The 57,671-nt window shown below is 69.3% G+C and carries 55 protein-coding genes and 1 pseudogene (2 of these 56 cut by a window edge); 29 read left to right on the top strand and 27 right to left on the bottom strand.

What is annotated here, in order from left to right; genetic code table 11:
* The 6 genes from A949_RS36410 to A949_RS0113170 all read right to left on the bottom strand — a co-directional run.
* Positions 1-118 (bottom strand): IS5 family transposase gene (locus tag A949_RS36410; protein WP_106428807.1); it reaches 763 nt to the left of the window's first position. Within the gene, positions 1-118 belong to an annotated coding region that runs on past the window's edge; the region does not span the whole gene.
* A 64-nt stretch (positions 119-182) separates the two neighbouring features.
* Positions 183-590 (bottom strand): NUDIX domain-containing protein, encoded by a 408-nt coding sequence (locus tag A949_RS33290; protein ID WP_019356484.1) that lies wholly within the window; start codon positions 588-590, stop codon positions 183-185.
* 59 nt (positions 591-649) lie between these two features.
* Entirely contained in the window at positions 650-2,512 is a 1,863-nt protein-coding gene (locus A949_RS0113185) for an ABC transporter ATP-binding protein (protein ID WP_019356483.1), read from the bottom strand.
* 509 nt (positions 2,513-3,021) lie between these two features.
* Positions 3,022-4,149 carry a hypothetical protein gene (locus A949_RS0113180; RefSeq protein ID WP_019356482.1) on the bottom strand — a complete coding sequence of 376 codons (1,128 nt, stop codon included), beginning with the start codon at positions 4,147-4,149 and terminating at the stop codon, positions 3,022-3,024.
* Positions 4,150-4,223: 74 nt separating this feature from the next.
* Complete coding sequence (locus A949_RS0113175) at positions 4,224-5,066, bottom strand: TauD/TfdA dioxygenase family protein (RefSeq protein ID WP_019356481.1); 843 nt, start codon at positions 5,064-5,066, stop codon at positions 4,224-4,226.
* A 39-nt stretch (positions 5,067-5,105) separates the two neighbouring features.
* On the bottom strand, positions 5,106-5,984 hold the full coding sequence (locus A949_RS0113170) for an amino acid--tRNA ligase-related protein (protein WP_019356480.1): 879 nt from the start codon (positions 5,982-5,984) through the stop codon (positions 5,106-5,108).
* Between the two features lie 496 nt (positions 5,985-6,480).
* On the opposite strand from A949_RS0113170, the gene A949_RS0113165 reads away from it, so the two are divergent.
* From A949_RS0113165 to A949_RS0113135, 7 genes are all read left to right on the top strand, one after another.
* Positions 6,481-6,681: a hypothetical protein gene (locus tag A949_RS0113165; protein ID WP_019356479.1), complete on the top strand. Its 201-nt coding sequence runs from the start codon at positions 6,481-6,483 to the stop codon at positions 6,679-6,681.
* A 114-nt stretch (positions 6,682-6,795) separates the two neighbouring features.
* Positions 6,796-7,863 (top strand): fatty acid desaturase, encoded by a 1,068-nt coding sequence (locus tag A949_RS0113160; RefSeq protein WP_019356478.1) that lies wholly within the window; start codon positions 6,796-6,798, stop codon positions 7,861-7,863.
* Between the two features lie 119 nt (positions 7,864-7,982).
* Positions 7,983-9,110: a hypothetical protein gene (locus tag A949_RS0113155; RefSeq protein WP_019356477.1), complete on the top strand. Its 1,128-nt coding sequence runs from the start codon at positions 7,983-7,985 to the stop codon at positions 9,108-9,110.
* A gap of 79 nt (positions 9,111-9,189) precedes the next feature.
* Positions 9,190-10,482, top strand: a complete 1,293-nt coding sequence (locus tag A949_RS0113150) for a cupin domain-containing protein (protein WP_020699828.1) — start codon at positions 9,190-9,192, stop codon at positions 10,480-10,482.
* Positions 10,479-11,312 (top strand): DUF3865 domain-containing protein, encoded by an 834-nt coding sequence (locus tag A949_RS0113145; protein WP_019356476.1) that lies wholly within the window; start codon positions 10,479-10,481, stop codon positions 11,310-11,312. Before A949_RS0113150 ends, A949_RS0113145 begins: the two co-directional genes overlap by 4 nt.
* A complete protein-coding gene (locus tag A949_RS0113140; protein ID WP_019356475.1) occupies positions 11,309-11,737 on the top strand; it encodes a GFA family protein in 429 nt (142 codons plus the stop codon). Before A949_RS0113145 ends, A949_RS0113140 begins: the two co-directional genes overlap by 4 nt.
* Before the next feature lie 144 nt (positions 11,738-11,881).
* Positions 11,882-12,748, top strand: coding sequence for a dimethylarginine dimethylaminohydrolase family protein (locus A949_RS0113135; protein WP_019356474.1), 867 nt, complete (start codon positions 11,882-11,884; stop codon positions 12,746-12,748).
* Positions 12,749-12,790: 42 nt separating this feature from the next.
* On the opposite strand, the gene A949_RS0113130 is transcribed toward A949_RS0113135, so the two are convergent.
* The 9 genes from A949_RS0113130 to A949_RS0113090 all read right to left on the bottom strand — a co-directional run bounded on the left by A949_RS0113130 (position 12,791) and on the right by A949_RS0113090 (position 21,272).
* On the bottom strand, positions 12,791-13,783 hold the full coding sequence (locus A949_RS0113130; protein WP_237735818.1) for a transcriptional regulator: 993 nt from the start codon (positions 13,781-13,783) through the stop codon (positions 12,791-12,793).
* Positions 13,784-14,281: 498 nt separating this feature from the next.
* The gene (locus A949_RS0113125) at positions 14,282-14,518 is read right to left on the bottom strand and encodes a GntR family transcriptional regulator (protein WP_019356472.1); all 237 of its coding nucleotides are present in this window, start codon (positions 14,516-14,518) and stop codon (positions 14,282-14,284) included.
* Positions 14,519-14,994: 476 nt separating this feature from the next.
* On the bottom strand, positions 14,995-16,218 hold the full coding sequence (locus A949_RS33285) for a cytochrome P450 (RefSeq protein WP_019356471.1): 1,224 nt from the start codon (positions 16,216-16,218) through the stop codon (positions 14,995-14,997).
* Positions 16,219-16,232: 14 nt separating this feature from the next.
* Complete coding sequence (locus A949_RS0113115) at positions 16,233-16,766, bottom strand: GTP-binding protein (protein ID WP_019356470.1); 534 nt, start codon at positions 16,764-16,766, stop codon at positions 16,233-16,235.
* Between the two features lie 10 nt (positions 16,767-16,776).
* On the bottom strand, positions 16,777-17,166 hold the full coding sequence (locus tag A949_RS0113110; RefSeq protein ID WP_019356469.1) for a DUF742 domain-containing protein: 390 nt from the start codon (positions 17,164-17,166) through the stop codon (positions 16,777-16,779).
* Entirely contained in the window at positions 17,163-17,606 is a 444-nt protein-coding gene (locus A949_RS0113105; RefSeq protein WP_019356468.1) for a roadblock/LC7 domain-containing protein, read from the bottom strand. The genes A949_RS0113110 and A949_RS0113105 overlap by 4 nt, the downstream gene beginning before the upstream one ends.
* A complete protein-coding gene (locus A949_RS0113100; RefSeq protein ID WP_158687578.1) occupies positions 17,603-19,870 on the bottom strand; it encodes a nitrate- and nitrite sensing domain-containing protein in 2,268 nt (755 codons plus the stop codon). Before A949_RS0113100 ends, A949_RS0113105 begins: the two co-directional genes overlap by 4 nt.
* A gap of 205 nt (positions 19,871-20,075) precedes the next feature.
* The gene (locus A949_RS0113095; protein WP_019356466.1) at positions 20,076-20,270 is read right to left on the bottom strand and encodes a hypothetical protein; all 195 of its coding nucleotides are present in this window, start codon (positions 20,268-20,270) and stop codon (positions 20,076-20,078) included.
* 498 nt (positions 20,271-20,768) lie between these two features.
* Entirely contained in the window at positions 20,769-21,272 is a 504-nt protein-coding gene (locus A949_RS0113090; protein ID WP_026004606.1) for an ATP-binding protein, read from the bottom strand.
* Positions 21,273-21,942: 670 nt separating this feature from the next.
* Between A949_RS0113090 and A949_RS0113085 the strand changes: the two genes are divergently transcribed.
* Together A949_RS0113085 and A949_RS0113080 are read left to right on the top strand one after the other, a co-directional pair.
* A complete protein-coding gene (locus tag A949_RS0113085) occupies positions 21,943-22,971 on the top strand; it encodes an XRE family transcriptional regulator (protein WP_237735817.1) in 1,029 nt (342 codons plus the stop codon).
* Positions 22,972-23,004: 33 nt separating this feature from the next.
* Complete coding sequence (locus tag A949_RS0113080) at positions 23,005-23,910, top strand: phosphotransferase family protein (protein WP_019356463.1); 906 nt, start codon at positions 23,005-23,007, stop codon at positions 23,908-23,910.
* A 292-nt stretch (positions 23,911-24,202) separates the two neighbouring features.
* On the opposite strand, the gene A949_RS0113075 is transcribed toward A949_RS0113080, so the two are convergent.
* Complete coding sequence (locus A949_RS0113075; RefSeq protein ID WP_237735816.1) at positions 24,203-24,655, bottom strand: nucleotidyltransferase domain-containing protein; 453 nt, start codon at positions 24,653-24,655, stop codon at positions 24,203-24,205.
* 471 nt (positions 24,656-25,126) lie between these two features.
* Here A949_RS0113075 and A949_RS36405 point away from each other — a divergent pair, with 471 nt between their 5' ends.
* From A949_RS36405 to A949_RS38075, 19 genes are all read left to right on the top strand, one after another.
* Positions 25,127-25,600 (top strand): ATP-binding protein, encoded by a 474-nt coding sequence (locus tag A949_RS36405; protein WP_086022654.1) that lies wholly within the window; start codon positions 25,127-25,129, stop codon positions 25,598-25,600.
* A gap of 990 nt (positions 25,601-26,590) precedes the next feature.
* A complete protein-coding gene (locus A949_RS36400; RefSeq protein WP_237735815.1) occupies positions 26,591-27,139 on the top strand; it encodes a hypothetical protein in 549 nt (182 codons plus the stop codon).
* 395 nt (positions 27,140-27,534) lie between these two features.
* Positions 27,535-28,011, top strand: coding sequence for a hypothetical protein (locus A949_RS0113070; protein ID WP_019356461.1), 477 nt, complete (start codon positions 27,535-27,537; stop codon positions 28,009-28,011).
* A gap of 201 nt (positions 28,012-28,212) precedes the next feature.
* The gene (locus A949_RS0113065; protein WP_019356460.1) at positions 28,213-28,803 is read left to right on the top strand and encodes an SAF domain-containing protein; all 591 of its coding nucleotides are present in this window, start codon (positions 28,213-28,215) and stop codon (positions 28,801-28,803) included.
* A gap of 188 nt (positions 28,804-28,991) precedes the next feature.
* Positions 28,992-29,597, top strand: coding sequence for a hypothetical protein (locus A949_RS0113060; protein ID WP_158687577.1), 606 nt, complete (start codon positions 28,992-28,994; stop codon positions 29,595-29,597).
* 221 nt (positions 29,598-29,818) lie between these two features.
* Positions 29,819-30,907 carry a CpaF family protein gene (locus A949_RS33280; protein ID WP_019356458.1) on the top strand — a complete coding sequence of 363 codons (1,089 nt, stop codon included), beginning with the start codon at positions 29,819-29,821 and terminating at the stop codon, positions 30,905-30,907.
* Positions 30,907-31,824, top strand: coding sequence for a type II secretion system F family protein (locus A949_RS0113050; protein ID WP_037706279.1), 918 nt, complete (start codon positions 30,907-30,909; stop codon positions 31,822-31,824). Before A949_RS33280 ends, A949_RS0113050 begins: the two co-directional genes overlap by 1 nt.
* Positions 31,825-31,916: 92 nt before the next feature.
* Positions 31,917-32,714 (top strand): type II secretion system F domain-containing protein, encoded by a 798-nt coding sequence (locus tag A949_RS0113045; protein WP_337463244.1) that lies wholly within the window; start codon positions 31,917-31,919, stop codon positions 32,712-32,714.
* A 56-nt stretch (positions 32,715-32,770) separates the two neighbouring features.
* Entirely contained in the window at positions 32,771-32,971 is a 201-nt protein-coding gene (locus tag A949_RS0113040; RefSeq protein ID WP_019356455.1) for a hypothetical protein, read from the top strand.
* A gap of 3 nt (positions 32,972-32,974) precedes the next feature.
* Entirely contained in the window at positions 32,975-33,382 is a 408-nt protein-coding gene (locus A949_RS0113035) for a TadE/TadG family type IV pilus assembly protein (RefSeq protein ID WP_019356454.1), read from the top strand.
* Positions 33,383-33,459: 77 nt separating this feature from the next.
* A complete protein-coding gene (locus A949_RS0113030) occupies positions 33,460-33,840 on the top strand; it encodes a TadE/TadG family type IV pilus assembly protein (RefSeq protein WP_019356453.1) in 381 nt (126 codons plus the stop codon).
* Positions 33,837-34,292, top strand: coding sequence for a pilus assembly protein TadG-related protein (locus A949_RS0113025; protein WP_019356452.1), 456 nt, complete (start codon positions 33,837-33,839; stop codon positions 34,290-34,292). Before A949_RS0113030 ends, A949_RS0113025 begins: the two co-directional genes overlap by 4 nt.
* Before the next feature lie 37 nt (positions 34,293-34,329).
* Complete coding sequence (locus tag A949_RS36395) at positions 34,330-37,287, top strand: BTAD domain-containing putative transcriptional regulator (RefSeq protein ID WP_078565417.1); 2,958 nt, start codon at positions 34,330-34,332, stop codon at positions 37,285-37,287.
* Positions 37,288-38,125: 838 nt separating this feature from the next.
* Entirely contained in the window at positions 38,126-39,259 is a 1,134-nt protein-coding gene (locus A949_RS36390) for an AAA family ATPase (protein WP_026004602.1), read from the top strand.
* An 81-nt stretch (positions 39,260-39,340) separates the two neighbouring features.
* A complete protein-coding gene (locus A949_RS0113000; RefSeq protein ID WP_019356447.1) occupies positions 39,341-41,218 on the top strand; it encodes a VWA domain-containing protein in 1,878 nt (625 codons plus the stop codon).
* A gap of 73 nt (positions 41,219-41,291) precedes the next feature.
* A complete protein-coding gene (locus A949_RS0112995; protein WP_019356446.1) occupies positions 41,292-41,654 on the top strand; it encodes a hypothetical protein in 363 nt (120 codons plus the stop codon).
* Between the two features lie 144 nt (positions 41,655-41,798).
* Entirely contained in the window at positions 41,799-42,512 is a 714-nt protein-coding gene (locus A949_RS36385; protein ID WP_078565415.1) for a DUF317 domain-containing protein, read from the top strand.
* A 228-nt stretch (positions 42,513-42,740) separates the two neighbouring features.
* A complete protein-coding gene (locus A949_RS0112990; RefSeq protein ID WP_019356445.1) occupies positions 42,741-42,980 on the top strand; it encodes a DUF4314 domain-containing protein in 240 nt (79 codons plus the stop codon).
* A gap of 30 nt (positions 42,981-43,010) precedes the next feature.
* The gene (locus tag A949_RS38075; RefSeq protein WP_019356444.1) at positions 43,011-43,247 is read left to right on the top strand and encodes a hypothetical protein; all 237 of its coding nucleotides are present in this window, start codon (positions 43,011-43,013) and stop codon (positions 43,245-43,247) included.
* Between the two features lie 252 nt (positions 43,248-43,499).
* On the opposite strand, the pseudogene A949_RS37205 reads toward A949_RS38075, so the two are convergent.
* From A949_RS37205 to A949_RS33270, 11 genes and pseudogenes are all read right to left on the bottom strand, one after another.
* A pseudogene (locus A949_RS37205) lies at positions 43,500-43,889 on the bottom strand (transposase); the annotation flags it as partial.
* Between the two features lie 115 nt (positions 43,890-44,004).
* Entirely contained in the window at positions 44,005-45,042 is a 1,038-nt protein-coding gene (locus A949_RS0112980; RefSeq protein WP_026004601.1) for a helix-turn-helix domain-containing protein, read from the bottom strand.
* A 166-nt stretch (positions 45,043-45,208) separates the two neighbouring features.
* Positions 45,209-45,988 (bottom strand): hypothetical protein, encoded by a 780-nt coding sequence (locus A949_RS0112975; RefSeq protein ID WP_019356443.1) that lies wholly within the window; start codon positions 45,986-45,988, stop codon positions 45,209-45,211.
* Positions 45,985-46,914, bottom strand: a complete 930-nt coding sequence (locus A949_RS0112970; RefSeq protein ID WP_019356442.1) for a C40 family peptidase — start codon at positions 46,912-46,914, stop codon at positions 45,985-45,987. The genes A949_RS0112975 and A949_RS0112970 overlap by 4 nt, the downstream gene beginning before the upstream one ends.
* Complete coding sequence (locus A949_RS0112965) at positions 46,911-47,909, bottom strand: replication-relaxation family protein (RefSeq protein ID WP_019356441.1); 999 nt, start codon at positions 47,907-47,909, stop codon at positions 46,911-46,913. The genes A949_RS0112970 and A949_RS0112965 overlap by 4 nt, the downstream gene beginning before the upstream one ends.
* Before the next feature lie 129 nt (positions 47,910-48,038).
* A complete protein-coding gene (locus A949_RS0112960; RefSeq protein ID WP_019356440.1) occupies positions 48,039-50,441 on the bottom strand; it encodes a type IV secretory system conjugative DNA transfer family protein in 2,403 nt (800 codons plus the stop codon).
* On the bottom strand, positions 50,438-52,255 hold the full coding sequence (locus A949_RS0112955; RefSeq protein WP_019356439.1) for a TraG/VirB4 family ATPase: 1,818 nt from the start codon (positions 52,253-52,255) through the stop codon (positions 50,438-50,440). Before A949_RS0112955 ends, A949_RS0112960 begins: the two co-directional genes overlap by 4 nt.
* On the bottom strand, positions 52,249-53,163 hold the full coding sequence (locus tag A949_RS0112950; protein WP_019356438.1) for a PrgI family protein: 915 nt from the start codon (positions 53,161-53,163) through the stop codon (positions 52,249-52,251). Before A949_RS0112950 ends, A949_RS0112955 begins: the two co-directional genes overlap by 7 nt.
* A 6-nt stretch (positions 53,164-53,169) precedes the next feature.
* Positions 53,170-54,759, bottom strand: a complete 1,590-nt coding sequence (locus A949_RS38070) for a hypothetical protein (protein WP_158687576.1) — start codon at positions 54,757-54,759, stop codon at positions 53,170-53,172.
* A gap of 350 nt (positions 54,760-55,109) precedes the next feature.
* Entirely contained in the window at positions 55,110-55,511 is a 402-nt protein-coding gene (locus A949_RS39045) for a hypothetical protein (protein WP_019356435.1), read from the bottom strand.
* Between the two features lie 336 nt (positions 55,512-55,847).
* Positions 55,848-56,531: a hypothetical protein gene (locus tag A949_RS33270; RefSeq protein ID WP_237735814.1), complete on the bottom strand. Its 684-nt coding sequence runs from the start codon at positions 56,529-56,531 to the stop codon at positions 55,848-55,850.
* Positions 56,532-57,158: 627 nt separating this feature from the next.
* Here A949_RS33270 and A949_RS36365 point away from each other — a divergent pair.
* Positions 57,159-57,671 carry the 5' portion of a hypothetical protein gene (locus A949_RS36365; protein ID WP_237735813.1) on the top strand. Its footprint extends 132 nt past the window's final position, so only the first 513 of its 645 coding nucleotides appear in the window; its start codon is at positions 57,159-57,161; its stop codon lies beyond the right edge, outside the window.

Below are 57,671 nucleotides of genomic sequence, written 5' to 3'. Positions count from 1 at the left end.
CCCGCCGAGGGGTCCGATCCGGCAGCAACGGCTCAATGCGTGCCCACTGGGCGTCAGTCAACGACACACCCAGACCAACGATCCGATGATCCGAAAGAAACGGCCTAGCTCCATGCATCGGCACCCCTTCCCGACGGCCTTCCTCACTTGCCTGCGGAAGCCGGACAGGACTAGAGAGTCGATCACGTCACCTCGCCCCTCGAATACTGCAGGGTTGGAACACCGACTCTTCCCCAGTCCGGCGCGCGGAGGAACTGCGGGGTCATGCATAGTTCCTCGGGCCGGACACCGGTCTCCTCCTGGACCTCTCGCAGGGCGACGGTCAAGAGGGTGCGGTCTCCGGCCTCGGTGTGGCCGCCCGGAGCCAGCAGTTTCCCGCCGCTGGTCCTGTGACGGACGTGCAGCACGCGCCGGTCGCGGTCGATGACGACGGCTCCACAGGTGATGTGGCCGGGTAGCGTGGAGCGGCTGGTGGGATCGGCGTCGTCGTCGAGGGCGGCAGTCAGTCCGGCAAGGGCCTCCTGCTCCTGCGGGTGCCGGGTCAGATACGCCTCGAGGGTCGCGCGGATGTGGGGTCGTGTGAGGGGCACGTCATCACCTGGGAGGTTATGGGGGTGGGGGCGCGGGTCGGTTTCGGAGCGAAGGTGGCTCATGGGTGCCATTCGGGCTCTTTGCCGTCGGGTTCTGAGGTGACTTGGTAGGAGAGCAGTTCCCGGAACAGGCCCTCCTGGTGGGCGAGCTCCCGGTAGGTGCCCTCCTGGATGATCCGGCCTTCGTCGAGCACCACAATGCGGTCGGCCACGGCGACGTTGGCGATGCGGTGGGTGACCAGCAGTACGGCCCGGTCCTTGGCGAGGTCCCGCAGCCGCTGAAAGATCTGGAATTCGGCGCGCGGGTCGAGGTTCGCGGTCGGCTCGTCGAGGACCAGCAGCCCGCCTGGGCGGAAGAACGCCCGTGCCAGCGCGATTCGTTGCCACTGGCCGCCGCTGAGTTCCTCTCCGTTGAGCCACTCGCGGGCGAGGAGGGTGTCCAGGCCGGCGCCGAGCTTGTCGACGACCTCGTCGGCGCCGGCGGCCTCGCACGCCTGGTTCACTGCCTCGTCGCCGCGCGGCGAGGGCTGGCCGAGGGTGATGTTCTCGCGCGCGGTGAGCGGCCACTGGGCGTAGTCCTGCGGCACCAGGGCGACCCGCTGCCACAGCGCCTGCGGGTCGGCTTCGCCGGTCGGGGTGCCGTCCCACAGCACCTCGCCGTCGGTGGGCAGATAGAGGCCGCAGGCCAGGTTCGAGAGCGTGGACTTGCCCGAGCCATTGAAGCCGACCAGCGCGGTGACTTCGCCCCGGCGAAGGGTGAGCGAGACATCGGACAGCGCGTCGCTGCCCTTGCCCGCGTAGCGGTGGGAGACCGACTTGATCTGGATTGTCTTCGGTGGCTCGGGCCGGTGCTCGCCCCGGCGCATGCGGAATCCGCCGGCCTTCGTCAGGAAGTTGCTCCAGTCGTCCATGTACAGCCCGGTGCGCACGGTGCGGGCCCCGACGCTCACCAGGCCGCGGACCGACTGCCCCACCGTCTGCAGGGCGAAGACGGCCGTTCCGGCGTGCCCGACGCTGATACGGCCGGTGGCCAGCAGCGCCACGACGGCCGCCCATACGAGGGCTGACCCGAGACCTCCGCACATGGCGCCGAGCACGGACATGCGGGCGCCTTTGTCGGCCGCGGCGCGGTCTTCGCGGTTGATGCGGGCGACGGTCTGCCGGTAGCGGCCGGTGAGGAAGCCGGCCATGGTGCCTGCGCGGATCTGGTCGGCGGCGTGCTTGGTGTAGATGTGCCAGCGCAGCACGCCCAGCATCCGGTAGTCCCCGTTGGAGCGGAGGTTGGCCAGATACCGCACCCGGGCGGCGCTGATCTGGGCAATGGCCTGCGGGAGGCTGGCCGCCGCCAGGAGCGGAAGCAGCACCCAGTGCACCCCGGCCAGCACCACGGCCCCGGCGACGAAGGACGCGGAGGAGGCGATCAGGTCCTGCCCCTCGTTGATCAGGTCCCCGGTGACCTGGGCGCCGCGGTCGGCTGCTTCGCGGTCGCGGTTGAAGTCGGGATCGTCGTAGGCCCGCAGCTCCGCCTCGGCGCAGCCGGTCAGCAGCATCTGCTCGGCCTCGCGGGTCATGAGCGGGCCGAGCCGGGAGGAGAGCCAGTTGACGGTGATCCCCAGCAGCGCGCGTACGCCGGCGGCACCGGCGAGCAGGGCCACCGAGGGCCACGCCTCCAGAATCCGCTGGTAGACGTCCCCACTGCGCAGCAACGCGGTGAGAGTCCCGCTGATCGCGACCAGCCCCAGGGCCTGCGTCACCCCGGAGGCTGTCTGGCACAGTAGGAGGCCGACGGTGGCGCGCCGGTCGACCCGCCAGGCCAGCGACAGCGAGCGGCGTACCAACTGCGGCAGGCGCCGGGCCATGTCGCGCATCCGGATCGAGCGGCCGGCCGCTTCGCGGCTGCCGGTGACGTCGACGAATCGCATCTGCGATTCGGCAGGGGGAGCGTCGGAACTGGGCGGGGCGGTGCGCGGGCCCGGGACGCTGTCGGCTGATGCATCGGTGGGCTCGCTCACGCCGCCCACCCCGTATCCGGACGTGCGGTGCTGATACCGCTGCCGTCAACGCTGTACACGGCCGAGGAGAGGTGTCGTTCGATTCCTGGGGGCTGATGCGCGGGAGTAGGAGCAGGATGCATGGCGTCCTCCATCTGGGCAGCGAAGTGGCACTGGTGCTCTAAAAACGCGTCGAATCCGGTCTCGTCACGGCCTATTCGCGGGCACTTTGTGAACGCGAGTTCTAATGCCGGGGGTCGGCCGTGCGGGCCGGGATCGGGCAGGGATCAAACTCGTTCGATCGGACGGGGGCGTTCGTTTGGGGGATTGCGTCCTGATGCCGGAGGTGGTTCGGGCATGGCTGCGCCGGGGCATGGCGGCCTCTGTCGCCACGCCCTGCGGTGGACCGGTTCAGTTCAGGGGAGCGGGCAGTTCGTTCGTCATGCCTCCAGGAGGCGGAAGTCCGCCGCCGGGAAGCGGCGCCCGTTGACCTGAAGGGCGATCGAGTGTGGGCCGGGGGTGAGCTTCGCCGTGGCGGTGGAGCGCATTGTGTGGCTCTTGGCCAGGCGGAGCCCCTGGCCCGGTTCGGCGCTGTCGCGCAGAAGGAAGAACGCCTTCTCCCGCGGCTTGCCGGTGGGCGTCGTCGAGGAGATCACGTACATCACGTGCACCGCAGCGGTCGCCGTGGTGGTCAGCTCGGCGGAGAAGCCGAGGGTGTCCCCGTCGTACAGCTCGGTGCGCTCCAACGTCAGCGGGGCCACTTCGATGGGGGCGTCGTGCTGGTATCCGAGGAAGGTGTAGGCGGGTGGCCAGCCCTTCTTCAGCCTGCTGCGCAGCGCGTCCCGGGCGAGGGTCGTGAAGTGCTTTTCGGTGGCACGGTCGGCGTCCCGCCAGCGCTGGAGGGTGGCCACGACCAGCTCGGGCTGGTCGAAGGCGATGTCGTGCAGGTGGTTGGCGACCGAGCGGCGCACGTACGCGCTGGAGTCGGCGTACAGCTCTTCCAGGACGGGCAGACCCGCGTCGGTCGACAGCGGGATGCGTGGGGCCCAGGGGAGGCGGGGGCGGGTGGCTTCGCTCGCGAGGCGGCGCACCCGGTGGTCGTCGTCGCGAGCCCAGGTGGTGAGGGCGCGCATCGTCTGGTCGGGGAAGTCGGCCAGGAAATGCCGCACCGGGAGCTCGGCGGAGAAGTACCCGGTCATGCGGGCCAGCGCGGTGAGCGCGTGGTCCAGGTGCTCGGCGGTGCGGCAGTAGCGGGCGACGTAGTCGGAGTGCGGGGAGTAGAGGTGCAGGCCGAAGTCGTTGGTCACGCCGGCGGCCTCGGGGGTCGGCGGGAGGGAGCGCAGCAGGATGTCGAGCGCGTCGGGGCCGGTGACCGGAAGGTGGGCGTGCAGGCCCTCGCTGGTGCGGGCGATCCGGGCGCTGAGTGCCAGCCGGGGAAGGTCGGCCATCACCGACTTCACGAAACTGTAGGCATCGAACTCGGGACAGGCCGTCTGGACTTCTCGGCCGATGCGGGCGATGCGCTCGGCGTGGAGAGCGGCTTCTTTCAGGGGAACCTTCACGGTCATGCGCAAACCCTAGTGACGGAGACAGACCGGGCCTCGCGATCGCGCCGCGAGTCATCCGGAGCGGCGGGACGAAGTCAGCGGACAGAGGCGCGGTACAGCAGGCGGTGATGGCGGGCGCTGTCGCAGGGGGAGGCGGTGTGGAGGGTGGCGAGGTTGTCCCACACCACGAGGTCGCCCTGGCACCACCGGTGGCTGTAGACGTACCGGGGGCTGGTCGTGTGCTCCGTCAGTTTCGATAGCAGGCTGCTGCTGTCCTCCGCGGTCATGCCGACGATTCCGCGGATGACCATGGGGCCGAGCAGGAGCGAGCGGGCGCCGGTGACGGGATGGGGCAGTACGAGCGGGTGCTGGGCTTCGGGCTGGCCGGCGAGGCTGCCGGCTGCGGCCGAGGAGGTGCCGCCGCTGGCCTGGGCCTGCAGGGTGCCGAGCTGCTGGATGGAGTGGCAGGCGCGCAGACCCTCGATCTGCTCCTTGAGCTCGGGCGGCAGTTCCGCGTAGGCGCGGGTGGCGTCGGCGAACCGGGTCTGCCCGCCGCGCTCGGGGGTGATGACCGAGTACAGCAGCGTCGCCCGGGTGAGCTCGGGCTTGAAGGAGTTGTCGGCGTGCCATTCCTCTTCGTCGTCGCCGTCGTAGATGCCGACGTGTGCCCCGTCCTCGACGATGTTGCTGACGCAGGTGATCCCGGGGAAGCCCTCGACGGCGTACCGGCGGTCGACGTCGGTGTCCACGGTGCCGAAGTGGGCGCTGACGGTGAGGAGGTCGGCGTGGTTGAGGTGCTGCTGGGGGAAGACGAGCAGCCGGTGGTGTGCCAGAGCGTTCGCCAGCTCGGGAACGAGTGGCTGCTCCCTGTGCTGGCTCAGGTCGCAGTCGACTTCGGCTCCGAGCCCGCCTGGAAGCGGGCGCAGGGTGAGGGGCATCGCGAATCCTCCTGGCGAGGCGTGGCGGCGGGGGGCTGCTCAGTACTGGGGGGATTGCAGGAAGCGGCGGATGTCCTTGATGCCGGAGGCGGCCATGCACAGCCGCTCGATGCCGACGCCCAGGCCGACGCTGGCGGCCGGCACCCGGCCGTCTTCGATCGCCTCCCACGCCAGGCGCTGTTCCTCGTCGTAGAGGTCCACCGCGCGGGCGCGCTCGGCGAACGCCTCGCCATCGGGCTCGTCTTCGTATCCGTGGACGACCTCAAGGCCGTCCACGATGAGCTCGAACCGGTTGATGGTGGCGGTGGCGCCGGGGGTGAGGCGGGCGCACGGCTCGTCCCCGCCGAGCGGGTAGTCAGTGAGGAACACCGCGGTGCCCGCGCTGCGCGGCTCCAGCTCGCGCTCCACGTACTGCCCGAGCACGTCCTTGAACGGCACCGAAGGGGGGAGGCGGAGGTGGGCGGCCATCTGTGCGGGGAGGTCGCCGAGTCCTTCGCGCCGCAGGTTGATGCCGAAGGTGTCCCGGATGTGCTCCGCCACGGAGATCCGCACGGGGGTGTGGGGGATGTGCGGGGCGACCAGCCGCTCGGCCAGGGAGAAGAGGAACGCGAAGTCCTCGCCCGCGGCGTACAGGTCGAGCATCGTGAACTCGCAGGCGTGGAGCTCGTCCGGCTTCTCCGGGCGGAAGCACGGCCCGATCTCGAAGATCCGCGGGTGGTGCTCCAGGTTCACCCGCAGCGCGGGCCCGATCATCGCGCGCAGGAACCGGCCGCCGTCCAGGTCGGCCGCGGCCCGGCGCCCCGGTCCGAGGTCAGCGCGCCGGGCAACGGGGGTGACGACCTCGACGAAGGAGCCCGCGCGCAAGGTGTCGCGCAGGGAGTAGAGCACGTCGGACTTCATGGTGATCGGGTCGAGCATGCAGCTCTCCTCAAGTCCAGGGCTTCGTGGGCCAGCCGATGTCGCCCTGGCCGCGTTCGCATTCCGGCTCATCGGCGGGCCACAAGCTAGCTGCGGTCGTGCGCGCGGCAGAACCCCGCCGTCGGACACTGACCCCCTCGCGGAAGCCAAGAGCGCTCACCACGAGTCCCCATGCAGCATGTTTGCGCAGGTCAAATGGGGTGTGCGTGCAACGCTCGCGCAACAGCCGGGCGCGCCCGGAGCAACGCCGCAGAGCGTTGCCGCGACCATCCGGGCGGCCATAGCGTGATTGCTCAGGCACCCGGCGCGACTGCGTCACGCCCTCACCTCTCGCAGGGAGGCATCCGCTCCCGGCGTGATGGGCGGCGTGCCGCCCGTATCCCCGGGCGCCTCGGGGCGACGGCACTCACAGCTCACCCTGCCGCGGCCCGGCAGCACACTCACCGCCCGATTACCACGGACTCGCGGAACTTCCGCGACGAAGGGAGAGCCCCCTATGACCACTGCGATCACCGGACTGCACTCCGGCAGCAGCCTGAAGCTCGGCACCACGGTCGTCACGACGCTCAAGGACGGCATGCGTCCCGACGCCGGGCTGCAGCTCGGCATGCGCCCCGACGCCGCCCTGAAGGACGGTATGCGTCCCGACGCCGCCGGGCTGCAGCTCGGCATGCGCCCGGACGCCGCGGCCGCCTGACCTGACGCGCCTCCCGCCCCGGGCGCGGTCCTGGACAGCCCGCGCCCGGGCACGGTGCGCAGCTCGCACCGTCGTGATGTACGCCCCCGAGATCCGCTACGCCTGGAGGAATTGATGGGCAGCCCCGCCGCGCGCCCGGTGCAGCACTCGGCGCCACGAGGCAGAACGCGCAACGGGACCGGCGCCTCGGGCCCCGTCCGCAGGGCTCTTGGCCCGCAGCTCATCGCCGACCTGGAGAAGCTGTGCGGCCGCCCCACGATCGGGCTGTTCGACGTGGCCAAGGACCTCGCGGCCGTTGCGCTGGCGGCTTGGGCCGGGCACCACGTCGGTCACGTCGTCGGTCCCCTGCTGGCCGTGGTCTACATCGGCGTGCGGCAGCGGCATCTGTCGAACCTGGCGCACGAGTGCGTGCACTCCAAGCTGATGGCCACGCGCGGACCCAACCGGCTCGTCGGGTACGCGCTGACCGCGCTCCTCGGCGAAGGGTTCCTGCCCTACCGCAGCACCCACGCCGTCCACCATGCCAAGCTCGGCTCCGACGACGATCCGATGTTCCAGTCCTACAAGGCCGGCAACATCTGGGCCGCTCGTACGGCGCGAGGCCGCCTCTCCTTCGTGCTGCGCTTCATCGTGCGCGCCGCCCTGTGGCGCCTGCCGACGACCGCGGCGCGCACTCTGGTCACCAAGGCACCGGAAGAGACGTGGCGGGCACTGGGTGCCCGGGCCGTGCTGTGGGCGGCCGCCGTCGCCGCGTGCTGGCCTTTCGAGGCCGTCGGCGCCTTCCTCTTCTACTGGCTGGTGCCGCTGGTCCTGGTGCGGCCCGTCGTCACCTGGATCACCGACCTGGGCAACCACGCGGGCCTCATCCTCAATGAGGACGTACTGCTGCAAACCCGCGGCTGGTCCTCCCACTGGCTCATCCGGCACCTGCTCGGCGGCCACCTCGACGACATGTACCACCCGGTGCACCACTGGTGCCCGCAGATTCCCTGGCGGCGCCTTCCCGAAGCCAGGGCTCTGGCCGCGCAGCAGTTGGAGCGCTGGGACGAAGTGCCTTGGTGCAGCGGCTACTTCGCCCGACGGCGCTCCACGCCCGAGACGCCGTGCGTGATCGAGGACATCATCGCCCGCCTGAGCGCCACCGCCGCACACCATCCGCCGCGCGCCCGCGACGCCGCCTGACCCACCTTCACCGCACCGTCCACCGAGCAGCCGACACCGCTGTGCCCAGCGCTCCGCCGCGCGAGCGGCGCGGCCGGTCTGCGCAGCGTCGGCACCGGCCGCCGAGGAGGCGGCACGCCATGACCGATCCCGCTCTCGCCGTAAGCAGCTTCGACGAATGGACCCAGCTCCGCGAGGTCGTTGTGGGCCGCGCTGAGCATTACACCGCGCACCACGTCGACGCCTCATGGCGCTTGTTCTTCTTCGACAACGTGGCCCCCGCCCTCACCGGCGGAGCCGCCGTGCAGGACCTTCTGCCGATCCCCGACCGGCTCGTCGACGAGCTGAACGAGGACATCGCCGGACTGGTCGACGCCCTGGCCGGCTGCGGGGTGCGCGTGCACCGGCCCGCGGCCCCGGGCAAGGACGTCGACATCAGCTCCCCGCACTGGGAGGCCCGGGCCACCCCGCCCCTCAACGTCCGGGACCAGACGATCGTCCTCGGGGACACCATCGTCGAGACCGCGCCCCACGTGCGCGCCCGCGTCTTCGAGAACGACCTGCTCAAGCCGATCTTCTACCGCTACTACGGCGCCGGGTCGAACTGGGTGAGCATGCCGCGGCCCGCGCTGGCCCGCGGTTCCCTGGACGACGCCTTCTTCCGCCGCCAGGGCATCGACGTCTCCCGCGCCACCGATTCCGAGACGGCCCTGGACATCGACGGGCTCGGCCTGGAGATGGTTTTCGACGGCGCGCAGTGCATGCGTCTGGGCCGGGACGTCCTGGTCAACGTCGCCAACGACAACCACGAGCTGGCGCTGCGCTGGCTGCGGGACAACCTCCCGCACCTGCGTTTCCACCGCCTCGATGGCATCGCCGACAACCACATTGACAGCGTCATCGTGCCGTTGCGTCCCGGGCTGATGCTGCTGCGCTCCCCGGAGTACCTGAAGTACCTGCCCCAGGCCCTGCACTCCTGGGAGGTGATCTACGCCCCTCAGACCGACGACCGGAACTTCCCGGACTACAGCGACCTCGGTTTCGTCATCCCCATCGGCAGCCGCTACATGGACATCAACGTCCTGTCGGTCGACGAAAACACCGTCATCGTCAACTCCCTGTATCCGGAGCTGATCACCGTTCTGGAACGCCGCGGCTTCACCGTCGTCCCCGTCCGGCACCGGCACCGGCGGCTCTTCGGCGGCGGCTTCCACTGCTTCACGTTGGACACCGTCCGCTCCGGCGGCTGCGAGGACTACCTGGACTGACCCGGCGCCGGGCACCGCCCGCGTCGGCTGCACCCCTGTCCCGGCCGCGCTCCGCGGCCCCTGTTCACCAGGAGATCGAGTGACCTACGCCTGGCCTCTGAGCCGAGAATTCTGGAACGACGAGTTCCCCGCCAAGACCGACGCGAGGACCGCGCCGCACCTGTTCAAGGGCCTTATCCCGTCGAGTGCGGCGAGCCCCAGCGATGTGCTGGGCGGCTTCACCGCGATCCGCCACGCCTACGCCGCCGACACCCAGACCAAGGCGAAGGCCCGCGTCTACGTCGGCGAGGAGCGGCGCGATGATCTCCTGCCCGAGGTCCTGACCGCATCCGCCTGGCCCGAGGGGGGCTTCGTCGAGTGGATGCAGTCCGTCGTGGACGCCGAACGCTTCAGCCTGGTGATCAACAACCTGGAGACCGTCAGCCCGCCGCTGGCCAAGGGCCTGGGCACCTTTCTCGCCTCCCTCTTCGACGGGTGGGGCGTCCCGCTCGGCGGCGCCGAGCAGGTCGCCTTCGCCGGCAACTATGCCGGGACCGCCTTCGGCGTCCACGAGGGCTACGAGGACGCGTTCCTCATCCACCTCGGCCCGGGCACGAAGAATTTCTATACCTGGCCCGGGGGCGAGTACGAGAAGCTCACCGGCGGCACGGGCCCGCTCTACGGCGACTACCGCTGGCTGCTGAAGCACGGCCGGCACTTCGTTCTGGAGCCGGGGGACGCCCTGTTCCTGCCGCGCCGGGTCTTCCACGTCGGCACGCAGAACGAGTTCTCCGTCTCGGTGGCCGTTCCGCTCTACACCTACCCGGACGCCGGGCTGATGCGTCAGGCGATCCTTCCCGAGCTGCTCGACTCCCTGCTGGCCGACCGCGGCCCCGACGACGAGCGCAGCCAGCCCTCGCCGATGGCCTCTCAGGCCGAGGGAGATGGCCCTGTCGCGCAGCGCCTGGCCGACCTCGCCCGTACGACGCTCACCACGGCTGCCGAGCAGGCCGAGGAGGCAGTTGAGCAGCATGTGCGGCAGCGGTGGGAGACGGTGCTCAGCAACGGCGGCTGGGAGCTGGCCGAGGACGACCTGTCCCGCTCGCTGGCCGCCGCGGCTTTCGACGCGCGGGATGTGAAGCCCGGCGCCACCGCCTCCCTCGTCCCGCCCTACCGGCTGGGCCTGGCCGGGGAGCACGTTTTCCTGCGTGGCTTCCAGGTCGCCATCGACGCCCACGTGCTGGAGGCGGACATGGTCTCGGCCCTCAACGCCGGCGCCAGCGTCCCCCTGCCCCACGACGAGAACGTCCTGGCCGCGGTCCGCGCCCTCGGCGCCACCGGCGGCCTGAAGGTCACCACCCGCTCCACCGCTTCGGAGGACCCCACCGCATGAACCCTGAAAACTCGCTGGTCCACGCCTACCTCGCGGCCTTCCCCGAGACTCGCAGCGCCGTCAACGGCACCCTGCTGGGCAACTTCACCTCGGGCAACGACCTCGTCGACAAGCACCTCGCCCCGATGATCGACTGGGTGTACGGGAGGATCGCCGACCGGGTCACCGCGAGCGAGCTCACCGAGCCCCAGGCGCGGATGTACATCGAGGAACTGTCCGTCTTCGCCCGCTACAACGCGCAGTTCCTCAAGCAAGCCGCCACGAGCGTGGAGGGCTTCTGCCCGGAGCTCGCCCACGAGCTGCGCCGCAACCATCTGGAGGAGGGCGGCGAGCGCGGCAAGGTCCCCGCGCACTACGTGCTGTACTCAGGCGCCCTACTCGCCGACCTCGGCCTCCTCGTCAACGGGCACGTCCCTGCTCCCGAGACGGCCCTGCTGGTCGACCTGCATCAGTGGATGGTCGGCTCGCACATGCCCAGCCTGATAGCCGGGGCGTACTACGCCACCGAGGCCGTGGCCATCGCCGAGACCGAGATCCTGCGCGACATTACCAACCGGTACGGCGAGCTGACCGTCGACGCCAGCGGCAGCGAGCTGAAGAACTTGGACTACTACTACCGACTCCACCTGGACGACGACCACCACGCCGCGCAGGTAAAGGGCATGAGCGTGGAGGCCGCGCACATCGAGGGCCTCGCGCAGTTCATCCGGAAGGCTGATCTCTTCCACATCGACCTGCCGCAGGCCCTGGATGGGTTCCTGCAGATCCTGGAGGCGATGACAGCATGGTGGACTCAACTCGACCACCGCGCACAGGAGATGAACCGATGAACGCCACCCCCGCCGAGACCGACGAGCGCACCGGCGGCTGCCTGTGCGGAAAGATCCGCTTCGTCGTGAAGGGCAAGGCCGACTACCCGCACACCTGTAGTTGCCCCCACTGTCAGCGGCTGGGCGGCGCTCCGGTGATGTGGTGGGCCGGCTTCGCCACGGACGGTCTGTCCTGGACCGGCGAGGGGGGCGAGCCGAAGTGGTTCGAGACGTTCCCGGGCCAGGCCAAGCGGGCCTTCTGCCCCGACTGCGGCAGCCGCATCGCGGCCCTCGACAGTGACATCCCGGACATCGGCATCAACGTCACGGCCCTGGACGACACCAGCGGTGCCGACCTCGTCCCCGTCAACCAAAGCTTCCGGGACAGCGCGGTGCACTGGCTGCCTTCGGTTCCCGACACCCAGCACAGCACCGTCGCGGGCTGAACCGAACCGGTCGCTCGGGTGGCGAGACGCCCTCACCACCCGAGCACGGCCGGGACGACAGCACTACCGCCGCCGTGCCGTGCCCTCTTCCCGCGACCGGACCCCGAGCCGGTCCTCCCGTCGGCACCACCACGGAGGCCGCCTGTGCTCGCCCCGCACGCCACCAGCGAATACGGCACCCTGCGGCGGGTCGCCATGCGCTACGCCGGCAACTTCACCCGCCCCCTGGAGGGGCCCGGGGTGCACCCAGTCCTTGCCCGGCAGCAGACCACCAGCACCTGGGCCCCGCACGACACGGCCCGCGTCCATACGCAGCAGAACGCCCTGATCACCCTCCTGCGCCGCCACGGCGCTGAGGTCGTCCTTCTCGATGCCGCCCCGGGCTGCTCAGCCCAGCATTACCCGCGCGATCTCGGCTTCGTCATCGATGACGTCCTCTTCCTCGCCCGGCTGAACTCCGCGCACCGGCTCCCGGAAGCCGCCGCGCTCACCCGGCTCGCCTCCGCGATGCCGAAGGTCGCACGCCTGCCGGAGGGGACCATCGAGGGTGGCGACGTCATGCTCCACGACGGCTCGGTCCTCGTCGGCCTGAGCGAGGAGACCTCGCCCGCCGGCGCCGACGCCCTGCAGTGGGCCTTGAGTCAGCTCTGCATCGACCGCGAGGTGATCCCTGTTCGCTTCGCGGTCGAGGGCATCGTCCACCTCGACGACCACTTCGCCATCGTCGCCCCGCACACCGCACTCATCCACCGTGCCGTCTTTCTTCCGGCGCAAGTTCGCTGGTTCGAGCAGCACTTCGAGCTGATCGACATCACCGATGACGAGGCCCTGGCCGTGCACGGCAATGTCCTGGCGATCGCGCCACGGGCGGTCGTCGTCGCCCGCGGCAGCGACCGCATCGCCCGGCAGCTGGCCGCACGGGACATCGAGGTCCTTGCCGTCGACTACTCCGAGGTGACCAAGCTCCCCGGAGCGCTGCGCTGCACCACCCTGCCTCTGTTGCGGAGCTGAACGCCGCTGCCGGGCCGCGCGAGGCATGCCACTGCGCGGACCCTAGAACTCGTGGAGCTGCTGGCCAGAGCTGAGCCGGTCGATGCGCGCCGTCAGCCTCTTGCTCATCAGGTGGCGTGAAGCATCCGCCGCGCGTGCTGTTAGCTCGCTGTGCTCCAGCAGGTCTCCGCGAAGGCGCGCCAGCTCTGCTGCGGTAATGAGCAGCTCGACGTGATCACGTGTGCGGGCGCTCGACATGCCTCCGGCCGTCTTCAGCGCCTGAGTCCCAGGGTCCGCCAGGCCGGCCACCGCCAGAGCCCACGCCGCCTGTGCCTCCAGCTCGTACTGGTCGAACCAGGTGAGCCAGAGTGGCTGCTGCGATCCGTGCCGGGCTCTGCTGAATGCTTCCCGGGCCTGAGCGACCGCTTTCGGCACTTGCTCGGGCCTGCCGTTGAAAGCCCAGGCTCTGGCCTCGGTGATTGCGGCGTACGCCTTCACGAGCGGCCGCGTGCCGTCAGAGGCGAGGACGGCGCTGCGGGCATGCGTGAGCACGTCCTTCCTGTCTCCTTGAGACGCGGCCAGCCGGGCCTGGTGGATGTGCACACGCGCGATGCGGCCGCGATCACCGATCGCCTGGGCCAACCTCATGGCCTGAAGATCGTACCGCTGTGCGAGCCCCGGAAGCTGGTCGTCGTAGGCCATGCTCGCCATCGCGAGGACCGCGTCTGCCACACCACCGTAGAGCCGCTTTCCTGTCCGCGCGGAGAATGCGCCGTTCAGCAGCTGAATGGCATGAGCGTTGAGGAAGGACGCGAAGACGCCGCGAAACTTGCCTCCGCCATGCTGCGCATCCAGCCTTCCGTAGAGAGCTGTGTGGTCCTCCAGCAGCTCCATGTCGGCGACTCTCACCTCATAGCTGCCCGGTCCTGCGATGTTCCTGTCAGGCGGCATGACGAGCGCTTCGCGTGAAGCAGAGCCGAAGACGCCGGGAATGAAGGCGCTCTTCACAGCGCTGCGGCGCCGCATGGCATCAAGCTCCCAGAGCTTGGACAGCATGCGCACGGCGTGGGGAAGGTCCCTGTACTCAAGGGACTCTGCGGCTACGTCCGCTGTGTCCGCCGGCCAGCCAAGACTCGCCGGAGACACGTGCCGGCGCAGCGCCGAGGACAGCACATGACAGGCGGCCGCCGCGAGCTCAGGACTGGGCACCGCCCCGCTGCACCATCGCGAAACCGTGCTGGGACAGACCGTGTAGGGCAGCCCTACCTCAGCACATCGTGCGCGAACCCGCCGGGCGAAGCCACGAATCGACCAACCCAGCAGCTCCAGGTGTCTGCATAAGAATTGGTTACGGACACCCTCACAGTTCTCTTCCGGGCCGGAGCGTGCCATCACACCATCCATCGTGCTGTCGGTCGCGGAGACCACTCCGCGGACGCTGACCCGATGGGGGCCGCATTCTGTTGGCAAGATCGAGTCATGGGTGCGGCTTCCTCGGCGACGTGCTCCGGGTAGCCGGGTGAGGGGGGAGTGTCGACAGGAAAGTGGCCCCCCTCAACCGGGGGCGGTTCTGTGGGGGCTGGTGATGGACCCGCTGGTCTGCTCCTTTTCCAGCAGTCCCGCTTCGATCAGGGGGCCGGTGATCTTTTGGACCACCGTCTGGGACACCCCCAAGTCCGCGGAGAGCTGGACCAGGCCCAGCCTCCTGCCCGGCGGATAGCAGCCGTGGGACAGGCAGGAGCGCAGCAGATTCTCAGCCTGCACGGTGAGCGTTTGTGCGCGCTTTTGCACGATGTGGTCCTTCTAGACGGCTGGCTGCGTGTGCTCAGCGGAATGGCGGGGCGGTTCAGGAGTCGCGATCACGCCTTTGGCGACAAGGGCTTCACCCTCCCTCCAGCTCAGCCGCGCTCCCGGTTGCCGAGCAGGTGGGTGAGGGGGCGATGGTCATGTTCGGCCAGCCTCGGGTCCAGGCGACGAGTCGCTTGGCCCGTAGATCGGCGAGGGCCCTGTCGACCACCTTGGTGGCGCAACGGGCGCGGGCACCCGGAGCCACCAGTTGCCCGCCCACTCGAGCGATCCCTGCTCGACCAGGAGCGTCACGGCATGTCGTACCAGGGGAAAGGGGCGTATCAGCCGCCTCCCACAGGCCGCTCCCACAGCGAATCGGATCGTTCCTCGGACGGCAAGCCAGGGGTCGAGCACCGGGCGGCAGGCACGCCGAGACCGGTGATCATGAGGAGACAGGTGATCACGAGACTGCCTCCCGTTCACGGGTGGTCCGCTTGGGCGCGCATGGCGGGCGTGGCGGAGGCGCGCTTCACAGCGAGGGGCATGCGCTCCCAGCCGCGCAGGAGGTTGTTCAGCACGCGGTCCGGCTCTCCGGCGGTGGTCAGGTTGGTGCATTGTGCGGCCAGCGCCCGCAGCACGGCGCGGGCTTGCAACTCGGCCAGGGGGATGCCCGCGCACAGGTGCGGTCCGCCGCCGAAGGCGAGGTGGCGGTCGGCACGACGGCGGCGGACGTTGAAGACGTCGGCGTCCGGTCCCCACGCGAGGCGGTCGCGACCTGCCGAGCCGTACAGCAGCCAGACCTGTTCGCCCGCCTCCAGCCGTGTGTCGTCGACATCGGCGGTCTCGGTCACCATCCGGCCGAAGCCTTGTATGGGAGCTTCTAGGCGCAGAGCCTCGTGGAAGGCGGGGGTCGCGCAGGTGGGATCCTGGCGAATCCATGCGAACTGCTGCGGATGGCGGGCGAGTTGTGCAATGGCTTCGGTGATGCCGAGGATGGTGGTGTCCATGCTCGCCGCTGTGTAGGCGGAGGCGAGAGGGATCGCGTCCTTCTCCTCGATCCTGCCGTCATCGACGGCCTGGAAGATCGCCCCCATCCACGATTCGGGTGCGACGGTGTCGCGGGTGACGGCTTCGTGGAGGAAGGCGACCATCCGGCTGGCGACGGGAAGTGCACGCTGGTAGCGCTCGTTGTCGGGGCCGAACACGTCGAACGTGGCGGCGGCGCCGGTCAGCAAGTACGCGCGGGTCTCCTCTGGGAGCCCCATCAGCTCCATCACGGTGTCGCACACCATGTGCCGGGCCAGCGCCGCGGCGTCGAAGCCGCCGTCTGCGACATGCTCCTCGACCAGCCTTTCGGCGCGCGCGGTAACGACAGCGACCAGGCGCCGCATGGTGCGCGGGGCAAGCTGCGCGGACAGCACACGGCGCAGCCGGATGTGCTGTTCGGCGTCGGAGGCGAGGACGGTGCCGGCGAGGATCCGGGTGTTGGCCGGTTCGGTCAGGGCGACGCCGCCCTCGGAGCCGTAGGTGTCCGGGGTGTGCAGGATGGCCTCCGCCTCGCGGTGGCGGGGGATCGCCCAGACCCCGTACCGCGTGAGGTAGACCGCGGGACCTGTCTCGCGGAGCTGTGCGTAGAGGGGGTAGGGGTCGGCCAGGGCGCGGTCGTCGAACAGCGGGACGTCGCTGCTGGGGGCGGCAGGCATGGCGGTCCTCCTGATCAGGCGGTGATGGGCTGGCGAAGGCGGTATTCGAGCAGCTCGATGAGGGCATGGGTGCTGGAGCCCGCTTCACGGGCGTCGAGCTGGAGTAAGGGGACGCCACGAGGCAGGCCGATCGCTTCGCGCAGGTCGCTGCCGCTGTAGGAGGGAGCGGCGTCGAAGGCGTTGACGGCGACGATGAACGGCACGTGGCGGCGTTCGAAGAAGTCGAGGCTGGCGAAGCAGTCGTCCAGGCGCCGGGTGTCGGTCAGGATGATGGCACCGAGCGCGCCTCGGGCCATGTCCTCCCACATGTACCAAAACCGGTCCTGGCCGGGGGTGCCGAACAGGTAGAGGGTGATGCCGTCCACGGTCCGGCGCCCGAAGTCGAAAGCGACGGTGGTTGTCGTCTTCATCGGCACGTCCGTCATGTCGTCGATGCCGCTGCTGGCCTCGGTGATGGTGGCTTCGGTGTTGAGCGGGTCGATCTCGCTGACCGAGCCGACGAATGTGGTCTTGCCGACCCCGAATCCCCCGGCGATGACCACCTTCATCGCGTCGGCCTCAGTTGGCACGCTGACTCCCCTCGATCTCGTTCTCGTAGTTGCGGCGCAGGCCGTGCAGTACGCGCTCCATCAGGGCGTGCGAGACGTTGTCGTTGCGTGACATGTCCAGCGGCTCCCGGGCTTCCACCAGCCCGTGGGCTTGCAGGTCGGCAATGAGCACGGTCGCGACACCGACGGGCAGTTCCATATGTCCGGCCAGTTCTGAGACGGCCCGGGGCGTGGGGCACAGGCGCAGGACCTGGTGGTGCTGCTCGCTCAGCGGCTCACGGCCCGCCTTGGCGCACACGGTGATCTGGGTGGCGATCCCAAGGGCGGCGTCGGGGGCGCGAGTCCGGCCGCCGGTCGCGGCGTAGGGCCGTGACCGGCGGCCGCCCGATGTCGCGGTCACCACGTGTTCCCCGGGGCGAAGACTGCGCGCCGCTCAACATCCAGCAGGGGGCCGAGCTGGTCAGCCAGCAGGGTCAGTTCGTACCCGAGCTGCCCCAGGGCGGCGTCCTTGCCCGCGTACAGGGCGATCACGCTGCATTTGCCGGAGCGGCTGGTCACACACCAGCCGCTCTTCATTTCCACGATGATGCGCTCAGCGTCGTCGTCCTCGGTCGCTGCGACGCGTTGTGCGAGGTTCTTTAGCCCGCTGGCCAAGGCGCCGCGACGTTCTCCGCGATCCCGGCGGGCCGTGGCGGGGTCCTTGTCGGGATCACCGGTGGGCTCGGGCCAGCCGCTCATGTACTGGAAGATGCCGTCGTCGGAGACGACGACCGCGCCTGTCACGTGGGCGATTTCCTGTACGCGCCGGTCGAGGATCGCCTGGATCTCGGGGTTCGTCACGGGGTGCCATCCTTCAGATCGGTCGACTGCTGAGTGAGGTACTGGGCGGCCTGATGCGTGGCGGCCTGGTAGCCGGACCACGCCTCCGCTACGTCACTCGCGTCCGCTGCGGACGGCGGCGGGGCGGCGGGAGCGGGAGCTGAATCGCGAAGAGCGGGGTGGACGTGCTCACCGGCCGCGCGGCGCGGTAGCGCAGGTGCGTCGGTGTCGGTATGCTCCGGCAGCCCGGCGGCGGGCTGCACCGGGGTCGGCCGTGGCGTCTCGGTGGACGCGCGGCGCGGCGAGACCCCTTGGCCGGCCGCGGCCGCCTGGGGGACGGACGCGGCGCGGCGAGGCAAGGGCACCTGTTGCCCCCCGACCGGCTCCGGCAAGGGAGTCGGCGGAGCCTCGGCAGGGAGCGGCTGTGCGGCGGGGGCCGGAGCGGATGCCTTATTGTCGATCATCACGACCGCTGTGACCCCGCCGTAGGCGGAGCGCCGCAGCTCCACGCTCAGGTGGTGGCGCATCGCGAGCCGGGCGACGACGAAGTGGCCCAGACGCCCGCGGCCGGCGGCCATGGCCTCGAAGGTGGCGTGCTCGGGCTGGGAGAGGGCCTTGTTCGCGGCGTCCAAGTCCGGTTGGCTCATGCCGCCGCCCGCGTCCTCGATATCCAAGGCAGCGCCGTTGACGACCGTGCGGCTGCGCACGGTGACGTGGTCGTTGGAGAAGCGGAGACCGTTGTCGAGCAGAGCGGCCACGACCTGCAGGACGCCGCCCACATGCTGGGGCGTGACGTGGAAGTGGAGGTCCACTTCGTTGCGGACCCGCTTGGGCTCGCCGGTCTCCACCGCGGCATCGTTGACCAGATCCAGCAGACCCTTGGGCTGGTTATAGAGGAACTGCTGTGTGCTGCTGGTCAGAGCGCTGAGGTTCTCCTGGTGGCGGCGGCTGGCGGCGATGGCGCCGTCGGTGGTGATCAGGTCATCGAGCAGCGGATCGGCATCAGGCCGGTTCATGACCTTCTGCATCAGATCGAGGGACCGGCCGATCTGCCCGAGGGTGCGGTCGGTGGTGGCCGCGACGAACCCGTCCAGCCCCTGGCGGTCAGCGGCCTGCTCGGCGGCCAGCCCCACGGTTCGGCGCTGGGCGTCGACCAGGGCCTTCTGCACGTGCCCGAACTCGTCCGCTTCGTCGGGGGAGGGGAATTCTGCCTCGGGGTTCACCTTTTCGCCTCGGCGCAGGCGGCCGACGACCGTCGGCAGGCGCTGCGACCCGTCTTCCGTCTGAGTGCGCAGCTGACGCAGCCGCGCGGAGATGGACCGGGTGAGCCAGATGATCAACCCGGCGATCGCGATGATCGCGGCGATGCTGGCGAAGACCTGGAGGAGGGCGCGGTTGCGGACCTCGTCGGCGCGCTGGAAACCGTGGGCGAGGAGCCCCTGGGTGCGTGCCAGGTTAAGCTTTGCGATCTGCCCGCTCACCTGTCCATGGGAGGAGTCCCAGCGGGCCAGAGCCGACCCGTCGCCGATTTGGGGGTTTCCGGCCTCATCAGTGGGCGGGGTGATCACCGAGCGCTGTGCGGCCTGCAGGGCCTTCCACTCGCGGCTGGTGGTGATCTGGTCGTAGAGCGCCCTCTCCTTGCGCGGTAGGTAGGGGGCGATCCACCGCTCGTACATGACCTTCCCGGTCCCGTACGCCTCGGCGAAGTCGGCGCGATGGGCGGGGGTCATGTGCCCGGCGGCGCGGGCCTGCGTGATCAGCATGTCCTGCTGGGACAAGGCGTCCGAGGCGTAGAAGAGCCCGACCAGCGGCCTGGTTTCCAAGGTGAGATCGGGATCGTCCATCGCGGAGAGGGCCTGGTAGAACCGGATCATCTTGATGATCAACTTCGTGTAGTAGTCCGTCGCCGCGTCCGCACTGCTGGTCCTCGCGTTCACCTTCTTGCGGACCGCAGGGAGCGTGTGGAGGTGGGAGTAGATCGCCTCGACGTACTCCCAGCGATGCCGCTGGTCGCTGTGCAGCTCGGTCCCCGACAGGCGACGGAACGACTTCAGCCCCGCGTCGGTCGCCACCCGCTGCTTCTCCAGTGCGGCCTTCGCCTTCGCTGTGGGACGGGCCAGGTAGGCGGCGGTCAGCTTCCGCTCCTTCTGCGCTCCGGTGAACAGCGGCAGGCTTGCCTCGCCGCCCAAGCGGCCGGTCGCCGAGTCGTTACGCAGGTTGGTCTGCTGCTCCCAGTCCGGCACCGCGTTGACGATGACCAGCCCCAGCAGGGCGGCGATCGCCACAGCTGCGACCAGCGTGAGGCGCGAGCGCACCGTGAGCCGTCGTCGCACGGTCCTCGGGGCGCGGTGGGAACGTCGGAATTTCGTCGTCATGGAGCCTCAGACAGTCGTCGGGTGGAGGTGGGCGAGCTGGAGGGCTGCCGAGGTGCGGCCTCCCGGCCGCAACATGCAGGGGGGAGCGGACCGGTGCTGCGCCTCAACGACTGGTCTAGAAGCGGATGTGGCCGAGACTGTCGAGGACAGCCGCCACCACGTGGCCGATCGTCGGCGCCAGCGAAGTGGAGGCCAGGTAGAAGCCCAGCAGTACGCACACCACGGCGTGTCCGGCATGCAGTGCGGAAGTGCGACACAGCACTACCGTGATGACCAGCAGTGCGAATGCGAAGGGGGTGTGAACGATCACGATGGGCGGCCATGTCGGTCACGCAGCTGATTGACGCAGCTGGGAGCGGCACTCGCTCAGGAGATCGTGCAGACGCCGCGGCTCCGTCACCACAGCCCCGGGCCCAGGCGCACGCCATTGAAGAACACAGCGTGGTGCGTAGGGGGCGCCGCTGCACTGCCACATGCCGCGGCGGCACGTGGAGTGGGCTGCCGTCCACCACACGGCGGTGCCAGTCGGCACCGGGATGAGCACCCGCGTGTGCGCAAGGCACTCCAAGACAGGCCCCACTGGCGACGGCTCCTCCAACAGCCGCTCCAGAGCCGTCATGCCCAAAGCAGTACTGGTCTCTACACTGTCGCGCTCTGGCACGAGCAGCGACACGTCGCCAGCACGAGCGGCTCCCCTCTGGACGTGCCATGGGTAACGACTCCACTGCACCTGCATCACGAGAGACTCCGAGGCGATGAGACATAGGTAGGAAAAACCTGAGGTATCGGTTCGACACCAGCGCCCTTGTCACGCCGACTGAGGCAGGGCGTGGGCCGTGGGGGACTGGAAGAAGGCCCAGATCCCCTTCCCCTGAGCTCCGTCCGGGAACGGTCGGGGTACCGCAGTCCAACCGTCCGCGAGCGCACTGACGAGGAGCAGACCGCGCCCGTGAGTGGCCTCTGCCGAGTCCTTGGCACTGCACAACGGCGCTCTGGGGGAGTTGTCGGCCACCAAAACTCCGACGATGTGATCCGGCATGAGAACCGTCGCGATGTCGATTGACTCGTTCTCACCCGGCGGCCTGGTCCTGGCGTGCTGTACTGCATTGGTCACCAGTTCGCTCATGACGAGAACGACCCGCTCGCTGAAATCGCTGCACTTGAGGAAGCCCCATGTCGCAAGCTGCCCTCGAGCGAAGTCTCGCGCCTTGCGGACAGCCTCCGCTTCGCACTCGACCGCAAGCTTGGCGTGTTCGGCTCCGACACCGTCGGTGGCCATCGCTAGGAGCTGCCGGTCCATCATGCTCGTCATCACGCCTGCCTCTCAGGTCTGACGGGTGCCGCCGGGCCTGGCCTGTTGACCAAGAGGACGGCGCCTGCAAGCTCGACGGACGGGGCGTCAGTTCTCCTGGCCGGCGAGTGCTGTGGGCTTCCGAGGGAGCAAGATTCGTTCTCATGCCCCGGACGGGCAACAGCCGCTGATCACGAATTCGTGACTCGCCTACCGCTACATTCACGAATTCGTGATTACGCATTGAGGTCGCGACGGTTCTGACGCAGAGTAGGTGAGCTGTCACTGGACTGGCAGCGAGGTGAGCCTGGTGAGGGGAGGGAAGATGGAGCGCCGCTCGCATCGCCCGTCATGCGCGCACCGGTTGCGAAGGGAAGCCGCTGGCCGAGGTCAGTCCGTCAGCGAGATCGCATTGGCGATCCATGACCACTGCCTTGTGTCTCTACTGCGTGCTCATCGTCTGGCTCGAGGTCTCACCCTCAAGCAGGCGGTTGACGGCCTGAACGAGCTGACGGAGGGGCCTCCTCGAGGGCCTGGAGTGGACACGGCCGCACTGGGGCACTGGGAGACGGACCGTCGGCCACACTGCAACACGATCCGATTGCTCTGCACCTTCTACGAGTGCGAGTCTCAGGATCTTGGGTTCGACCTCGCGGTGAATACTGTTGTCCCGCTCCCGTCTCATGATCCGGTGCCGGCTGAGCCTGCACTGTCTTCCTCGCGAACCCTCTCAGAGACCGGTGCGGGCGAGACACTCGAGCAGCGTGTCGACGCTGCTCGACGGTCGATCGACCGCACCCTTGCTGCCGGAACTGTCAGCACGCCCCAGCTGGACCTTCTGGATGAACAGGTGCTTTGGGCGCGGAAGGAGTACGTTTCCATGCCACCCGCGCCGATGCTGAAGATCCTTCTCGACCAGTTGGCAGAGGTGGGACGGCTGGCCGCGGAACGGCAGCCGGCCTCGATGCAGGCGCGGTTGTCCGAACTCACGGCCATGCTGGCGACGCTGATCGCCGACGCGCTGATGAAGCTCGGTGAGCTGACCAGGTCGCAGACCTGGTTCGCGACAGCTCGCAATGCCGCGGACGACAGTGGCAACGCGGAGCTCCGGGCGCGGGTGAGAGCACAGGCCGCGATGCTTCCCTTTTACTACGGTCCCGTGGAGTCGGCTGTCTCACTCGCCAGGGAGGCTCGGATTCTCAGCAGGAGCCGTCCCAGCGCGACCGCCGCTTTCGCGGCAGCGGCGGAGGCGCGAGCCCTCGCGCAACTGGGCGACTCAGAGAATGCGGAGTCGGCGCTCCGGCATGCACTACTCGTGTTCGAGAAGAGTTGCGCTGGCGTCGACACCGACAACGATGCCTTCGCGTTCCCGGAACGGCGACTTCTGCTCTACAAGAGTGGGACACTGACGGCTCTCGGTCGAACCAGCCAGACACGACGTGTGCAGGAAGAAGCCCTGCGTCTATATCCCAGGCGGACCGGCATCGATCCGACCCTCCTTCGCCTTGAGGCAGCTCTATGCCTTGCACTGGACCGCAGCCCGACAGAAGCCTGCCAACTGGCCGGAGCGACGTTCCTGGAGGTCGATCCGGCTCACCGTACGCCGATCGTGGAAGAGCGCGCCCGCAACGTCATTGATGCTATTCCGCCCGCTATACGGGGGCGTCGGGCAGCACGTGAGCTGCGGGAAATCCTTGCCCTGCCTCCAGGACAGATGTGACAGCAAGGTGGGTGGTCGGCGAGCCTGGAGCACATGACAGAACCTGCGCCGACCCCCGGCGGGTACGACGAGTCCGAGCTGTATCAGGTCCTGGAGCAAGGGTGCGCGGTTGCTGGGCTTGATAGCCGCGACGCACGCCTTTTGCGTGGACACACAAACGCGGTCGTCCTACTCGAGAAGGAGCAGGTAGTTGTCAAGATCGCTCGTCGGGGATCCTGCCTCGACGACGTCGCACGCACTGTAGCCTTCGCCCGTTGGCTCATGGATGTCGGCTTCCCTGGCGTCCCTTTGCACCACGTGGCCCAGCCTGTTGTCGTCGATGGGCACGGCATCACCTTCTGGACGTATCTACCCCAGCCCGAGCAGCCTGTGGAAGCGCAACAGCTGGCCAGGCCCCTCCACACACTGCACTCCCTGCCCTCGCCCGAGCTCTCCCTCCCTCAGCACGACAACATCAGGGCGATCCGACGCTCACTGTCCGCCATCACGTGTCTGCCGCCCGACTCCGTCCAGTTCCTCTCGGAGGAGGCTGATCGCCTAGAGAAGGACCTCAGCCAGGTGGAATTCGCCATGATCAGGGGGCTGATCCAGGGCGACCCGCAGCACCGGAACGCGTTGCACACAGGCGATGGCGGCGCTGTCCTGTGCGACTGGGACACGGTGGCGTACGGTCAGCCCGAGTGGGATCTGGTGACAGTTGAAGTCCACTGCCGACGGTTCGGCTACGGCCCAGGCCACTACCAGGCTTTCGCCGACACCTACGGTTGGGACGTTACGCGCTGGCCGGGCTACCCGACCTTGGCCGCCATCCGTGAGCTACGCATGATCACGACAAATGCCCGCAAGGTACGCCACGCGCCTGCGAGCCTGGCAGAAGTACGGAGACGGGTGGAAGGACTTCGTCGCAGGGACAGCGGCATGCAGTGGAGCATCCTGTGACGTAGGCGCGATGCCTACTGGCGCCGCAGCGAGTCAGGCTGTGGCGCCAGATGGTCATCAACTGCTGATATTCGCAGCACAGCTGCTCATGCCCCGTTTCCGTAGGGGATCTGCCTCCTGACCAGGTCGTTCGGACTTCGACAAACCCGAGCTGGACAGGAGGCCCTGCCTTCATGCACGCAGAAGCCGAAGATCACGCGACCGAGTCACCGCACTCGAACTGGCACCCAACAAGATCGGTACGACTACCGCTTCTCAGCCCCGGGGAAGCGCGAGCCCCACCGCTGATCGGCTAGCAGGCACCGAGAAGGTCGGCACAGACGCCTGCTGGGTCATACAGCACGCGGACACCGTCGGTGATGACGCGATGCGTCCCGGGGTCGACGGGATCCGTCTTTGCCCAGTTCGGAGAGCCAATGTTCATCTCGACTTTCAGTCCGGAGGCCGTGGAGTAACGTCGTTCGGTGATCGGCCCCCATGACCTGGTCCGGATCAGCTCGCCCCGCCCAAGCTCAGCAGGCCAGCCATCGTTCAGGAGGTATCGGGATTCGTCCGTGGTGAGCAGGACGAAGTCGATGTCGGAGTCGGGTTCCGCGGCACCGCGAGCGCATGATCCGACCAGCAACAACCCGACGACGTCTTCGCGTTCGCTCGCCCAACGTGTGGTCCGGTCGATGACCTCGCCGATCTCCGCGGCCCGCTCCGGCGGCAGCACGCCTGGAACGCTGACTGGCTGATCGCGCACCTCGATGTCCCCTGACGAATCGCCGACGCTGCCTTCAGGCAGCCTCTCAGGCCCTTTCCGTAATTGCTACCGACCATGCCGGGAGACGCGAAGGCTCACAGCCGTGGCATGCAGCGCTCCAGCCCATGCGCTCGTTCCATCACCTGGGGAATTACGTGAACTCACCCCCGGCGAATTACGCGATCGTCCACACCCGAAGCTAACTGGAGGACTTCGGGAGAGGCGTGTCACCCGTTCGGTGGGCTGAAATTCCGCTCTTGTACCGCTCGGCGGTGTCGTCGTCGTGACCCAATGGGCGATTCGCCGGGAGGTACCGATGCCGTCCCTCACCCCCACTGTCTGTCTACTGATCTTCTCCGTCTTCTTTGGAGGTGCATCGCTCGCGTATGAACCGGTACGGACCTGCTTGGACCCCGGTCCCGGGCGGCACCGGCGCGGCGGCGGTCGTCACGCTGCCCGAAGGAGCGCACGGTGAGCGCCCCGCCCCGGGCGGGAAGCGGCATCGTGGTCTACCGCTGGAATGACAGCACGCCGCTACCGACCGCAGAAGCCCGTCTAGCGCTGGGCGAAGCACTGGCCCGTTTCGGGGTTGAAGCAGAGGCGCGGGAGGATTCCCAGCTTGTGCTGTCGGAGCTGGTGGCCAACGCGGCCGAGCACGCCTGTGGACCGTACGAGGTCCGATTGCAGCGCATATTGTCGGGGTGGGTGTGTGAAGTGCAGGATGGTGATCCCCGACTGCCCGAACTTCCTCAGCTCCCGCCCGATCCCCTCTTTCTTCCTGAGGAGCAGAGCCGCGGCGTTGGGCTGGAGTCGCTACTGAGCTTGTTGGGAGAACGGGGGCGAGGGTTGCACGTGATTCATCAACTGGCCGGCGGCAGATGGGGCTTTTGCCGCACGGGTGCGACGAAGGTGGCGTGGTTCGTGGTTGGCGCTGCCGCCATTTGAACCACCTGGCGGCGGGTGGCGTCGGTACCCAGCTGGCCTATCCATAACCGCACGTCGTGCGGGCCCGGATCAGCCTCGGCGATCCTTCGAGCTCTGAAGAGGGGCCACGCATCGTTTCGGAACCGACCGTGGCCCCAACTATAGGGGCGTTCGGCATGTACAGAAGTTGAAGAGCTGGGAGTACCACCGGGAGGCGGGACGAGTCCGGTGTGGATTCTCTCGATGGCGTGAAGTGGAGACCCGACGGTCTCAGCGTCGGGTCCACCCCACATCCCGGGCGGGTTCATACGCACATCCTCGTCCGGGGTGGATAGGAGCTGCGTGGCTACCCAGTTGAGCTTGTCTCCGCGCATGCGGACCTTGGTCCACCTCGTCTCGCCCGAAGTTGCTCCACGATCGCTCCCGTAAGCCACGCCTACGGCTCGATCGCGACGACGGCCGGCGGATCGGATCACCGCGCTCGTCGTTGTCACGTAGCAGCCCTTCTTGGCCGTCACGGTGCCCGTGGCGGTGAAAGGTTCCCCGGCCCTCGCAAGGGGCGTCATGCTTGTCCGCGCCAGCAGCGCTACGGCGTTGGCTCCCCTCACACCCGCCTGCGCAACACCTCCCGATACGTGGGCGTTACGGCGGATGTTCCAGTGAACACCCTGAGGAGATAGAGATGTTCGGGAAGCGAGCCCCGGGCTGGCTATTCCTCCTCCGGCTGTGACGGGGGTCTGCGCTGCGTGCGGTTGCCTGCCTCAGCCCTCCGTCGACTCGCCGTGAGCGCGTTGCCCCAGTAGTCCGACGGGCGAAGGAGCCTGATCCGTCGCCTTCCGGGAAGGTTCGGCGCGTTAACGGTGACAAGGCTTGCCGGGTGTCTCGTCACGAGCGCAGGGCAGGCCGGAGGTTCCCAGCCGGTAATTGTCGTATCACTGTGAGTGGTTAGAATCGGCTGGCTACCGCTACAGTTCGTGCTCCACCGAACTCACGAGGTCATGAGGAGTGTGCGTGGTTCTGACGCGTTCCCCGCGGCGCTGGATGGCGCTTGTCGCGGCGCTGGGCGCGACGACGCTTGTGACGGCTGGTTGTTCGGGCGGTCCATCGGAGCCCAAACCGTTGCCCGAACAGTCCGTACGGGAGACCGTGAATCCCGGCACCCATTCGTCGGTGCGTCGGGAAGCGCTGTCTGCCTACCGGGCGATGTGGGGTGATCTCGCTCAGGCGTCGAAGACGTCGGATCCTTCCTCAAAGCGCCTTGATGACCACGCTGAGGGCGGCGCTCTTCAGCTGATGAAGTATGGCCTTCGGAGTTCCCAAAAGGACAAGCTTGTTGGTAAGGGAACGCCCCGTCCGCATCCCGAGGTGATCTCTGCGAAGAGTGGAAAGGTTGTCATTCGAGACTGCGTCGACGGCACCGATTGGCTGCTGTACAAACGCAATGGCGAGCCGGAAGACAACAACCCGGGAAGTCATTTCAAGGCGGATGCCACGGTCAAGCGCAGCAAGGGGACTTGGAAGGTATCGGACCTGTACATGCACGAGGCCGGGTCGTGCTAGCCGGATCGTCGCGGACCCGCGCGTGGCAGGGCGCAGGGGCCACTCTCGCCGGAATCATGTTTGTGTCACTTCTTGGGCAGCCCGCGATGGCGGAGGAGATTCGAGAACGGTTCGGTGGCGTTACCTGCACACCAGAAGGTTGCACGGTCCGTGCGGGGAAGGCGGCCTCTTCAGCCACAGGCGCCCGGAGCAAGTCATCTGGACCTTCCCCGAAGGCCCCTCCCGCTCGCTCTGGTGGGCGTCGCGCCGTTGGTAGCGCGAAGTGGGAGTTGCCCGACCTGAAGTCCAGTCACGGCTTTGGAGGGATTCGCGGCGGGATGGCGCCTTTCCTGGTGCCTCCAGGCGCTCAGGGGCGTTCGAAGGGACAACCTGGCAAGGCGAAGCGGAAGGTGTCGGTGGCTGAGGTGGCGCAGGCGGCGGTGGAGCAGCTGCGATTGCCGAGGCCGGTGATTCGTACGAGTCCGGCTGCTGATTTCACGCAGGTGGTGCATGTGCCGACGTGGATGTGGGTGCAGTCATCGTCCTGGGGGCCGGTGTCGGAGTCGGCGTCTGTCGATGGGGTGACGGTGACGGCGACGGCGAGGCCGCGGAAGGCGGTGTGGTCGATGGGTGATGGTGCGTCGGTGGTGTGCCATGGGCCGGGTACGCCGTATTCGGCTCGGTTCGGGGCGCATTCGTCGTCGCCGGACTGTGGCCATACCTACCGGCGTGCATCGTTCTCGGAGCCGGGCGGGAAGTACCGGGTCAGGGTTCGGGTGGTCTGGGATGTTACCTGGCGCGGGGCTGGGGATTCCGGGGTGGTTCCCGGCATAGCGATGACTGCGGAGCAGTCGCTGTCGGTGGACGAGGTCCAGGCGGTCGTCACTGCCTGACCTGTGACCTGTTGAAGCAGCCCCTCCGGAATGCCGGGCGGCGTTGTAATCGTCTTTTCTTTGTGCGAGGTGTTTGTGGGTACCCCCTTGTCTTCTTCCCCGCCGAAGCACGCGGGCACGGGTGTTCCCGGAGCGCGTTCAGGCGGGTCTGGGCAGCACCCTGCTCCGGTAGCTGGGGCGCGGCGTCGGCGTAGGGGCTGGATGTGGGGCGGGGCCAGTGCGGTGCTGGTCTCGGCGGTGGGGTTCACCTGGATCGTGTCGGCGGTCGGCGAGCGCGCGGATGTGCTGGTGCTGGCGAAGGATGTTCCGGCGGGCAAGGTGCTGACCGCGAAGGACCTGCGGACCGTGCAGGTAGCGGCCGATTCGGGGGTGATTCCGGTCGAGCGTCGCAGTCAGGCGCTGGGGAAGCAGGCCCGGGTCCCGCTGGTGGCGGGCTCGCTGCTCGCCCCGGGCATGGTCGGTCACTCTGCCGCCTTCCCGCCGAAGGGGAGCTCCCAGGTCACGCTCGGGCTCGAAGCCGCCGCCGCTCCCTCGAACCTGGCGCGCGGCGACCGGGTGGCCATCCTGCCCGGCCCGGACGACGGAACACCGGCCGGCCACAAGGACGAGGAGGCCACCGAGGAGCTGCCAAGCGCGGTGGTGGGCACCGTGGCAGGAGCGAGAGCTGCGAAGTCTGCCGGGGGAGTGCGTGAGGTGCGGGTGCTGGTCGCCACGGCGGCGGCTCGCCGCGCCACGCAGATCGCGCACCCGCGTCTGGTGGTCCTCCCGGCGAGCAGCAGGGAGGCGCCCTGATGCGCCGGTTGATCGCCCTCGGGTCGATCGCGGGTGCCCCCGGTGTGACTACTTCGGCGCTGGCGCTGGCTGCCGCATGGCCCCAGGGGGCAGATGGCGGGGTGCGGCCGGTGGTGGTGGAGGCCGGTGTGTGGGGTGGCGATTTGGCGGCGCGGTTTTCGCTGCCGCACAGCCCAGGGTTGCTGGATGTGGCGGCTGTTGTGGGGCAGCCGCAGCCCGGGTCGCTGCTGGGGGCCGCCAGGGAGCTACCGGTCGGGGTGCGTGCGGTGCTGGCTCCCAGCGGCAGGGGACCGTGCACGGAGGCTGTGCGGCTCCTCGGTGGTGACGGAGGGACAAGGGTGCTGCGGGGAGAGGAGAAGGACTACGGCAGCATCCTGCTCGACCTGGGGCGCCTCACCATCGAGACGCAGAAGTTGGCCCGCGCGGCCGACGAGGTACTGCTCGTTGCCCGAGGGGGCGCCGAAGCCCTGGCACATGTCTATGCCCAGGCGTCGGACCTGGCGCAGGGCGCGGGCCGGCTGACGCTGTGTGTGCTGGGGCAGTGCCCCTACGCGCCGAGCGAGGTCAGTGCGGCGTTGGAGATCGAGAACGTGGCGCTACTGCCCTGGGATGCAAAGAGCGCTGATGTGCTGGGTGGCACACGACACGGACGACTCCAGCCCGAGGGCCTTCGCACCTCGTCCCTGCTCAGAGCAGCGCGCCAGCTGGCTGGGCGACTGATCGAGTCCGGGCAGGGCGGCCCCTCCCGCGCCGGCTTCCTGGCGGACGTGCTGAGCGAGAGGAGTATCCGGTGACCGTCACCGCAGGGAATGCCGCTGACCCAGCCGGCGTGACGGGGCTGGCCGCTGCGGTGCAGCAGCGCGTTACTGTCCGTCTGGCCGAGTACGCGCATGAACGCGAAGCAGCCGCTCTGCCGCCCGAGAACGAGCAACAGCGTCGGCACACCATCAGCCAGCTCCTGGCCGAAGAACTCGGGCAGCAGCGCAGGGAGGCACTAGCGCGAGGAGGCCGGGCCATGGGCCCGGAAGCCGAGCGGGAGATCACGCAGCGGGTCACCGATGCGCTGGTGGGCGCCGGAGCGTTGGAGCGCTTGCTGGCCGACGAGAACGTGGAGAACATCTGCGTCAACGGCTCCGACAACGTCTGGGTCCGTGACGGCCGCGGCGACTGGTACCGCTCGGCCCCGGTGGCGTCCTCGGACGCGGAGCTGATCGAACGGCTGCGGACACTGGCTGCCCGGACCGAGGGGGAGGAGCGGCGCTTCGACCGCGGCGTGCCGCGGCTGAACCTTCAGCTGGCCGACGGCTCCCGGCTGTTCGCCGTCATGGCAGTCACCGACCGGGTGGCACTCTCCATCCGCCGGCATCGCCTCAAGCACGCCACCATGACCGACCTCGTTCGGCTGGGTGTGTGCGACGACGGCATGGCGGGGTTTCTGGCGGCGCTGGTGCGGGCGCGGAAGAACATCATCGTCGGCGGGGGCACCAACGTCGGCAAGACCACCGTTTTGCGGGCGCTCGCCTCGGAGATTCCGCCGCATGAGCGGCTGGTGACCATCGAGGACACCTTCGAACTCGGCCTGGACGCCCATACCGCAGCCCATCCGAATGTGGTCGCCATACAGGCCCGTGAACCGAACATCGAAGGCGCCGGCGCCGTCGACCAGGCGGAGCTGGTTCGCTGGGGGCTGCGCATGACGCCCGACCGGGTGATCGTCGGCGAGATCCGCGGCAGCGAAGTCATCCCCATGTGCAATGCGATGTCGCAGGGCAACGACGGCTCGCTCTCCACCATCCACGCCTCCACCTCGCGTGGAGTGTTCACGAAGCTGGCGGCCTACGCGGCTCAGTCGCCGGAGCGTCTGTCGCTGGAGGCGACGAACCTGATGGTGGCCTCGGCTGTGCACTTCGTCGTCCATCTGGGCTGGGATACCGGCGGACGGCGCTGTGTGGATTCCGTGCGGGAGGTCGTGGACGCGGACGGCGCGCAGATCGTCTCCAACGAGGTCTACCAGCCCGGCCCCGACCGGCGCGGTGTGCCTGCGGCGCCGCTGCGTGCGGAGACCGCCACCGAGCTGGCCGCTGCCGGATGGGAGGCGCGGTGATGAGTGTGCTGCCGATGGACGCCACGATGGGTGTGCTCACCGCCGGGCTCGGTGCGACGTTCGGCGCGGGAGCTGTCGCCATGGCACGCGGTGTGAAGCCCCGGCCAGAAGCGGAGGACGACACCGCCGGGAAGGCCGGGGGATGGCGGTGGGCGGCGCGGCAGATCCCGCCTGGTTGGCGCAGCCGACGCCGCATGGCCCTGGCCGTATTCGGGGGAGCGGTGACCGGCGCCTTGACGGGGTGGCCGGTTGCCGGCGTGCTCACGGTCATCGGAGCGATCACCTTGCCCGGTCTGCTCGGCCCCGATGTCCAGGCGCGGGGGCGTACGGAGCGGCTTGAGGCGTTGGCGACGTGGACGGAGATGCTGCGCGACACCCTCTCGGCCGCGGCCGGGATGGAGCAGACCATCCTCGCCACCTGCGACATCCCGCCGGCCGCGTTGGAGAAGGAACTGCACGCGCTCGCGGCAGCCGTCCGTGAAGGACGACCGCTGCCCGAGGCGCTCGAAGGCTTCGCCCACCAAGTCGACGACCCGGTCGCCGACGTCGTGGTGACTTCCCTGGTGATGGCCGCCCGTAAGCAGGCAAGCCAGCTCGCCGCCCTGTTGGGGGAGCTGGCCGACTCGGTACGCGAGCAGGTCGCCATGCGCCAGCGGGTTGAGGCCGGACGGGCCAGCATCCGCACCGGAGTGCGGGTGACCGTCACCGTCACCGTCGGCATGGCCGTGGGGCTCACGGTCTTCAACCGCCCCTACCTCGACCCCTTCAACACACTCTCCGGGCAGGTGGTGCTGGCCACGGTGGGCGCCCTGTTCGCCCTGTCCTTCACCTGGATGAGCGTGATCAGCCGCATCGAAGAGCCCGTCCGTCTCCTCACCCCCTCGCACGCGGGCGCGACCACGGGGGGTGCCCAGTGATCGTCCCGATTCTCGGAGCGCTGTTCGGCGCAGGAGTCGCAGCCCTCGCTTTCGGCCTTCGCCCGCCCCGCGTCGCCCTGACGCAGGTTCTGGTGACCATCGAGACCCCCGCACCGGCCGAGAGCGCACCACCCGCTGCTGAGGGGGAGTGGGCTACCCGGCTGGGCAAGCGGGCCGTACCCGTGGTGCGCGTGCTGGGATGCCCGACCGGTGCGTTGCGATCCGACCTCGCGGTCTGCGGGACAGACATCGAGGCGCACCTGGCAGGAAAGGCAACGTGCGCCATGGCCGGTCTTCTCATGCCGTGGGCGGCTGCTGCCCTGTTCACTCTCGCCGGTGTGCAGGCCGGCGGCTGGTGGATGCCGCTGTCGGGGTCCCTCGTCCTCGCGGCGGCATTGTTCTTCGCCCCTGACCTGGCGGTGCGTAAGCAGGCGGAGGAGCGACGACGCGAGATGCGGCACGTCCTCGCCGTCATCCTCGACCTGACCGTAATCGGCCTGGCCGGTGGTGCAGGAGTCCAGCAAGCCCTCGCACAGGCCGTCGCCGCACCGCAGGGCTGGGCCGCGGGCAAGGTGCGGCACGCCTTGCACGTCGCGGAGCTGACCCGCACCAACCCCTGGCCGCACCTGGCCGGCCTAGGCCGCACCCTCGCCGTGTCCGACCTCGTCGAACTCGCCTCCACACTGGAGTTGGCCGGCAGCGAGGGCGCCAAGGTCCGAGCCTCGCTGACGGCGAAGGCCCGCGCGATGCGCAGGCGCCGCCTGAGCGAAGCCGACGGCGCAGCGCAGGCGGCCACCGAGCAGATGTCCCTCCCCCTGGTCGGACTCTTCGCCGCCTTCCTGCTGCTCATCGGCTACCCGGCACTTGCCCACGTCCTCGCCGTCGCCTGACCCGCCCGGCTCCGTCTCTCCCCACCTGTACGTACTGCACGACGAAAGAGCAGCACATGCGCCACCTCACCCGCTTCTTCCACCGCCTCGCCTCTGCGGAGCACCGGGCGACACTGCGCCAGAAAATCCGCCGGGACGATGGCTACACCACCGAGACCATCGTCGTCACAGCACTCCTGGCGCTTCTCGCCATCGGCGCGCTCAGCGTGATCACCGCCAAGGTCCTGGGCCGGGCCAACGGCATCGACCTGGGCTGAAGCATGCACTCCCAAGCCTGTGCCCTGCGCGAGGACCGAGGTGCGGCCACCACACAGCTGGTCATCCTCTTCCCGCTGTTGATCCTGACCTCCCTGGTGGCGGTGCAGCTCGCACTGGCCTGGCACGCCCAGCACATCGCGCAATTCATCGCCCAGGACGCCCTGGCAGCCGCCCGGCCCCAGCACGCCAGCGCCGCCGACGGCCGGGCGCAGGCCCGGCACCGCATGGGCACCCTGGCCGGACGGATCCTCACCAGCCCGCACGTGGACGTGACCCGCTCACCCACCCGCGTGAGCGCTCACGTGACCGGCGGTGTCCTGCAGGCCGTACCCCTGCTGGAGCTGCGCGCCTCCGGCGCCGCCGCAGGGGCCACCGAACGCCTCACCACACCCGAGGACGGCCAACAGTGAACCCCGCAACCCGTAGCCGCCAGACCGCGTGGCCCCGCCTTCTCCCAACGCCGGAGCGCGACCGAGGTTCGAGCACGGTGGAGCTGGTCTTGCTCGTTCCGCTGATCGTCCTGCTCGGGCTGGTCACCGTCGCGCTCGGACGACTCGCCGACGCGCGCCTGGTCGTGGGCGATGCGGCGCACCAAGCCGCCCGCGCTGCCTCCATCGCCCGCACCGAGACAGCCGCCCGCACCGCAGCGCAACACGCCGCAAAAACCGCTCTGGGGAACGCGCGGTCCTCCTGCACACACCCGCAGGTATCCCTCACCACGGCGGGACTGAAGCCCGGAGGGGCAGTCACCGCGAAGGTGACGTGCACCGCGGACCTGGCGGACCTCTCGAAGACCCGCATGCCGGGCACCGTGCAGCTCCAAGGGAACGCGATCTCCCCGGTCGACACCTACAGGAGCACGACATGACCCCGCTGGCTCGCCGCTTCCCTCCCGGGCTCTATGACCTCCGGGAAGGCGGGCGGGAGGACCGGGGACAGGTCGTCGTCGCCGTGGCCGGTGGCGTGGTGGTGCTGTGGCTGTTCGCGGGCATCGTGATCGACGGCGGCCTGGCCCTGGCCGCCGCCGCACGCGCCCAGGACATCGCACAAGAAGCCGCCCGAACCGGAGCACAACAGGTCGACGTGGACCAGCTGCGCCACGGCACGGTCCGGCTGCGCACCGCCCAGGCCGAAGCCAACGCCCGACGCTACGTCGCCTCCAGCGGCGACAGCGCCACCGTGAGCACACGGCAGGACAAAGTCACCGTCCGCGTCACCCACCGCCAGCCCACCCAGATCCTCAAGCTCATCGGCAAACACACCTTGACCGCACGAGCGGGCGCGACGGCACACGCCCAACGTGTCACCTCTGCGCACTAGCCAGCCCGATGCAACGGCGAGAAGGGCGAACCAGGCCATGAAACCGACCGCTCCCCAGCGAAGGGGCTCCGCCGCCGTCACCGCCCTGGCGACAGGCGCCGTCACCGCAGCCCTGCTGGCCGGAGCGCCCTACGTGCTCTGGCAGGCAGGCGGTACCCCTTGGCCCTCCAGCGTCACCTCCCTGGGCGACCTGGCCGCCAGGCTGGACCAGCCGCTCACCGACCCCCTCGCACTCGACCTGTTGTCACTGGCCGGATGGGCCTGCTGGGCCGCCTTCACGGCCAGCCTCCTGCGCGAATCATGGTGGTACACCACCCACCTGCCCCACCTGCTCCGGGACCGGACAGCCCACCACGAACACCTGGCCACAGCATCGATCAAGGGCTCACTCGCCGCGTTGTGCGTCGGCACCCTCGTCGTGGCGCTGCTGACCGTCTGGCGGCCCCAGACAGCCGCAGCCCGGCCCCACACCATCCCCCAGCACACAGGCACCCAAGCCACCCTCAGCGCCCCGCACCGCCCAGGGACGACAGCACAGACAGGACCGACCGACGATCCCACCGCGGGCGGCGGGCAGAAACAAGCACGAACCGACCAGGCATACATCGAGTACACCGTCGCCGAGGGCGACTGCTTGTGGGACATCGCCCACACGCACCTGGGAAACTCGGTGAAATGGCCGCGCATCTTCGCCGCCAACCGCGACCGCCTCCAACCAGACGGCCGTCGCCTGACCGACCCCAATCAGCTTCAGCCCGGCTGGCTCCTGCGCCTCCCCATGCCGGCAGCCGACTCCCCGCCATCCAGTAGAGCTTCGCCACCGCCGCCTGCAGCACCGCCGGCAACCTCGACACCGGCACCTGATCAGGCCGACCCTGATGAGGCGCGCGCGTCAACGCCGGGCGAGGACCACCGCCGGCACGAGGCAGAAGACAAGCGCGAACAAGTCGATGCACTACCGGCCTCTCACGGATCCGCGGCGATCAGCGTGGGTGAAGCAGGCGTCATCGGCATCACCACGGCAGCCGGGCTCCTCGCCGCGCTACGCCTCTACCGCTTCCATCAGCGCCGCCGCGCCCTCAACGATCCCGAAAGCAGCCAAGGGAGCCCGGCCAGCGAGCCGGAAGACCTCGCAACCGTGGTGCAGCAGGCAACCCGCGCCGCCCAAGAGGCGGACCTACCCCGCGCCGCACCCGATACAGGCGACCTGCTCACACGCCGTACCCCGCCCCCACCACCGCAGCCCGAAGGCGTCGTTCCTCTCGGCACCCGGGACGAGGTAGAAGTATCGCTGGAGGAACTCGCCAAGACCCGCTCGTGCACCTGGACCGGGCCAGGCGCCGAGGCCGCCCTCAGAGCCCTGCTGATCAGCATCCTCACAGCGGCTGAACGCCGGCGCCCGCAGCCACCCCGTGTCACCGCGGCTCTGCCCAGACAGCTCGCCGTCCGGCTCCTGCCCACCCTCCCACCCCACGTTCGCGGCCTGATGCAGGGAGCCGACCTCGACGACGCGATCCAGGCAGGCCAGGAACACCTCCTCGCCCACGCACGCCACCACGACATCCTGGAGACGCAGGAGAAACACGAAGGGTCCCGCGCAGCCGACGGTGCGCCGACCGGAGACCCTCATCAGCCCGACACACTGGTGCTCATCGCCGACCAGGTATCCGGCCACGGCGCCGAGCTGACAGCCCTGGCCGAACAGGCCCCCTCCGGCACTCTGACCGTCCTCACCCTGGACGCTGTGCTTCCACAAGCTGCTCGCTGGCACATCGGCCACGACGGCACGACAACAACAAAGGGCCGTGCGGCACCAACATCCAACAGCGGCACCGGAGAGGCCCCTCTGCGCGTCTTCCACGTCACCGAAGACGCCAGCCGAGAGATCTCCAGCCTGCTTCTCGGAGCCCACGGACAACCACCTCGCCAGCACAGTGAAGCCGCCCCGAGCCGGGCAACTCCCGCAGACCCCACCGAGCGCAAGACCGAGGAGACGGCTGAGGACGACGACAGCGACGGCGAACCCCCGGCCGACCCCTTGCACACAGCGGACAGCCAAGCAGCCGACGAGCAAGCCGAGCCCGTCCGCTCATCGCCCAGCACGACCGCTGAAACCCCCGAGGAAACAGCACCCGTCCGGCTGCAACTCCTCGGCCCCATCACCCTCTACGCACGCGGCAGCGACGAGCCCATCGGCAACCACCTACGAGCCGAAGCCCGCGAGTTCCTCGCCCTGCTGGCCTCCCACCCAACCGGACTTCTCGCCAGGGACATCGCCGACAACCTGCGCCTGGCCGGCGGAGCCGAACAGCACGCAAAAGAACTGAAGAACCTCCGCCGCTCCATCCGCCGCATTCTCCGCGCCGCCACCGGACTCCAGCACGCCGAATTCATCCACCTCAGAGGAGAATTCCACAAACTCGCACCCGGACTCATCGATACCGATCTCTCCACTTTCCGGCAGAAAATCAATGAACTGTCGACCGCTGCCGGAAGCGGCTGTATTATGGCTGCACGGGATATTCTGGATGATTACCGCGGCCCCTTCTGTCAGGGAGTCGACCTGCTGTGGGCCGACGGAATCCGGGAGAATCTCGCACGGCAGGCAGCGGACGTCGCGATCCGTGCGGCACGCCAAGCCGAGGCAAGCGACATCCAGCAGGACAGGCACAACGCACTCGACCTTCTGGACCGCCTGATCAGCCTCCACCCCGACACCGAAGCGCTGTACCAGCACTCGATCCGTCTCAACCAGAACGCAGGACGTCCAGAGGCCGCCCAGCACACCTACCAGAAGCTGACACGCCAGCTGGCCGAGCTGGGACTGGAACCGGACGCAGCCACCCGTGCCCTGCTCGCAGCCCGCACCACAGCCACGCTGCCACGTTCCCGGCCCAGCGCAGCCGGCGCGCACTCCCGTCCTCGCAGCAGCGCGCGCACCGCAGGCCGAGGCGAGGAGAAACCTCCCCAGGCGCCACGACTGTCGCGACGGTGAACACACCGGGCGTCGAGCCGGATGTCGTCCTTGGAAACGACACCCCTCCACGCCGTGCCTGTGCAGGTCAACAGGCAACGAGCCACCCCTGAGCGAGCCCGACCGTATATCGGTGCAGACAACATCCCGATCTTCAGGAAACGGCGCGCGGCCCAGCCGCCTTCCCTGTCATCCCAGCTCGAATCGCCCCGGCGCCGGCATGCGTCCCTATCGCCTGCCTGCCCTTCCGTCCCCACCCTCTCCTCCCTTGCTCCTCCAACAAGGCCAGCAGCGGCGGCACCTCGGCGAAGCCGGGTGCCGTCGTCGCCGTGCCGTCGTCGCCGTGCCGTCGTCGCCGTGCCGTCGTCGCCGTGCCGTCGTCGCCGTGCCGCCGTCGCCTCGACCGGTCGTGTGACTCCCCAACAGCCGTGGTGCCTTGGAAGCTGTCGCGCCGGACCCACGGGACGACACTTCGAGTCGTGGACCCGTGAATTCCCCTAACAAGGCACCGTGAATTCGCGGAAATTGCAGCGATTCGCAGTCAGGGTATTGCTTGAGCGTGCGCCGGGGGCGAGTTACGGTCGTCGTGTTCCTGAAAAACAGGAAACGGAAATCCCCCGTTAATTGACCGCGCGAAAAGCGGCTGCCGGAGAAGTGCATCGGTTGAGGCGCTTCGATGAACATGAAGTCTCGCGCAGTCCCGCCGTGCCGCGCTGATCACCGCTAGTTCGAGGACCTGTTGCACCGTACGGGAGGTACCCCCATGCCAAAAACCGCTGCCCCTGCTTCCGCCGTTCCCGCCCCCCACACGGCCTCTGCTCCCGCCGGGAAGACGCGGCCCGGGGAACTGCGGGCCCGAGTGGCACGGCTGCTCGCCGACAATTCCAACCGGAACTTCACCGTGGGGGAGGTGGTGCGGGCGTTGGGCAACTCCGGCGGAGCCATCGGAAACGCGCTCGAGAAGCTGGTGTCCCGAGGCGAGGCCGTCCGGGTTGTCACCAACCCGCGCACCTACCGGGCTAACGGCGCAACGGTCGCCGCCGCACAGGCAGCGAGCGTCACTCTTCCCACCCGGCGCCAGTCCGGCCCCTCCTCCGGTACGGGCCCCCGGCCCGCCACGCCTCCGGCGGCCGATGCGACGCAGCCCTCGCCCCCTGCTTCCGAGCCCGCCCCGACGACCGGCGCGAAGAGCGGCAGGCCCCTACCGATCACGCGGCCTAACGGGATGACCTACCATCCGCGCGAACTGGCGCAGATGCCGGACGTGGAAGCGCTCCGCAACCTGCGGAACGCAGGGGTGCCGGTGCTGTTGTACGGGCCGCCGGGTACCGGCAAGACCTCGGTGATCGAGGCGGCCTTCCCCGACCTGATCACACTGGCCGGGGACGGTGATACCGAGGTCGCCGACCTGATCGGCGAATACACCCAGTGCGAGGGCGGCGGATACGAGTTCGTCTACGGCCCGTTGGTCACAGCCATGCAGGAGGGTCGCCCGCTGCTGGTTGACGACGCGACCCTGATCTCGCCGAAGGTGTTGGCGGCGCTGTACCCCGCCATGGACGGGCGGCGGCAGATCCAGGTCAAGGCGCACAAGGGCGAGAAGATCACCGCCGCCGAGGGGTTCTACGTGATCGCCGGACACAACCCCGGGGTCCACGGCGCCGTGCTGACCGAGGCACTGGCCTCGCGCTTCTCCGTACAGATTCAGGTGGGCTCCGACTACGACCTCGCCGAAGCCCTCAAGATCCGCCCGAAGGCGGTGACGATCGCCCGGAACCTGGCCCGGCTCCAGGACAAGGGCGAGGTCGGGTGGGCGCCTCAGCTACGTGAACTGCTGGCCTTTCAGAAGGTCGAGGCCGTGCTGGGCACCGAGGCAGCGTTCGCCAACCTGATCGGCATCGCCCCTCTGGAAGACCGGGACGTGGTTGCCGAACTCGTCCGCAAAGTCACCGGACACCGCGCGCGACCACTGTCCCTGGGCCACCAGCTCTGACCACCTCCGACTGCCCGGCGGTGCCTGCCCTTGCGCACCGCCGGGCCCACCCCAACACCTGATGGAAGGGATCTCTGAGGCATGCCTGCACACGCTCACGTTCAGCACGGACCGCCCCCGCCCGCCGAGGAGGAGCTCGGGCTGGCCCGATGGGAGGACGATGGCGCCCCACTGCCCACCCCGCCCCTGTCAGCGGCCCTCCGGGAGGGTGAATGGCTGCGGATCGGTGCCGAACTCACCGCCCGCATTCCCGAACTGGCAGGCCGCCGCGACGTAGTGGTCAGCTGCCTGCCACGCACACGCGCGGGCGCCAAGGCATTGTTCATCCCGGACCTCGCTGCGATGGAAGTCGACACCTCCGTCTTCGCCCCGCTCCGTCCGGCCGAGATCAGTCCGGCCCGTGCGGGAGACGAGGAGAAGTACCCGGCGGCGTGGGGCGCCGTAGTGCACGAGGCAGCTCATGCCGCGCACTCGTGCTGGGCGCCGCCTTCCTCACTGCGAGGCACCGCTGTAGACGCGGCGGCAGCTTTGCTGGAGGAGTCCCGCGCCGAAGCCGCACACCTGGCCCGCCGCCCGCACGACCGCCGCTGGCTGCGCGCGTGCGTGGCCCGGCTCGTCATGCCCGACTTCCCCACCTACACCCCGCCCACACCATGGGCCGCCGCCTACGCAGCAGGGCTCATCCTCGCCCGCCGGGATGCCGGAATCCTCGATGAAGCCGAGACCCACGCCCTTCACAAGGCCGTGGCCGCCATCCTCGGCAGCGACCTCCTCGCCACACTGGCCCACATCTGGCAGACCGCCCACCAAACCACCGACACCGATGGCGGCGCCATGCTCGACCACGCGCGCGCCTGGTGCAAAGCCCTCGGACAGAACCCGAGTCAGCCCGCACCGAAACTCGGCACAGACCCCGGGACAGAACGGGAAGACAAGGCGACCGGTCCCGAAACCTCCAGCGCAGAAGGGCTGGAGAAGGCCGTCAGCCGAGTCGTGCGGCGGGTTGCCGCCCGCGAAGCCGAGGCCGCCTCCGCAGCGGTAGCGGCGGAGGCGGCGCGGGAGGCACGGGCCCATGCGAAGAAGGAACAGGCCGCCCGAGCACGGCAAGCCGCCAGCATGGCCAAGCAGGTCTTCGCCCCCGGCCGGAACACTCCCTACATTCCCCAGCCCGACCCCTTGCGCACGCCACCGACGAGCCCGACGGCCGGATCCCGGGCGCCGCACCCCAAGGAGAAGGCAGCGGCGGGACAGTTGGCCCGCGCCCTGCGCAACGCCGCCCACCGGGAACGCGTGACGATTCAGATGACCTCGGCCGCGCCCCCCGGACGGCTGAACATGCGCGGGGCGCTGGCCCGGGATGCTCAGGCGGCAGCAGGAGCCACACCCACCGCGCGCCCATGGCGCCGCACCCAACACCGCAATACGCCGACCCCACCGCTGCGCGTGGGGATCGCTGTCGATGTCTCCGCCTCGATGCGGGAGGCCGAGGACCCTATCGCCTCAGCCGCATGGATCCTTGCCAAGGCCACCTCCATGACGGACCCCGATTCCCGATCAGCCACAGTCGCCTTCAACCTCGGCGTGACCGCCATCACCGCGCCAGGCCGCACCCCCGCCCAGGTCCCCCGATTCCACGCCAGAGGCGGCGGACACAGCCTGGCCGAGACCCTCGACGTGTTGGACAGCGGGCTCGACCTCACCCGCCCCGGCGCCGCCCGCCTGGCCGTCATCGCCTCCGACGGCCGCTACGGACACCACACCAGGAGCCAGGCAACCGAACGCATCACCGCCTTGAAGAAGTCCGGATGCGCGGTGCTGTGGCTGACCTTCGCACCGCCCACCTCCGACCCCCTCGAAGGCCCGCTGCCCGGCGCCATCCACGTGGAACTGACCAACCCGGCTGACGCAGTAGCCGCGATCAGCAAAGCCGCAACGGCCGCCCTCACCACCGCCTCATGACTCACACGACGGGGTGGGGCGGCGGCCCGGCCGCCCCACCCCGTCGGGCCCACCACAGGAAGGACGAAGCACCATGTCTGAACCCCAGCCGCTGACCGGAACCCGCGCTGTTCGGGATGCCCTCGGGCCCGGCGCCGGGAAAGTTCTGGCCACCCATCGCGCCAGTGGCGGCGCCGTCGGCGCCCTGGCGGCAGCCGTGGAGGACGCTGCGGGCGAAGCCGACCGTCTCCACGCCGACCTCTGCGACCAGGTGGACGACCTACTGCACGAGCCGCCCGAACTGGCCGAAGCGGACTCCAGCACCCTCCACCTGCTCCAGCACGCCGGGACACACCTGGCAGTACTCGCTGCCCGGTGCGATCAACAGTGGGCCGACCTCGACACCCTCCTCAGCTACCTGCGTCACGCAACGTCCCAGCCGAACGACCCGCGCTGACGAAGGCCCGGCCTCCGGAGCCTTCGGCCCCGTGAATTGCCGGGGCGCGGCGCCTACCGCACCCCGGCGGCCACCGGGCGGCCTGCTGCCACGGGTGAGCCCAGCTCCACGAAACACCCCCAACCGCTACGAAGGAGTTGCCACATGGACCCGCAGAATCCCACACGCGCAGCCTGCAACGGGCCCGCGCCGTACATGATCAAGCCCCGCTATCTGGCCGGTCCCTGCGACAAGGTGCCCGTGATGGGAGACGCCTGGCAGCGGCAACCCGTACCCGGGCTCGGCACCGCCTACCTGCGCTGCAACGAAGCCACAGGCAGCCACTACCTGGCACTGCACACCCCCGGGACCGAAAAACACCCTGCTCGTCGCGCCTTTGACGGCACGCCGACCGGCTGGGAGTTCCTCTCCTACCCAGCCACCGGACACCTGCCCTCCTGGCAAGTGATCTTCTCGCCGGACACGCCCCCTGAGCTGCCCGCAGCCCTCGCCGGCCTCCTCTCCGCGGGCGAGGAGCCAGCACCGCACGAGGTCACCGAAGTAGACGAGGCGACCGCACCGCTGGAGAGGGCCAGATGGAGCCGAGACCTGGGACACGAGTGCACCTGGTTCTCCCCCGGTGACCAGCAGGCCGCCGTCGTCACACCCACCAGCCCCGCAAACCCCACCCGCGGGCCACAAAGCTGGCTGCTCGCAGCGCGAAGCCGCGACGGCGACCAGGTCCTCTGGCTCGCGCAGGCCACCCCCGAAACCCCTACAGCCCTCATTCGCACCCTGTGCGTACAACTGGCCGACCCCGCCCCCGTCCCACGCCATCAAAAACCCACAACAGGCCCAGTCACGGTCACCTACCCCTGAACCTCCTCCGCCCACCGGTGCCGGGCCCCGTGAAGGGCCCGGCACCCACACCCCAATCCACTGACCGACTGGTGCGGACACGTCAAGCAGGTCGAGCCCGAACCCGAGGGGGCACAGGCCGGACACGACCATCACCCCTCCTTTTTCGTTCCCCTGTCAGTCCGAGTAGCAGCCGAGTCGGCACCCCACCTCTCAACCCACAGCATCACCTGGTCAAGGAAGACCGTCATGAACTTCGCCAAAGGCGACCGCATCGAACTGGTTCACACCAGTGACCCGCACACCCGCCTCGAACCAGGGGACCTGGGAACCGTGCGCCGGTACGACCCGCTGCTCCAGCACCTCTACATCGACTGGGACAACGGGTCCCGGCTCGCCCTGCTCCTCGACGCGGGAGATTGCGCCTGCCACGCCCCCCCGCCAAAGCGCCTGTGGCCCGCGTCCGCTTCATTTCCTCGGACTCGATGACGCCTGAGAGTCAGTGAGGATCTTTCGGGCATGCTGATCCTGCGGGGTGATCTCGCTGACTGCTTCGCAGGCTTGTTCGGTTCGGCCTGTCCGGCAGAGCAATCGGACAAGACAGTAGAGAGCGTCGCGGTCGCCGTCCGCTGCGCGTTCGTGGAGCGTGACTTCCATCCCGCGTTCGCGCAGCGCGCGGTTGAGCCGACGGCGGGCATGGACGTCCATATGGGCCAGTTTCGTGAGCTCTGTGAGTCGTCCGGCGTGGGCGAGTAGGTCCATGTGCCACAGATGATTGCTATGTGCGATGTGGTCTGTGGAGTAGCACTCGGCGTGGGCGCTCACCAGGGCGACGGCGGTGTCCCAGTCACTAGCGTGCTCGGCTGCCTGTGCCTGTTCGAACCATGTCACCGAACGAGTATCGCCCAGCCCTGTCGAACAGCAAGGGGCTCACCAAGTCCCGGAGCTCTCGGGGTGAAGGCCGATGACCTCAGCTGACAGCTCTTTCTGTGCGGGCTCGGGTGGCGGCGCGATGGGGAGGCCACCCCCGTCGACGATGAGGTGGAACTTCGGTCCGTCCTTGCCGCGATCGGTCGGATTCGGTCCGGCCAGCATCCCCCTCTGAGGGCTCGGACACTCACGGAGTCGATGATGCGGTGCCGCAGGCGAGCCCAGACGCGGGCCTTGGACCACTGGGCGAAGCGCCGGTAGACCGTGGGCCAGGCCGCCCCGAACACCGGTGGCAACTGTCGCCAGGAACATCCCGAGGTGGCGACGAAGATGATCGCCGCTGCACTCACGATCCCCAGTCCGCCGACGCCCACCACCTTGCGGACGTATCACCACACTCTCCGCCACCACCCGCCGAAACAGACCCCACAACTCCTCCGGCACTATCCGCCCAACAAGTCCCGCCACGGACTGGACAACGAGCCACTACGGCCAAACGAGACGACGTCTAAGGCAGGCCGAACACGGCGCAGGCGGTGGCGTGGGCCCTGGGAGTCCGCCACCGCCGTTGACTGCTGTCGGGTCAGTTGCTGATGTCACTGGGTGCGTTGTCGTTGGGCGGGAGGTGCTGGTAGCGGCGGGGGCTTTCGCTGACCTGCTTGGTGAGGCCGTTCTTGGCCAGCGTGGCGAGGTTGTTCGCGATGGCGCCGGAACTGTGCTCAAGATGGCGGCTGATCTTGGTCGCGGTGAACGCTTCGTCGGGGTGGGCGGCCAGGAAGGCGAGCACCATCTCCCGCAGTGCTCCCGGGCGCAGCCTGCCGCTGTCGGTGACGGTCTCGGACGGACGCCAGTGCCCGCAGGTGGGGCACGACTTCCCAGGTTCGGGGCGCGCGATGTCCGACGACGGCTGGGAAGTGCCGGTTGCTGCGACCTCGCTGGCTGTCGGAGCGGGAATGGGCGGGAGCTTCGAACGCTCCTCCTGGACAGGCACAGCCTGCCCGGGCTGCGGGGTGGGGTCATCGAGCCGGGCGGCGTCGGGGTCGTCCTCTTGATGACGACGGCCTGCCTGCTCCGGACTTTGGCCGGGAACGGGCGAGGGCTCTTCCTGCGGGGGTGCGGATTCGGTGCTGCTTTTCCCGCGCTGCGCCTCATGGTTCGGGTCCGGGGCTTGCGGTGCTCCCGTATCAGTGTCGGTGGACGGGTGCGCCAGTTCCGGTTCGGGCCTTTGCGGATCGGAGCCCGTCGGCTCGGCCGCCGATGCCTCGCCTTCCGCATCGGCGGTCCCCGGGGTGGCGGAGGCCGACTCGGGTTCGGTCTCCCGGCTTCCAGGGAGCGGATGTACCTGGTCGGGTGCAGTGTCGGGGTGCGGGTGCCAAAGGTCCGGGGTGGCGTTGCCGGATGTGCTGTTGCCCTTCTCGCGTACGGCGATCCCCCGGCCTTCCAGCGTGGCGAGGGCCTTGCCCGCGGTGGAGCGGCCGAGTCCGGCGGCGACCGCGAGCGTGGTGGCGCTCGATCCGGGGTGGTCGACGAGGGCCTGGAAGATCTGGGCGCGGGCGCCGGTCAGGTCGCTGGTGCCGGTGAGCGGGCGGGCGCGGGTGGGCTTTTTCGGGCTGTCTGTCATGAGGGAACCTCAGTCGCTGTGTGGTGCGGTGGTTGGGGTCCCCGGCCGGGGTGCGGCTCCGGGGGCACGCCGGGGTCGCGGGCGTGCGGGCCGCTTGCGCGGTGTGGTGTATCCCGCTTCGCCGACGACCATGGACGCTCGCCGTGCCCCACCCCGTCAAGCGGAGTCACCCCAGGTCGGAAGAGTCTTGAGAAGGCCCTGCGGGTGCAGTACGGGTCTGGTCGGGTGCGGGGGTCGGGTGCGTGGCGTCCAGGTGGGTGCGCACCGCGCGGGCGCGGGCTTGGCCCAGGTGCAGGGAGCGGCGCAGGTACCGGATGCTGGCCGGGCGGCCGGTGCGTTGCTGGACGACCGCGTCCAGGGCGCGTGCCCGGGTCAGCAACTCGTTGCTGATGACGGGTGCACCCGGGTGTGCCCCGGCGGCCGTATCCGTGCCTGGCGCGCTGCTGTGCGGTGGGCGTTCCCCATTGGTCTCTGTGGGCGCTTCAGCAGTGGAGGTGGCGGATGTGGTGGTGAGGATCTTGCGGTAGGCGGCGATGGCTTCGGCCAGGCCGGTGAGCAGGAGGCAGGGGGCGAGGTGGAGGAGGACGGCGGCCGGGTCGGCGCTGCTGGGCCAGCCGATCGTCCCGTTGGGCCACAGGGAGCTCCAGGTGTTCATGGCGGCGGCGGTGGTTCCGGCCCACCAGCGCAGGGCTGTGGACCAGGCGGGCGGGGCCAGTCCCCAGGAGGCCAGGCGTGCGTCTGCGTACAGGACGATGGCCAGGGTGAGGGCGAGCATCGGGTCGAGGAGGACGGCGATGGCCAGGGGCACGCCGCGGGCGGTGGCGAAGAGGGTGACGTTGACCGCGGTGAAGGCCAGGGCGAGGAGCCCGACTGCGCACAGTGCTCTTGTGAGGTCCCGCAGCAGGCGCTCGGCTTCTGCGGGCGGTGTGGAGGAGGGGCGGGTCATCGACGGTGCTCTCGCAGTGTGGGGCGGGTGGCGGCGTAGAAATCGTGGCCGGCGTACGTGTAGGACTCGTAGCGGACGGTGGTGCCTGGTTTGGGGGCGTGGATCATCTGGCCGCGGCCGGTGTAGAGACCGACGTGGTGGAGGTTTCCGGGGCGTCCGTAGAAGAGGAGATCTCCGGGTCTCAGCGGGATGCCGGAGGGCACTTTGCGGGTCGTGTGGTACTGCTCCTCGGCTGTGCGGGGCAGGGTGATTCCGGCCGCGTTGTAGGCGGCTTTGGTCAGGCCCGAGCAGTCGAAGCCTCCGTCGCCTCGTCCGTCGCCGCCCCATACGTAGCGGGCGCCGATCTGGGAGCGTGCGAAGGCGAGGGCCCTGCCTGCTGTTCCTGGCGCGGCGGGCGCGTCGCCGTAGCGCTGTGCGGTGTGGAGGACTTTGCGTACGTACCAGTCGGCGTGGTTGTAGGCGAAGAGCGCCCCACGCAGGTCTTTCCCGTTCTTGGCGCCGTTGGCGCACAGCATCCTGGCGGCGGCGTGGACGGCATCGACCGGGTCCCAGGGGGTGGGTGGCTTCTTACCTCCGGGCGGTACGGGGTGGGCGTACTGGTCGAAGGTGGGTTTGAGGAATTGCATGGGCCCGAGGGCGTGTGCGCTGGAGTGCATGGTGGGGTGGCGGCCGTGGTTGGACTCGACTTTGCCGATGGCGGCCAGGATCGTCCAGGACAGGCCGGGGCATTCGGGGGCGGCCCGTTGGTAGAGGGCCAGGTAGGCGGGCGGGATGTCGATCTTCGCGTGCTTGCCGGGCAGTTCGAAGCCGGAGGCTGCTGCGGCCGCGTTGTCGCCGAGCTTGGCGGTCAGTGCGGCACCTCCCATGAGGGTGAGCAGGAGGATGAACAGGAGGCAGCCGAGTGCGGCGCCGATCGCTTTGGTCACGGGCGGGGTGCCGGTTCGGCGGGCGGTAGTGGGGTCACGGGGAGGGTGAGGGGGGAGTCGGCTTGGTCTGCTTGTTCTTGCTGGGCCGGTGACAGGTCTTCCCAGCAGGTGCCGAGTTCGGCCAGGGGCCGACGGCGGGTTGGTGTGTTGAGGGGCAGCCACCATGGGCCCCAGGGGGTGTCGGTGGTGAAGTCGGCTGAGGCTGTGGCCACGCGCAGGTCGAGGCTGCGGGCGGGTTCGGTCAGGTGGCGTCGCAGGGCTGCTTCGCGGGAGGCGGTGCTGGTGTGGATGAGCAGGGCGGGGCGGGTGCCGGTGGAGGTGGTGAAGGCGGCGTAGGAGGCGAGTTTGGCTTCGACGCGGGCGAGGTTTTCGCTGCCGGTGTCGTATTCGAGGAAGAACGGCACTTCGTGTCGGCCGTCGCTCCAGTGGGCGTAGGCATCGGGGCGTACGAGGTCGCCCCAGCGGCGGGTGCAGGAGCGTTCGGAGAGCCAGAGGGGCAGGCGTGCGCTTGTTGTGCGGGTGTGGGCGCCCAGGAGGGTGAGGAGTTCGTTGGTGCCCAGGTCGTGGCCGAGGGTGGGGGAGTAGGCGATGCGTCCGGTGTGGGAGGGGCGCCAGCCCATCTCGGAGAGCTCGCAGCCTGCCTGTGCGGCGAGGAGAGCGGCTCCGGCGGGGCCGAGGGCGTAGTGCTCGGGGCTGGATCCGCTCTGGACGAGGGGGCGGAATGAGTCGAGGAGTGCGTATTCGTACAGCGTGCGCAGGCGTCGCTGTGTGGTGCGCAGGGAGGGGAAGGCGAGGCGGGCGATCTGCTGGGTGGTCAGGACGCGGTGCTCGTGCAGCATCCAGGCCAGCCACAGGTCACGTTCGGTGAGCCGGTGGACGAGGGGCGCCAGGTTGATGTGGCGGGCCTTGCGGTGGGATCGGGTGCGGGAGAAGGCGGCTCGTGCGGTGTAGCGGGACCCGGGGCCGTGGGAGGCGCGGGGCAGGGCGGGCGACATGCGGGATCACCACCGGGGAACTCGGAGAGGGCAAGGGCGGGGCGGAGAGAATCGCGGTGTCAGGGGCGGTTCGGGGCCTTGAGCGGCTGCGGCATGCGAGTCCGCGTGGGGCGCAGGGGCGGAGGGGCGTCAGGGCGTGGGTGTGTGAAGGGGTGTGCCGGTGCGTGTTGCGGCGGCGGCGCGCAGGTGTGCTGCGCGGCCGGGGACGGGAGGTGAGAGGGGGCGGGTGGTGAGGGTGAAGGCGGCGGTTTCCCCGCCGTGGGTCAACAGCCGGGCGGCGGCTTGGTAGGGGCCGAGGTGGGCGAGGTCGTGGGCGGTGAGGGTGGGGGCGGTGTGGCGTTCGAGCTGGTGGGCGTCTTCGGGTGAGGCGTTGAAGCAGATCTTGTTGCGGGCGTTGGCGGAGATTCCTTCGCGCAGGTCGCGGGGGAGCTGGGCGAGATTCTGGTGGGCGAGGGTGAGGGCGAGGCGGTAGCCGCGGGCTTCGGCGAGCATGTCTTCGAGGGGGTAGGGGAGGGTGAGGAAGTTGTGGCACTCGTCCATGTGCAGGGCGGCGTCGATGCGCTGGTGCTCGGGGGTTCGGGTGCGTGCGGCGGCGGCCTGCCAGACCCCGGCGACCAGGAAGGAGCCCAGCAGCCGGGCGGTCTCCTCGCCGAGGGCTCCTTTGGGCAGGCGGGCGAGGAGGATGCCGCCGTCGAGGACATCGTCGAGGCTGAAGGTGGAGGCGCCGGCGGCGATGGCCTTGCGGGCGAAGTCGCGCAGGAGGAAGGCGCGGAGCTTGTTTTGCAGGGGGCCGATGACGGCGGCTCTGGAGGGTTCGGACATCGACTCGTACCAGGCCCAGAAGCCGCGCAGGACGGGGTCTTTGAGCTGGGGGATCATCCGCAGCCGGTAGGCGGGCTCGCCCAACAGGCGGGGGATGTCGGCCAGGGTGACCAGCTGGCGGCTGGCGCGGGCGTGTTTGAGCAGGGTCAGGCAGGCGGCCCGCATGACGTCGTCGGTGCGCGGACCCCAGAAGGCGGTGAAGATGCGGCGGAAGATTCCGGTGATGTTGTCGACGACGACGTCGATGTCTCCGCCGTCGAGCACGTTCAGGCAGGGCGGGGCATGGGCGTCGTCCGGGTCGATGAGCACGAGCCGGTTCGCGCAGGTGTCGGGCAGCCGGGCTAGGAGATCGGTGATCAGATCGCCCTTGGGATCGATGACGAGCGCCCCGCGGTGGTTGCGGACGTCATCGAGGACCAGATTCGCGATCAGCGTCGACTTCCCCGAACCGGTTGCCCCCATCAGATGCAGGTGCTGCCGGGCATCGGGCACCGCCAGGCCCACAGCACGCCGCGCTCCGGTATCTGAGCGGCCGAGCGGCTTGACTGCCGCGCCGGGCTGCGGGCTCGGGATGGTCGGAGGGGGAAGGACCGAGCGGGCGCCGGCGCGCTGCAGGCCGGGTGCGTCGGCATCGGTGGGGAGGTGGGCGAGGGTGGCGAGTTCGGGAACGGACAGTAGCCGCACACCTCCGGGCGGGAAGTGGCGTGCGTTGAGTGCGGTGGCGGGGTGGGGCAGGCGGGTGCGGTTGAGCCAGTTGCGTTCGGCGAACAACCCGAAAGCTGACGCCAGGCCATGGGCGCGGCCCCGTGCTGATTCCATCGGTTTGCTGGTCTTGGGGTGCGCGGTGGCGGCGTAGGCGACTGTGACGCACCACTGCGGACCGGCTGCCAGCTTCGCCCCTGCCTGACGTACCGCGGCCGGATGGTCGGCGTCCTGCCGGTCCCCTGTGCCGCGTTGCGGGCGGTGGGCCAGCCAAGCTGATGCGGCCGGAATACGGGCCGGACCAGCCGTTCCTGCCTTCAACCGCCGGGCGGTGCGACGAGCCCGCCGCAATGCGGCTCCGGTCGCCGGCCGGGCGAGGATCTGCACGGCGGCGCTTTGCTGCTCCCCCATGCCGGTTGCGGCTTGCAGCAGGGCGCGGAGCGGATCGCTGGCATGGTTGGTGCGCAGGGGCAGGACTTCTGGACGTGCCAGTCGCAGCCGCCCGCCCGTGGCGAGGTGTTCGGCAGGGACGAGGGGGCTGGGCGGTGTGACGGTGGTGTGGGCGCCGGGCCAGGCGGCCTCGACCGCGTTGCGGACCAGCGCGAGGGGGACGCCGCCGGGGACCCAGAGGCGGACGGTGAGTCCGGTGGCATTCCACATGTACTCGAAGCCGAGATGCGGCTGGCCGTGCAGCAGCCGTTGCCACCACGGGCGCAGGAGCCCCGACAGCTGAGCCCACAGGACCTCGCCGCCCTTCTCGGGAACATGTGGCGGCGCGAGGATGGTGACGCAGCGGGCGTCCTGGGCCAGGTGCCGCTGTCGGCTGCTCTCCCAGCGGTAGCGGGCGTGGGCGGCGAGGGTGACGGTCAGCAGGACGGCGGGGGCGAGGACCGGGGCGTGGGCCTGCCACAGGCTGCTGACCGTGCTGGTAAGGGAGGGCCAGGAGGAGGTGGGGTCGGTCAGGAAGTCCACGAGTGGGCTGTGGGGGTGCGGGGCGGGGGAGGTCACGCGTCTTCTTCCGTTGCGGCGAAGGCCAGCTCTGCGGGGTTGGTGGTGATGACGTCGTGTTCTTCCGGTGCGGCCACCGACAGCAGGGCGACTTTGTGCCGCTCGCCGCTTTGCAGGAGGGCTTCGCCTTGCTGTGCGGCCAGCAGGAATGCGCGTTCGCCGTGTGAGAGGTGGAAGGTGGTGGCGATGTCGTCGATTGCCTGGGTGGACTGGCCGAGCAGGAGCTGGGTGGCGGCGTTGGAGACCACCGCTCGGCCGAGCTGGGTTGAGAGGACGTCCTCCACGTCCTGGGTGACCACTGCCAGACCGGCCCAGTGCTTGCGGAAGGACTTCGCGGCGCGGAAGAGGAAGCGCGCTCCTTCGCCTTCCCGCATCAGCAGCCACGCCTCATCCACCACGACCAGCTGTCGCCGCGGCACCGTATGGCTGGTCACGCGAGACCAGACGGCGTCGAGCGTGAGCATCATCGCCGGGGCGTGCACCTCCTCAGGGAGCTGCCGCAGAGCGAAGACCACCAGGTGCCCGTCGGCGGGTGTGGTGGTGGGCCCGTTGAACAAGCCCGCGTGCGAACCGGTGGTATAGGGCACCAGCCGCGCAGCCAGGTCGGCGGCCGTCTCGCTCTCGTCTGCTCCCAGTACGCCGGCGAGGTCCCCGAGGGTGGGTGCTGCGCGCTTCCAGGTACGCGGGTCGTGGGTGATGCCCGCGCGCCGGTACACGGTCAGCAGGGCCCGGTCCAAGGCGGCCTTTTGCGGTGCGGTCAGGTCGGTGGCCAAGAGCACGGACAGGAAGCTGTGCAGGAACAGCAGCCTGCGCGTGAGCGCATCACCACTGACCTCTTGGCGAGCGGTATCCCCGTCGGCTTCGTCGCTGTCGTTGTCGGTGGCGGGCAGGTCGAGGGGGTTGAGGCGGACACCGTCGGCGCCCAGGCGCACGACGCGTCCGCCGACCGTGTCGGCCAGGCGAACGTACTCGTCCTCCGGGTCGATCACGGCGGCCTGCACGCCGGTGAACAGCAGCCGCAGCAGCTCCAGCTTGGTGGCGTAGGACTTCCCGGCGCCGGAGCGCGCGAGGGTGACGGAGTTGTAGTTCTCCTGGGCGAAGCGGTCATAGACGACCGGGGCGCCGGAGGCGCAGTTGAGGCCGTAGAGCACGCCGGAGGGCGGGCTCCCGTCGCGCGGGGCAGGCAGGTCGGGACTGGTGAACGGGAAACACGCGGCCAGCGAGGCGGTGTCGAACGTGCGCCGGATACCGAGGGTGTCGATCCCGAAGGGGAGGCTGGCCAGCCAGGCCGGCAGAGCGCGGAAGGTTGCGGGTGCAGTGCTGATCAGCAGCGAACTCGCCACTGCCTCAACGGCTGCGAGCTCCTCCTCCAGCGCGTCGATATCGGGGGCGTGGACGGTCAGGTAGAGCGCGACGCGGAAGAGCTTTCCCTCACCGCGGGCGACCACGTACGCGAGGTCCGCGGCGTCCTGAGCCGCGGCATCCGCCTCCGGATCGTCGATCTGTCCTTTGCCGAAGCCGGTGCGGCGGGAGGCTTCCAGGCGGGCGCGCTGCTTCTTCAATCGCTCGGCGGCCACCGGTCCGGGGATCGGTTCGATGTGGAAGGCGACATCGAGGCGTCCGGGGTAGTTCAGCAGTGGGTCGAGCCAGCCCGGGACCACCTCGGCCGGATAGCCGGTCACCACCAAGGTGGCGGTCAGGTGGGAGCCGATGCCGAGCATCCGGCCGCGGACTTGGAGGGCCTCGGGGCCGGGAATCTCCAGCAGGTTGCGGGCAGGTAGTTCGTGCGGGCGGGAGTGCCAGTGCTTCAGCACGGGAGCGTCTCCTTGCGGTAGTGGGACAGGTCGGGGTTGCACGCGTCGGTGAATTCCTCGACCACTCGGTCCGCGTCGAGCGCCGCAACGTCGATTTCGGCCCCGGCCAGGGCACGCTGCATCTCGTGCACGCGCCGGCGCACCCGCCCGCCCGGGGCCGCCTGGGGCTCGCGCGCGATGACCAGATGCCGCCGGGCGGTCAGGTCGCGTGTCGAGGCGAGCTGATCGAGATAGTCGGCGTGGGCGCGAGCCGCCGCCTCCAGCGCCGGGTGTGGCAAGGCAGGTGCGCTCTCGCGAAGCGCGCCTGCCATGGGAGCCAGCTCGACGCGGCGGGTGGTGAGCAGAATCTGTACCGGTCCGGTCAGCGAGTTCAGCCACCGACCGAACCCGCTGGTGAGAGCGTTCTGTTCCGCACCGGTCCGCAGGGCAAAGTTGACCGTCGAACAGGACGCCAGCACCGCACGTCCTTTTGACCCCAGATCGACAACCCCCGTCTCATCGATGCCCTGGGCAGGCATAGCGATCGGACAGGGCGCGGGACCGGCAGCGCTCCGGAGCCGGCGTGGCACGAACTCCGGCAGGGGCGGGATTCTTTCTGGGGCGTGCACCTGCCGCTTGGGCGTGCGGGCGAAGGCGAGCGCGGCCAGGAGGTACCGGTCCAGGCCGATTCCCTCCCGGCGGCCCATCACCAGTGCGGTCACTACTCCGGCCACCGGGGTGGTCATTGCGAGGAACGCGAGGGGCGTCAGATAGGGGCGCAGCAGCCACCACAACCCGTACAGGAGCAGGGCGACGGCTGCCATCTGGGCCGTCTGCCGCGCGGTGAGGGGGCCGAGGACGCGGTCGGGCCGCTCGACGTCAGCGGGAATCCGCACCGCCTCGACGCCCTCGTCGTCTGTGCCGTGCATCGGCGGTCACTCTCCTCGCGGGGGCCGGTGGTGGGGTGTTTCCAGAGGAAGGCGGAGGGATGTCGGCCGGCGGCCGGGCGGCAGCGCACGGCGAGGCGGAACCGGAGGCAACGAGCGAGCTGTGGCCGGAGGCTGCGTCCCACCACCGCCGGGCGCTGAAGTGGGAGCCGACGGCGGCGGCTGTGGCGATCGGCCGCGTGCCATAGGCCGTGCCGCCTCCCGTGGTCCGCTCGCTGAAGCGGGCCGCCTTGCGCCGGGGGACACGCCGCCGGGTGCCTGCGTATCTCCGTTGCCCGAGTGCCCGGCAGGGCGCGCGTTGCCCGTCGGCTTCGCGGGCTGCGGGCCCGCGCCGGATGGTGTGCGTCGTGGTGTGCCCCACTGGAGCGTGACCTGCGGCGAACCCGCTGGCGCCCGGCCCGCACCCGCGTCTGCCCCCGGGCCTTGGGGGCCGCTTCCGCCTCCGGCTCCGGGCTTCGGCCCGTGGCCCGGACTCCCGGGCCCGCTCCCACCGCTTGCCGGACCGCCATGAGGCGAACCAGCAGGCGCAGACGGCCTTGATCCCGGTCCACCACCCGGAGCAGAGGGGCCGCCCCCCGGTGGCGGGACCGGTCCGCGGCCCCCGAGGCCGCCTGCCCCTCCCCCGGGGCTGGTTCCGGCGCGGGGTCGAAGCCCTCCCGGCCCGCCTGGACGGGCTCCGCCGCGTGCCATCAGACCGGGCGCGTACTGGCTCAGCAGCATCATCATGGCCACGTTGCGCGCCATGCGCACCGGCGCGGGAGTACGCGGTGGTGGGATGCCGAGGGTGCGGAAGGCGGTGCGCATGCACCAGCCAGGCAGTTTGAACAGCACCCAGAAAAGGGCGATACCCGCCAGCATCGTCCCCAGCTTGTTGAGCTTGGGGAAGCCGAGCAGAGTCGAGTCAGGGGCGAAGAACAGCTTCAGCGAACTGATCAGCACCAGGGACTGCAGCACCTGGATGCCCAGAGCGGCGGTAACCGCCCGCCACCACATCTTCGCCAGGCCCTCGGTCGCGGGGTGGGCGTGGCAGGCGAGGATCAGAGGCGCCCCGATGGTCAACAGCGCGATGGCGCCGACCCGCAGCAGGTAGCCGATCAGCACCGCCAGGACCATGGCCAGGAAACACAGTTCCAGGAGGACCACGTACAGCGTTACGTGCGCAGTGCCACCGAAGAGCGCGAATGGAATCGCGCGCTCCACCAGCCCCTTGCCCGCGTCCGAGAGGTCGGTCTGCGCGATGGCGCGTGACAGTGCGTTGGCCAACGAGATGGCTTTGCCCACCACGGGAAGCGAGGCGGCTGCGGCACTCAGCCCGAGCACGAGGCGCGGCGCTACCTGTTTGAGGGCGTGACGTGTCTGGACCGTCTCGTGCCCCATGACGGTGATCCCGCCGACCAGGACGAACAACACGTAGACCGCTGTTGCCGTGACCAGAGAGGAGCGCCACAACCGCTTCACGTCCGGGTGGGCAGTCATATCCGGGGTGGCCAGCAGGGTGTCGGCAAGCAGTTGCCGCACGGGCTTGAGGAGCTGCTCCACCAGAGAGCCCAGCAGTGAGGTGACCGCACTGGCGATCATTCCGGGGAAGTCGAGCAGATCGCCGAACCCCCAGTCCTTCTGCGGAGTGCATTCGCGCCCCTCGGCTTCGCACGCTGCCGGAGTCGCACCCGGAGCAGGCTCGGGCGATTTCGGTTTTGGGAGGAGGCGGTCAGGCTCTTCCGCGGGCCGGGTGGGCGCCGGAGTGGGGCCCGGCTTCGGGTTCGGCCGGGACGGGGCTGCGTCGGGTGAGGGCGCCACCGGCCCCGGAGCCGGTGCAGGGGCCGGGTCCCGGGGAGCCGCCGAAGCAGAGTTCCCGGGGCCGACGCACAGCGCGAGCCCGCACAACGTCCAGAGCAGCAGGTGGGGCAACCGTCGATGTGGGCTCACGGTCAGATTCCCAGGATGCCCTTGAGAACCTCGACAATGACCGGTGCAAGAATCGCCAAGCCGTAGCCGGATCCCGCCGCCTTCAGTGCCTTCTTCGCGGCCTCGACCTCGGCTGCATCCCCTCCGGCCATCAGGTACCGGAGCCCGCCCAGCGTCAAGAACAACGTGGCCAAAGCTGCCAGGATCCCCATAATCCAATTGCGCAGATTGTCGACCACTGTCGGGATCGAAGCCGGCTGAGGCGCCCTGACCGCCGCGACCGCCTCCACTGCGAAGATCAGACACACGGCCACTGAAACCGGGACGAGTGCGGCCAGCAGCTTGATGCGTAGCCGGGAGTCGAGCACCGGGCCAGGGGAGAGGGGAAGCCAACGGCGCGTCGGGGAACGTTTGATCACAGGCATGCAGACGTACCTCCCTCGGGCGTGTGGCGCCCGGGAACGCTGTGGACACATACGGACGGAGAAGAGGGGCGGCTGCAGCGCCGAAGTGCCGGAGCGGCTCTTTCGCCCAGGCGCCGACCCTCCTTCACGGCGGTCGGCGGACAGGACTTCTCGTGTGTCAGCAAGAGACGGCCCGCCCCGGCACTTCAGCGATTGCCCCGAGGAACCCGCACAAGCGGGTTCCTCGGGGGAGACGGGCTTCCCCCTCCTCGTCGAGTAGGTGATGCGCCGTCATGGAGGGGTAGAGCACTCGGTGACGGGGATTGCCGTCACCGAGCCTGAGATCCCCCCTGTGGGCTATACCTCGGATACCTGTCGCCGCAGATGGGCGGCGAGATGAGCCTCAGCCGCCACGCGGTGCCGGTAGAGGGAGCGCCACGCGAGCCCGCGTTGCTCGGCGATCTCCTTGACCGACTTCCTCTCCAAGCGGGTCAGCGCGATCAACTGCGCTTCCTGCGCTTTGAGCACCCCAGACTGCACTGCTGCGGCCAGCACCGCGTACTCATCGCGCTCCTCACCCCAGTCCGCGGCGCTGCCCTCCTCGGCATAGTTCCCAGCAGGCGCGGGGCCGTCAGGACTGACGGCAACCGGCTGCTCGCGCTGCTCCTGCTTCCGGGCGGTGTTGATGAGGCGGTGGACATCGCGGTCGGCGGCATTGAAGAGCGCCCGGTGCGGTTCGGGGTGGTCCTCTGCCAGCAGGGGCAGCGCGGTGGCGACGGCAGCCAGTGCCGTCTGCTCGAGATCCGCTCGCTCAAGGCGCCGCGGAAGCTGCTGTCGACGCAGCATCCGACGCAGAACCGGAATAGTCATACCCACCGCAACCAGAGGCCAGGGACCGCCCAGCTCCCGGACCCGGCCTACCACCTCGGACCAGATGAGGGTCCGCTGGGCCGCGGTTGTCCCCGGGTGCGCCAGCCGGGCCCGCACCCGGTCCACAGGCCAGTCGCCCTCCGCACCTTCGTCGTCCAACAGCACGGGCATGGTGACCGGACGGGCAGCCCTTCCCCCGAGAGCGAGGAACGCCTCGTCCAGTTCCCTGAGGGGCGAGCGGCCCCGACCCGATGTCGCGCATACAAGGGTCGAGCAAGAGCGGTGCATGAGCACCTCCGTGAGTCGTGGGTCGGCTTGCACCGCCACGACTCCCAGCCGCCCGGACCACCGGCGTGCCAGGCTCGGTCAGGCGCCGAGCCACTGGCCCGGCCGTGGGCCGCAATGTGCGATATCCGCTCCATGGCCCGCTCTCATGAGCAGTACACGAGCAGCCACCCGCAGAACGGAATCGAACAGAAGAAAATCCGCGACCACCTCGCCGACCTGGCCTGTGGCACAACCAGCCAGGCCCGGCACTGGCTCGCTACTGGCTCGTTCCCGCACCGACCTGCACCAACGCTCCTCGGTGCAGGAGCAGCATCTGATGCCCAGGCAGGTATCTCGCGGTGTGATGGGCGCGTACCCGCTGGGTCGAACGAGTCGATTCCGGTGGCAACAAAGCGCCCAGAGTTGTCTTTCTTCTTACGTCAGCACGAGAACGGAATCACCTTCGACCAGGCGCCACAGCCCATGCGCCACCACACCGGGCCCGCAGAACCCCAACCCGCCGCTGGCCGTATGCCACCGATCTCCGCCACGGTCTGGCTCCCACCTCTCGATGAACCCCACCCGGCCCCCGGCGACGAAGAAGTCCTGCCGCGGTGGGCCATCGAGAAGATCCGCTCCCAGATCATCCCCCGCCCCGACGACCGCCCCAGCCCACTGCTCCGCGTCCGCATCAACGAAACAGCCAACCCCCACTGCAGCGCCTCCCTGGACGCACGTGCCCGCGTCACCAGGTACCTTCAGCCGTACCCCCTCAGCGATGGTGCGCAGGATCAGTCACCGCCGCTGCTGCTCGCCGAATTCCACCCCGACACTCTCCGCACTCCCACGACCGGGGTCCCTGCCCCGCTCAGTGAGCCCCTTCCGGATCCGCAAGACGCCTGGCCGGGCTTCTTCCAGCGCGCCCACCGCCTCCTTCCCCCGGAAGGCATCCTCCTCGTCGCCACCCGCCAGCAGCGCGATGACGGACGGCTCACCGACCCGATGGGCGAACTGACAGCAAGCGCCCGCACAGCAGGCTTCCGC

Source organism: Streptomyces sp. AA1529, from assembly GCF_000280905.1.
In the GTDB taxonomy this organism is placed as follows: domain Bacteria; phylum Actinomycetota; class Actinomycetes; order Streptomycetales; family Streptomycetaceae; genus Streptomyces.
Note: the sequence above shows the minus strand (reverse complement) of the source record. Positions and strands in the feature narration are given on the sequence as shown.

Bases quoted from the DNA above. Each gene is read 5' to 3' on its own strand.
- A949_RS0113185 (WP_019356483.1), bottom strand. From the start codon at position 2,512: ATGCGATTCGTCGACGTCACCGGCAGCCGCGAAGCGGCCGGCCGCTCG.
- A949_RS0113130 (WP_237735818.1), bottom strand. From the start codon at position 13,783: ATGCTGTCCAAGCTCTGGGAGCTTGATGCCATGCGGCGCCGCAGCGCT.
- A949_RS0113050 (WP_037706279.1), top strand. From the start codon at position 30,907: ATGAGTGTGCTGCCGATGGACGCCACGATGGGTGTGCTCACCGCCGGG.
- A949_RS0113160 (WP_019356478.1), top strand. From the start codon at position 6,796: ATGGGCAGCCCCGCCGCGCGCCCGGTGCAGCACTCGGCGCCACGAGGC.
- A949_RS0113040 (WP_019356455.1), top strand. From the start codon at position 32,771: ATGCGCCACCTCACCCGCTTCTTCCACCGCCTCGCCTCTGCGGAGCAC.
- A949_RS0113000 (WP_019356447.1), top strand. From the start codon at position 39,341: ATGCCTGCACACGCTCACGTTCAGCACGGACCGCCCCCGCCCGCCGAG.
- A949_RS0113180 (WP_019356482.1), bottom strand. From the start codon at position 4,149: ATGACCGTGAAGGTTCCCCTGAAAGAAGCCGCTCTCCACGCCGAGCGC.
- A949_RS36395 (WP_078565417.1), top strand. From the start codon at position 34,330: ATGAAACCGACCGCTCCCCAGCGAAGGGGCTCCGCCGCCGTCACCGCC.
- A949_RS0112995 (WP_019356446.1), top strand. From the start codon at position 41,292: ATGTCTGAACCCCAGCCGCTGACCGGAACCCGCGCTGTTCGGGATGCC.
- A949_RS0112980 (WP_026004601.1), bottom strand. From the start codon at position 45,042: ATGACAGACAGCCCGAAAAAGCCCACCCGCGCCCGCCCGCTCACCGGC.
- A949_RS0113170 (WP_019356480.1), bottom strand. From the start codon at position 5,984: ATGCTCGACCCGATCACCATGAAGTCCGACGTGCTCTACTCCCTGCGC.
- A949_RS38075 (WP_019356444.1), top strand. From the start codon at position 43,011: ATGCTGATCCTGCGGGGTGATCTCGCTGACTGCTTCGCAGGCTTGTTC.
- A949_RS0112990 (WP_019356445.1), top strand. From the start codon at position 42,741: ATGAACTTCGCCAAAGGCGACCGCATCGAACTGGTTCACACCAGTGAC.
- A949_RS0113165 (WP_019356479.1), top strand. From the start codon at position 6,481: ATGACCACTGCGATCACCGGACTGCACTCCGGCAGCAGCCTGAAGCTC.
- A949_RS0113155 (WP_019356477.1), top strand. From the start codon at position 7,983: ATGACCGATCCCGCTCTCGCCGTAAGCAGCTTCGACGAATGGACCCAG.
- A949_RS0113025 (WP_019356452.1), top strand. From the start codon at position 33,837: ATGACCCCGCTGGCTCGCCGCTTCCCTCCCGGGCTCTATGACCTCCGG.
- A949_RS33285 (WP_019356471.1), bottom strand. From the start codon at position 16,218: ATGCCTGCCGCCCCCAGCAGCGACGTCCCGCTGTTCGACGACCGCGCC.
- A949_RS0113175 (WP_019356481.1), bottom strand. From the start codon at position 5,066: ATGCCCCTCACCCTGCGCCCGCTTCCAGGCGGGCTCGGAGCCGAAGTC.
- A949_RS0113140 (WP_019356475.1), top strand. From the start codon at position 11,309: ATGAACGCCACCCCCGCCGAGACCGACGAGCGCACCGGCGGCTGCCTG.
- A949_RS0113065 (WP_019356460.1), top strand. From the start codon at position 28,213: ATGTGGGGCGGGGCCAGTGCGGTGCTGGTCTCGGCGGTGGGGTTCACC.
- A949_RS0113090 (WP_026004606.1), bottom strand. From the start codon at position 21,272: ATGACGAGCATGATGGACCGGCAGCTCCTAGCGATGGCCACCGACGGT.
- A949_RS0113145 (WP_019356476.1), top strand. From the start codon at position 10,479: ATGAACCCTGAAAACTCGCTGGTCCACGCCTACCTCGCGGCCTTCCCC.
- A949_RS38070 (WP_158687576.1), bottom strand. From the start codon at position 54,759: ATGATCGCCAGTGCGGTCACCTCACTGCTGGGCTCTCTGGTGGAGCAG.
- A949_RS0113035 (WP_019356454.1), top strand. From the start codon at position 32,975: ATGCACTCCCAAGCCTGTGCCCTGCGCGAGGACCGAGGTGCGGCCACC.
- A949_RS39045 (WP_019356435.1), bottom strand. From the start codon at position 55,511: ATGCCTGTGATCAAACGTTCCCCGACGCGCCGTTGGCTTCCCCTCTCC.
- A949_RS0112975 (WP_019356443.1), bottom strand. From the start codon at position 45,988: ATGACCCGCCCCTCCTCCACACCGCCCGCAGAAGCCGAGCGCCTGCTG.
- A949_RS0112965 (WP_019356441.1), bottom strand. From the start codon at position 47,909: ATGTCGCCCGCCCTGCCCCGCGCCTCCCACGGCCCCGGGTCCCGCTAC.
- A949_RS33270 (WP_237735814.1), bottom strand. From the start codon at position 56,531: ATGCCCGTGCTGTTGGACGACGAAGGTGCGGAGGGCGACTGGCCTGTG.
- A949_RS33280 (WP_019356458.1), top strand. From the start codon at position 29,819: ATGGGCCCGGAAGCCGAGCGGGAGATCACGCAGCGGGTCACCGATGCG.
- A949_RS0113080 (WP_019356463.1), top strand. From the start codon at position 23,005: ATGACAGAACCTGCGCCGACCCCCGGCGGGTACGACGAGTCCGAGCTG.
- A949_RS0112950 (WP_019356438.1), bottom strand. From the start codon at position 53,163: ATGCACGGCACAGACGACGAGGGCGTCGAGGCGGTGCGGATTCCCGCT.
- A949_RS36385 (WP_078565415.1), top strand. From the start codon at position 41,799: ATGGACCCGCAGAATCCCACACGCGCAGCCTGCAACGGGCCCGCGCCG.
- A949_RS0113115 (WP_019356470.1), bottom strand. From the start codon at position 16,766: ATGAAGGTGGTCATCGCCGGGGGATTCGGGGTCGGCAAGACCACATTC.